At 60.9% G+C, this 57,671-nt stretch carries 48 protein-coding genes and 1 tRNA gene (2 of these 49 cut by a window edge); 18 read left to right on the forward strand and 31 right to left on the reverse strand.

Annotation, left to right across the window (positions count from 1 at the left end):
- A protein-coding gene (locus tag VVD49_RS18675; RefSeq protein WP_327600738.1) for a GNAT family N-acetyltransferase crosses the window boundary here: on the reverse strand, positions 1 to 267 show its 5' end (the start). 864 nt of this gene lie to the left of the window's left edge; the window shows 267 of its 1,131 coding nt (coding positions 1–267); its start codon is at positions 265 to 267; its stop codon lies beyond the left edge, outside the window.
- 154 nt (positions 268 to 421) lie between these two features.
- Between VVD49_RS18675 and VVD49_RS18680 the strand changes: the two genes are divergently transcribed.
- Together VVD49_RS18680 and VVD49_RS18685 are read left to right on the forward strand one after the other, a co-directional pair.
- The gene (locus tag VVD49_RS18680) at positions 422 to 2,026 is read left to right on the forward strand and encodes an NAD+ synthase (RefSeq protein ID WP_327600739.1); all 1,605 of its coding nucleotides are present in this window, start codon (positions 422 to 424) and stop codon (positions 2,024 to 2,026) included.
- 101 nt (positions 2,027 to 2,127) lie between these two features.
- Positions 2,128 to 2,466, forward strand: coding sequence for a P-II family nitrogen regulator (locus tag VVD49_RS18685; protein WP_327600740.1), 339 nt, complete (start codon positions 2,128 to 2,130; stop codon positions 2,464 to 2,466).
- 65 nt (positions 2,467 to 2,531) lie between these two features.
- Here VVD49_RS18685 and VVD49_RS18690 read toward each other — a convergent pair whose 3' ends face one another.
- Both VVD49_RS18690 and trxB read right to left on the reverse strand, forming a co-directional pair.
- Positions 2,532 to 3,362 (reverse strand): Smr/MutS family protein, encoded by an 831-nt coding sequence (locus VVD49_RS18690; protein WP_327600741.1) that lies wholly within the window; start codon positions 3,360 to 3,362, stop codon positions 2,532 to 2,534.
- Between the two features lie 62 nt (positions 3,363 to 3,424).
- Positions 3,425 to 4,384, reverse strand: coding sequence for a thioredoxin-disulfide reductase (trxB, locus tag VVD49_RS18695; protein ID WP_327600742.1), 960 nt, complete (start codon positions 4,382 to 4,384; stop codon positions 3,425 to 3,427).
- 378 nt (positions 4,385 to 4,762) lie between these two features.
- Between trxB and VVD49_RS18700 the strand changes: the two genes are divergently transcribed.
- The 4 genes from VVD49_RS18700 to VVD49_RS18715 all read left to right on the forward strand — a co-directional run bounded on the left by VVD49_RS18700 (position 4,763) and on the right by VVD49_RS18715 (position 9,897).
- Positions 4,763 to 5,434 carry a Crp/Fnr family transcriptional regulator gene (locus VVD49_RS18700; protein WP_327600743.1) on the forward strand — a complete coding sequence of 224 codons (672 nt, stop codon included), beginning with the start codon at positions 4,763 to 4,765 and terminating at the stop codon, positions 5,432 to 5,434.
- A gap of 138 nt (positions 5,435 to 5,572) precedes the next feature.
- Positions 5,573 to 7,879 (forward strand): DNA translocase FtsK, encoded by a 2,307-nt coding sequence (locus tag VVD49_RS18705; protein ID WP_327600744.1) that lies wholly within the window; start codon positions 5,573 to 5,575, stop codon positions 7,877 to 7,879.
- Between the two features lie 47 nt (positions 7,880 to 7,926).
- On the forward strand, positions 7,927 to 8,550 hold the full coding sequence (gene lolA / locus VVD49_RS18710) for an outer membrane lipoprotein periplasmic chaperone LolA (RefSeq protein ID WP_327600745.1): 624 nt from the start codon (positions 7,927 to 7,929) through the stop codon (positions 8,548 to 8,550).
- A 21-nt stretch (positions 8,551 to 8,571) separates the two neighbouring features.
- Positions 8,572 to 9,897, forward strand: coding sequence for a replication-associated recombination protein A (locus VVD49_RS18715; protein WP_327600746.1), 1,326 nt, complete (start codon positions 8,572 to 8,574; stop codon positions 9,895 to 9,897).
- Here the strand turns inward: VVD49_RS18715 and VVD49_RS18720 are convergent.
- A complete protein-coding gene (locus VVD49_RS18720) occupies positions 9,891 to 10,154 on the reverse strand; it encodes a hypothetical protein (protein ID WP_327600747.1) in 264 nt (87 codons plus the stop codon). The two genes, VVD49_RS18715 and VVD49_RS18720, sit on opposite strands and share 7 nt — an antisense overlap.
- A gap of 238 nt (positions 10,155 to 10,392) precedes the next feature.
- Between VVD49_RS18720 and serS the strand changes: the two genes are divergently transcribed.
- Both serS and VVD49_RS18730 read left to right on the forward strand, forming a co-directional pair.
- Entirely contained in the window at positions 10,393 to 11,679 is a 1,287-nt protein-coding gene (gene serS / locus VVD49_RS18725; RefSeq protein ID WP_327600748.1) for a serine--tRNA ligase, read from the forward strand.
- A 62-nt stretch (positions 11,680 to 11,741) separates the two neighbouring features.
- Positions 11,742 to 11,831: transfer RNA gene (locus VVD49_RS18730), tRNA-Ser, on the forward strand.
- A gap of 77 nt (positions 11,832 to 11,908) precedes the next feature.
- Here VVD49_RS18730 and VVD49_RS18735 read toward each other — a convergent pair.
- The 9 genes from VVD49_RS18735 to VVD49_RS18775 all read right to left on the reverse strand — a co-directional run bounded on the left by VVD49_RS18735 (position 11,909) and on the right by VVD49_RS18775 (position 23,471).
- Positions 11,909 to 13,522 (reverse strand): ATP-binding response regulator, encoded by a 1,614-nt coding sequence (locus VVD49_RS18735; protein ID WP_327600749.1) that lies wholly within the window; start codon positions 13,520 to 13,522, stop codon positions 11,909 to 11,911.
- Positions 13,519 to 14,688, reverse strand: a complete 1,170-nt coding sequence (locus VVD49_RS18740) for a response regulator (RefSeq protein ID WP_327600750.1) — start codon at positions 14,686 to 14,688, stop codon at positions 13,519 to 13,521. The genes VVD49_RS18735 and VVD49_RS18740 overlap by 4 nt, the downstream gene beginning before the upstream one ends.
- Before the next feature lie 28 nt (positions 14,689 to 14,716).
- A complete protein-coding gene (locus VVD49_RS18745) occupies positions 14,717 to 18,217 on the reverse strand; it encodes a response regulator (protein ID WP_327600751.1) in 3,501 nt (1,166 codons plus the stop codon).
- Between the two features lie 303 nt (positions 18,218 to 18,520).
- Complete coding sequence (locus VVD49_RS18750; RefSeq protein ID WP_327600752.1) at positions 18,521 to 18,940, reverse strand: response regulator; 420 nt, start codon at positions 18,938 to 18,940, stop codon at positions 18,521 to 18,523.
- A gap of 295 nt (positions 18,941 to 19,235) precedes the next feature.
- Positions 19,236 to 19,574 (reverse strand): hypothetical protein, encoded by a 339-nt coding sequence (locus tag VVD49_RS18755; protein ID WP_327600753.1) that lies wholly within the window; start codon positions 19,572 to 19,574, stop codon positions 19,236 to 19,238.
- A gap of 73 nt (positions 19,575 to 19,647) precedes the next feature.
- Positions 19,648 to 21,423, reverse strand: coding sequence for a glutamine--tRNA ligase/YqeY domain fusion protein (locus VVD49_RS18760; RefSeq protein ID WP_327600754.1), 1,776 nt, complete (start codon positions 21,421 to 21,423; stop codon positions 19,648 to 19,650).
- A 118-nt stretch (positions 21,424 to 21,541) separates the two neighbouring features.
- Entirely contained in the window at positions 21,542 to 22,105 is a 564-nt protein-coding gene (locus VVD49_RS18765) for a chlorite dismutase family protein (RefSeq protein WP_327600755.1), read from the reverse strand.
- Between the two features lie 89 nt (positions 22,106 to 22,194).
- Entirely contained in the window at positions 22,195 to 22,941 is a 747-nt protein-coding gene (locus VVD49_RS18770) for a DUF3379 family protein (protein ID WP_327600756.1), read from the reverse strand.
- On the reverse strand, positions 22,938 to 23,471 hold the full coding sequence (locus tag VVD49_RS18775) for a sigma-70 family RNA polymerase sigma factor (protein ID WP_327600757.1): 534 nt from the start codon (positions 23,469 to 23,471) through the stop codon (positions 22,938 to 22,940). The genes VVD49_RS18770 and VVD49_RS18775 overlap by 4 nt, the downstream gene beginning before the upstream one ends.
- A 250-nt stretch (positions 23,472 to 23,721) precedes the next feature.
- Between VVD49_RS18775 and VVD49_RS18780 the strand changes: the two genes are divergently transcribed.
- Positions 23,722 to 24,498, forward strand: a complete 777-nt coding sequence (locus tag VVD49_RS18780; RefSeq protein WP_327600758.1) for a class I SAM-dependent methyltransferase — start codon at positions 23,722 to 23,724, stop codon at positions 24,496 to 24,498.
- Positions 24,499 to 24,506: 8 nt separating this feature from the next.
- A complete protein-coding gene (locus VVD49_RS18785) occupies positions 24,507 to 24,890 on the forward strand; it encodes a cupin domain-containing protein (protein WP_327600759.1) in 384 nt (127 codons plus the stop codon).
- Between the two features lie 37 nt (positions 24,891 to 24,927).
- Here the strand turns inward: VVD49_RS18785 and VVD49_RS18790 are convergent, their stop codons facing one another.
- Positions 24,928 to 25,356: an OsmC family protein gene (locus tag VVD49_RS18790; RefSeq protein WP_327600760.1), complete on the reverse strand. Its 429-nt coding sequence runs from the start codon at positions 25,354 to 25,356 to the stop codon at positions 24,928 to 24,930.
- 312 nt (positions 25,357 to 25,668) lie between these two features.
- Here VVD49_RS18790 and VVD49_RS18795 point away from each other — a divergent pair, with 312 nt between their 5' ends.
- Complete coding sequence (locus VVD49_RS18795) at positions 25,669 to 26,745, forward strand: rhamnogalacturonan acetylesterase (protein WP_327600761.1); 1,077 nt, start codon at positions 25,669 to 25,671, stop codon at positions 26,743 to 26,745.
- 198 nt (positions 26,746 to 26,943) lie between these two features.
- Here VVD49_RS18795 and mnmC read toward each other — a convergent pair whose 3' ends face one another.
- Positions 26,944 to 28,860 (reverse strand): bifunctional tRNA (5-methylaminomethyl-2-thiouridine)(34)-methyltransferase MnmC2/FAD-dependent 5-carboxymethylaminomethyl-2-thiouridine(34) oxidoreductase MnmC1, encoded by a 1,917-nt coding sequence (mnmC, locus tag VVD49_RS18800; RefSeq protein WP_327600762.1) that lies wholly within the window; start codon positions 28,858 to 28,860, stop codon positions 26,944 to 26,946.
- 150 nt (positions 28,861 to 29,010) lie between these two features.
- Between mnmC and VVD49_RS18805 the strand changes: the two genes are divergently transcribed.
- A complete protein-coding gene (locus tag VVD49_RS18805) occupies positions 29,011 to 30,414 on the forward strand; it encodes an HD-GYP domain-containing protein (RefSeq protein ID WP_327600763.1) in 1,404 nt (467 codons plus the stop codon).
- A gap of 16 nt (positions 30,415 to 30,430) precedes the next feature.
- On the opposite strand, the gene VVD49_RS18810 is transcribed toward VVD49_RS18805, so the two are convergent.
- The 9 genes from VVD49_RS18810 to prfB all read right to left on the reverse strand — a co-directional run bounded on the left by VVD49_RS18810 (position 30,431) and on the right by prfB (position 41,956).
- Complete coding sequence (locus tag VVD49_RS18810) at positions 30,431 to 31,663, reverse strand: type II toxin-antitoxin system HipA family toxin (RefSeq protein ID WP_327600764.1); 1,233 nt, start codon at positions 31,661 to 31,663, stop codon at positions 30,431 to 30,433.
- A complete protein-coding gene (locus VVD49_RS18815) occupies positions 31,653 to 31,991 on the reverse strand; it encodes a helix-turn-helix domain-containing protein (protein ID WP_327600765.1) in 339 nt (112 codons plus the stop codon). Before VVD49_RS18815 ends, VVD49_RS18810 begins: the two co-directional genes overlap by 11 nt.
- Positions 31,992 to 32,188: 197 nt before the next feature.
- Positions 32,189 to 32,785, reverse strand: a complete 597-nt coding sequence (locus VVD49_RS18820; RefSeq protein WP_327600766.1) for a phosphoribosyltransferase family protein — start codon at positions 32,783 to 32,785, stop codon at positions 32,189 to 32,191.
- Between the two features lie 215 nt (positions 32,786 to 33,000).
- Positions 33,001 to 34,530 carry a lysine--tRNA ligase gene (gene lysS, locus VVD49_RS18825; protein WP_327600767.1) on the reverse strand — a complete coding sequence of 510 codons (1,530 nt, stop codon included), beginning with the start codon at positions 34,528 to 34,530 and terminating at the stop codon, positions 33,001 to 33,003.
- Between the two features lie 250 nt (positions 34,531 to 34,780).
- On the reverse strand, positions 34,781 to 35,863 hold the full coding sequence (locus VVD49_RS18830; RefSeq protein ID WP_327600768.1) for a GGDEF domain-containing protein: 1,083 nt from the start codon (positions 35,861 to 35,863) through the stop codon (positions 34,781 to 34,783).
- Between the two features lie 180 nt (positions 35,864 to 36,043).
- On the reverse strand, positions 36,044 to 38,836 hold the full coding sequence (locus tag VVD49_RS18835) for an ATP-binding protein (RefSeq protein ID WP_327600769.1): 2,793 nt from the start codon (positions 38,834 to 38,836) through the stop codon (positions 36,044 to 36,046).
- A 15-nt stretch (positions 38,837 to 38,851) separates the two neighbouring features.
- Positions 38,852 to 39,559: a hypothetical protein gene (locus VVD49_RS18840; RefSeq protein WP_327600770.1), complete on the reverse strand. Its 708-nt coding sequence runs from the start codon at positions 39,557 to 39,559 to the stop codon at positions 38,852 to 38,854.
- A 10-nt stretch (positions 39,560 to 39,569) separates the two neighbouring features.
- Positions 39,570 to 40,844, reverse strand: coding sequence for a hypothetical protein (locus VVD49_RS18845; RefSeq protein ID WP_327600771.1), 1,275 nt, complete (start codon positions 40,842 to 40,844; stop codon positions 39,570 to 39,572).
- A gap of 7 nt (positions 40,845 to 40,851) precedes the next feature.
- Positions 40,852 to 41,956, reverse strand: a protein-coding gene (gene prfB / locus VVD49_RS18850; protein WP_327600772.1) for a peptide chain release factor 2 whose coding sequence is annotated in 2 segments (ribosomal slippage) — positions 40,852 to 41,874 and positions 41,876 to 41,956 — 1,104 coding nt in all. Because the reading frame shifts where the segments join, the coding sequence is not laid out codon by codon here.
- Positions 41,957 to 42,274: 318 nt separating this feature from the next.
- Between prfB and VVD49_RS18855 the strand changes: the two genes are divergently transcribed.
- Positions 42,275 to 43,441, forward strand: coding sequence for a methyl-accepting chemotaxis protein (locus VVD49_RS18855; RefSeq protein ID WP_327600773.1), 1,167 nt, complete (start codon positions 42,275 to 42,277; stop codon positions 43,439 to 43,441).
- 13 nt (positions 43,442 to 43,454) lie between these two features.
- Positions 43,455 to 44,348 carry a nitrate- and nitrite sensing domain-containing protein gene (locus VVD49_RS18860; RefSeq protein ID WP_327600774.1) on the forward strand — a complete coding sequence of 298 codons (894 nt, stop codon included), beginning with the start codon at positions 43,455 to 43,457 and terminating at the stop codon, positions 44,346 to 44,348.
- Positions 44,349 to 44,354: 6 nt separating this feature from the next.
- On the opposite strand, the gene VVD49_RS18865 is transcribed toward VVD49_RS18860, so the two are convergent.
- Both VVD49_RS18865 and VVD49_RS18870 read right to left on the reverse strand, forming a co-directional pair.
- Complete coding sequence (locus VVD49_RS18865; protein ID WP_327600775.1) at positions 44,355 to 45,203, reverse strand: DNA ligase; 849 nt, start codon at positions 45,201 to 45,203, stop codon at positions 44,355 to 44,357.
- 96 nt (positions 45,204 to 45,299) lie between these two features.
- Positions 45,300 to 45,806 carry a hypothetical protein gene (locus tag VVD49_RS18870; protein ID WP_327600776.1) on the reverse strand — a complete coding sequence of 169 codons (507 nt, stop codon included), beginning with the start codon at positions 45,804 to 45,806 and terminating at the stop codon, positions 45,300 to 45,302.
- A 137-nt stretch (positions 45,807 to 45,943) separates the two neighbouring features.
- On the opposite strand from VVD49_RS18870, the gene VVD49_RS18875 reads away from it, so the two are divergent.
- Positions 45,944 to 46,216, forward strand: a complete 273-nt coding sequence (locus tag VVD49_RS18875; RefSeq protein ID WP_327600777.1) for a hypothetical protein — start codon at positions 45,944 to 45,946, stop codon at positions 46,214 to 46,216.
- Positions 46,217 to 46,292: 76 nt separating this feature from the next.
- Here the strand turns inward: VVD49_RS18875 and VVD49_RS18880 are convergent, their stop codons facing one another.
- The 3 genes from VVD49_RS18880 to VVD49_RS18890 all read right to left on the reverse strand — a co-directional run bounded on the left by VVD49_RS18880 (position 46,293) and on the right by VVD49_RS18890 (position 50,463).
- Positions 46,293 to 47,279 (reverse strand): BamA/TamA family outer membrane protein, encoded by a 987-nt coding sequence (locus tag VVD49_RS18880; RefSeq protein ID WP_327600778.1) that lies wholly within the window; start codon positions 47,277 to 47,279, stop codon positions 46,293 to 46,295.
- 418 nt (positions 47,280 to 47,697) lie between these two features.
- Positions 47,698 to 48,588 carry a dienelactone hydrolase family protein gene (locus VVD49_RS18885; RefSeq protein ID WP_327600779.1) on the reverse strand — a complete coding sequence of 297 codons (891 nt, stop codon included), beginning with the start codon at positions 48,586 to 48,588 and terminating at the stop codon, positions 47,698 to 47,700.
- A gap of 294 nt (positions 48,589 to 48,882) precedes the next feature.
- Positions 48,883 to 50,463: a peptide chain release factor 3 gene (locus VVD49_RS18890; protein WP_327600780.1), complete on the reverse strand. Its 1,581-nt coding sequence runs from the start codon at positions 50,461 to 50,463 to the stop codon at positions 48,883 to 48,885.
- Positions 50,464 to 51,002: 539 nt separating this feature from the next.
- On the opposite strand from VVD49_RS18890, the gene VVD49_RS18895 reads away from it, so the two are divergent.
- Both VVD49_RS18895 and VVD49_RS18900 read left to right on the forward strand, forming a co-directional pair.
- A complete protein-coding gene (locus VVD49_RS18895) occupies positions 51,003 to 52,745 on the forward strand; it encodes an ABC transporter ATP-binding protein (protein ID WP_327600781.1) in 1,743 nt (580 codons plus the stop codon).
- Between the two features lie 11 nt (positions 52,746 to 52,756).
- Positions 52,757 to 53,980, forward strand: coding sequence for an HlyD family secretion protein (locus VVD49_RS18900; RefSeq protein WP_327600782.1), 1,224 nt, complete (start codon positions 52,757 to 52,759; stop codon positions 53,978 to 53,980).
- 82 nt (positions 53,981 to 54,062) lie between these two features.
- Here the strand turns inward: VVD49_RS18900 and VVD49_RS18905 are convergent, their stop codons facing one another.
- Positions 54,063 to 55,232 (reverse strand): acyl-CoA dehydrogenase family protein, encoded by a 1,170-nt coding sequence (locus VVD49_RS18905; protein ID WP_327600783.1) that lies wholly within the window; start codon positions 55,230 to 55,232, stop codon positions 54,063 to 54,065.
- Positions 55,233 to 55,338: 106 nt separating this feature from the next.
- On the reverse strand, positions 55,339 to 56,442 hold the full coding sequence (locus VVD49_RS18910; protein WP_327600784.1) for a hypothetical protein: 1,104 nt from the start codon (positions 56,440 to 56,442) through the stop codon (positions 55,339 to 55,341).
- A gap of 392 nt (positions 56,443 to 56,834) precedes the next feature.
- Between VVD49_RS18910 and VVD49_RS18915 the strand changes: the two genes are divergently transcribed.
- Positions 56,835 to 57,671 carry the 5' portion of a condensation domain-containing protein gene (locus VVD49_RS18915; RefSeq protein WP_327600785.1) on the forward strand. Its footprint extends 474 nt past the window's final position, so only the first 837 of its 1,311 coding nucleotides appear in the window; it begins with the start codon at positions 56,835 to 56,837; its stop codon lies off the right edge, out of view.

The raw sequence follows: 57,671 nt of genomic DNA on the forward strand, positions 1-57,671 counted from the left end.
GCCATGCCGCGCATAGGCGTCGGCCCATGCCCAATCGAAAACGTATTCGCCCCACGAGTGCGACTTCAGATAGAGGGGGGCGGCGGCAATCAAGGTCTGGTCGTGCCATAGCGTGGCATGCGCGGGCTCCCAGCCCCTGGCCGGACCAACGCTGCCGGAGCTTTCGAGGGCGGCGAGAAAGGCGTGACGCAAGAAGGGTTGTCCATCATGCAGGGCGTCCCAGGCGCTTGCCGGGATCTGGTTGATGTCGTGAATGATTCGGAACATGCCGGGGCTGGTGAGTGGGTCGGGAAGGGTGGGGGTGGACAAGGTATAGTTTCGGCTGATGACGGGGCGCTGCCCCACGCCAACAGTATTCCTTGCAAGGTAGTAACAGACAGTGACAACAGTAACCTCATTCCCGCAACCAGGCACCCCGGCGTTGAAAGTCGCAGTTGCCCAGATCAATAGCGTAGTGGGCGATATAGCAGGCAATGCGCGTCTGCTGCGCGAAGCGGCCCTCGCTGCACGTGCGGCTGGCGCAGATATCCTGTTGGCGCCCGAGCTCGCCTTGTGTGGCTACCCACCTGAAGATCTGCTGACGCGCCCGGATTTTTACCGTGCCTGCGAGCAGGAGCTGGCCGCGCTGGCCGAAGCGACCCAGGGCATAGATGTACTCGTTGGTCACCCCGAGCTGCTGGGGTCGGTGTGCCACAACGCGGCCTCGCTGCTGCGCGATGGGAAGGTCTTGCACACTTATCGCAAGGTGCGCCTGCCCAACTACGAGGTATTCGACGAGGTTCGCTACTTCAAACCGGGAGAGGGGGCCTGCGTATTCGAGGTGAAAGGCGTCAAGGTTGGCGTCAACATCTGTGCAGACATCTGGGAGCGCGGCCCGGCCGAAGCTGCTGCCCGTGCCGGTGCCAAGCTGCTGCTGGTATTGAATGCATCGCCGTACCACATGAACAAACAGCAGCAGCGCTACGAAGTGCTGCGTGAGCGCATCGCGGATGGTGGCATGGCCGTCGTGTATTGCAATCTGGTTGGCGGTCAGGACGAGCTGGTGTTCGATGGTGCTTCGTTTGCCCTCAATGCCGATGGCGAGCTGGCCTACCAGGCGCCTTCGTTCGAAGAGCGGCTCGATATTATCGAGTACGCAGATGGGGAGATTCGTGCTGGCGTGCTGGTGGAGCCGCAATCCATCGAGGCCGAGGTCTACGCCGCTTTGAAGTTGGGCGTGCGTGACTATCTCGGCAAGAATGGCTTCCCTGCGGCCATCATCGGCTTGTCAGGCGGTATCGATTCGGCCCTGACTTTGTGTATTGCCGTCGACGCGCTCGGGGCGGAACGTGTACGTGCCGTGATGATGCCATCGCCTTATACCGCGCAGATGAGCCTGGACGATTCGCGTGAGCTGGTCGAGGCATTGGGTGTGCGCTATGACGAACTGGTGATCGAACCTGCGATGAAGGTCTTTGGCGAGATGCTCACGCCCTTGTTCGAGGGCAAGGGTGCCGACACGACAGAAGAGAATCTGCAGGCGCGCATCCGCGGCATGAACCTGATGGCGCTGTCCAACAAGTTCGGCGGCATCGTGCTGACCACCGGCAACAAGAGTGAGATGGCGGTGGGCTACGCCACTTTGTACGGCGACATGGCCGGTGGCTTTGCCGTCATCAAGGACATCCTCAAGACCTTTGTCTATCGGCTCTGCCGCTACCGCAATACGCTTTCGCCGGTGATTCCCGAAAACATCATCGTGCGACCGCCGTCGGCTGAACTCAAACCGGACCAGAAAGATCAGGATTCGCTGCCGCCCTACGAAGTGCTCGATGCGATTATCGAGGCCTATATGGAGAGCAACGCCAGCCCGCGCGAGATCATCGACATGGGCTACGCCGAGACGGATGTACGCCGCGTGGTTGGCATGCTCAAGCGCAATGAATACAAGCGGCGCCAGTCGCCAGTTGGCATACGCGTATCCCGCCGTGGTTTCGGTAAGGACTGGCGCTATCCCATCACCAACCGCTACGCAGACGAGTACTAGGACGGGCGCGAACCGTTTTTCATCAAACAACTGGCACGCTGGAATGGGCGGGTGTCCGCTATACTTGCGAAAACTGTAAGACACAACCCGGAGGCAATACCGTGAAGAAGATTGAAGCCGTCATCAAGCCTTTCAAGCTGGACGAAGTGCGCGAAGCCTTGTCTGAAGTCGGCATCACTGGCCTGACCGTGACGGAAGTAAAGGGCTTTGGCCGCCAGAAGGGCCACACCGAGTTGTACCGCGGCGCCGAATACGTGGTCGATTTCCTCCCCAAGATCAAGGTCGAGGTGATCGTGCCCGACAGCATCGTCGAGCAAGCGATCGAAGCCATCATCAAGTCGGCCCGTACCGGCAAGATCGGTGACGGCAAGATCTTCGTGTCGAGCGTCGAACAGGTGATCCGTATCCGTACTGGCGAGACAGGCGAAGAAGCTGTCTGAGCTTGCATGGTGTCAGACGTAAAAAAGCCGCCGGACTGGCGGCTTTTTTACGTCTGTTGATTTGCTCAGCGCTTGTTGGCGCGCATCAAGACCAGCAGCGCACCGGCACCACCGTCGTGGACGCGCGCCTGGCAGTAGCCGAGTACATCGTCATAGTTCATCAGCCAGCCTGCGACGAGCTTCTTCAGGACTGGCTCCTTTCCCGGTGAGCCGAGTCCCTTGCCGTGAATGATGCGCACACAGCGGATGTCGCGTTTGCGCCAGTCAGCAAAAGCCGCAGCAAGCCGGTCGCGTGCTTCGTCGCGATTCAATCCGTGCAGATCGATCTGGGCCTGTACTACCCAGCGACCACGACGCAAGTCGCGCAAGGTGGTGCGCGGAATGCCTTCCTTGAGGTAGTACAGCTCGTCGCCGCCTTCGAGTACGAGTTCGAGCGGCGTCGGCGCGTAGATCGACTCTGACAGCGCCGCCTGTTCGTCGAGTTGATGCTGGATTGGCACCGGGCGTGGCTTCGGAGCTTCAAGGAAGACCTTGTCGCTGCGCATTGGTACGACGCCCTGCAAGGCGTTGGCAAGTAGCTGGTCTTCGCTCGATGCCGTAACGGAGTTGCTGCTGTGGCTCTCGAGCCAATGAGCCGGGACCCAGGCATCCTGCTGCATTGGGGCGGACGCCTCGGTTTGCGATTCCGTCGTGTCTTTGCGGCGGGGGACTGACGGAGGTGGGGCTTGCTTGATCTCCGCGCGATCCGATGCTGGCAGCGCGCGCGCGTCCTTTACGGAAGACCGGAACAGGGAGACGTCGTCGAGCGGTGCGTCACCTGGGCGCGGAGCAGGGGCGGGGCGCGACTTGAGTTGCTTACGGAGTTCCGCCAGGGGCGGAAGCTTGTTGCGGCTCATGTTCTCTGCCGAGTTGCGACCGATGCACTGACGGTGTGGCGATCAGTGCATCGGAGTAGGGCCTACTTCAGGCTATCAAGATAGCGCTCAGCATCCAGCGCAGCCATGCAGCCCGTACCAGCGCTAGTGACGGCCTGACGATAGACGTGGTCCTGCACATCGCCTGCCGCGAACACGCCGGTGATGCTCGTCTGCGTGGCATTGCCGTTACGGCCGCATTCCGTGATCAGGTAGCCAGTGGTGTCCATGTCCAGCTGGCCTTTGAAGATCTCCGTGTTTGGTGCGTGGCCGATGGCAATGAAGACGCCTTTCAGGGCGATGTCCTTCGCTGCACCCGTCTTGACGTTGCGAATGCGCATGCCGGTCGCGCCGCTGTTGTCGCCGAGAATCTCCTCTAGCGTCGAATCCAGTTCGAGCACGATACGGCCTTCCTTGACGCGATCCATCAGCTTGTCGACCATGATGGCCTCAGCCTTGAACTTGTCGCGGCGATGCACCAGCGTGACCTTGGTGGCGATGTTGGCGAGGTACAGCGCCTCCTCGACGGCCGTGTTGCCGCCGCCGACGACTGCGACTTCCTGGCCTTTGTAGAAAAAGCCATCGCAAGTTGCGCAAGCCGACACGCCGCGTCCTGCGAACTTCTCCTCGGAAGGCAGTCCCAGGTATTTGGCGGTTGCGCCGGTAGCGATGATCAGCGCGTCACAGGTGTAGGTGCCGGTGTCGCCGATCAGGGTGAATGGGCGCTCGGTCAGCTTGGTCGTGTGGATGTGATCGAAGATCATTTCCGTGTTGAAGCGCGTGGCGTGCTTTTCAAAGCGCGCCATCAGATCGGGACCCTGGACTCCGTCTGCGTCAGCAGGCCAGTTATCGACTTCAGTCGTGGTCATGAGCTGACCACCTTGCGCCAGACCGGTGATCAGGACCGGCTTGAGATTGGCGCGTGCAGCATAGACGGCTGCGGAATAACCGGCAGGGCCGGAACCGAGAATGATCAGGGGATGGTGACGTGTTGTTGTGCTCATCTATGTGACTTTCCGGTTGGGGGCTGAATCTGCGCCGATTATAGCCGAGCCCTGTTTGGCGACTGCTTATCGGCGCGATAGCTGCCGGCAATGCTGTCGCCTGTCTGCGACTAGAGCTCGACAGGCTGGTGCTCGGGCGCGCGGCCGGCATGGCTGATCGACCGCAGGTCCCCGTCAAGCCTTCAAGGCTAAAGATTCCGCAGTGTGTGACCGATCATCTATACTCGTGCCGAAAAATAAAAAACAGTTCCGGGCCGTCAAGGAACAACATCACAGATCACAGGCAAAGAACTACGTTCAGCGAACTTGCCCTGATGTTGGCACGGGGCAATGTCGCGCAGCACGCGCTACGCCATCTATAGAGTCTTGGAGACCTGCATGTTGAACGCGAATCACGTATCTGTCACAGCCCTCAGAACCCTGCCCATGTTCCAGGGAATCGCACCTGAGCGCCTCGAGATGGTTGCGCGCTGCGCCATGTTGCGTCGTGTGTCGCGTGGCACAGCTGTCGTGCTGGCGGGTGACACTACCGACAACGTCTATTTCGTCCTCAACGGCAATCTGAAAGTGGTCGTCAGCGACGAAGACGGACGTGAAGTCATCCTGACCATGATCGGGCAAGGCGACATTTTCGGTGAGATGGGCGTGGTGGATGAGGAGCCCCGTTCGGCCACCGTGACGGCAGTTTCGGCGGTCGATCTGGTCGTGATTGCGCAAGCCGATTTCCGTCGCATCCTGCAGGACAATTTCGAACTCTGCCTGCGCATTATGGGCAGCCTGGCGCGCCGCCTGCGCGAAGCTGATCGCAAGATCGAGAGCTTGGCGCTGATGGACGTGTATGGTCGTGTCGCGCGCCTGCTTCTCGACATGGCTGAAACTTCCGATGGCCAGACCATCGTGCGCAAGAAAATATCCAAGCAGGATATTGCCAAGATGATCGGTGCTTCCCGCGAGATGGTGTCGCGCGTCATGAAAGACCTGCAAACGAGAGGTCTCATCGATGAAACCGACTCTGGCGTCATTCTGTACGAGCAGATCCACACGGTCTGAGCCCGGGTCAGACCCGAGCTGATCCCGACAAGCCGCCCGGCGCGCCTGCGCCCGGCGGCTTGTCCTTTTATGGCGTGGCCTGTCGGCCTGACACGCTATAATCCGGCATTCCCTTAGCCCGGTATCTACCGCGCCCTCATGCTTTTCCGTTTTGTGTCACGCCAGGCCTCCCAGCCATTACCCGAGAAAATCGGCCTGCTCGTTCGCGAAGCTCGCTGGTTGATCATGGGCGCCATCGGGGCGTACGTTGCCATGGTCCTGATCGGCTACGACAAGGGCGACCCGGGTTGGTCTCATGCCGTGCCGCCGGGGCGTGTCGTGAATCCGGGCGGGCGTTTCGGCGCCTGGTTTGCGGACATGCTTCTGTCATTTCTGGGCAGCTCTGCCTGGTGGCTGGTGGTGTTCCTGTTCTGGGGTCTCTTCTTCAGTGGCCGTCGCTTGCGCGACGAACTGGCCGGCGACCGCCGTTCCTTCTTCATTGTCATCGCCGGTTTCGTGATCGTGCTGTTGTCCAGCAGCGGCATCGAGGCGGTACGCTTCTATAGCAGCACGGCTACATTGCCCGGCGCTCCTGGTGGGCTGGTTGGGCTGGAGATCGGTGAGCTGTGCGTGCGTTACCTCGGTTTTACTGGCGGCACCTTGTTCCTGCTGACCTTGTGGGCCGTCGGCTTGTCCATTTTTGGCGGCTTCTCGTGGGTCGTGGCCGTCGAGAAACTTGGGCACGCGCTCGAGGCCTCGGCACTGTGGTGCCATGCGCAATACCAGACTTGGCAGGATCGGCGCGTGGGGCAGGAGCTGGTCGTCAAGCGCGAAGAGAAGGCCAAGAAGGAGCGCAAGAAGCGCGAGGAAAAACCACCGGTCACCATTCACATCGAGCCCGTGAAGACGGAGATCGTGAAGTCGGAGCGCGTGGTCAAGGAGTCGCAGCAATCGCTGTTTGGTGATACCGGCACGGGTGGTTTGCCGCCGCTGTCGCTGCTCGACGCCGCATCCAATGATGTCGAGCCGCCATCGGTGGATTCGCTTGAGTACACCTCGCGCCTGATCGAACGCAAGCTCGCCGACTTTGGTGTCGAGGTGAAGGTGCTGGCTGCGTATCCGGGGCCAGTCATCACGCGCTTCGAGATCGAACCCGCAACAGGCGTGAAGGGCAGCCAGATCATGAATCTGGTGAAGGATCTGGCGCGTGCGCTGTCCGTCATCAGCATCCGTGTCGTCGAGACGATTCCGGGCAAGACCTGCATGGGCCTCGAGATTCCGAATCCGAAGCGCCAGACCGTGCGCATCTCGGAGATCATGGGGTCCAAGGTCTACCACGACATGAACTCGCCGCTGACCATCGTTCTCGGCAAGGACATTGGTGGCAATCCGATGGTGGCCGATCTGGCCAAGATGCCGCACCTGCTTGTGGCGGGTACGACCGGTTCCGGCAAGTCGGTCGGTATCAACGCGATGATCCTGTCGCTGCTCTATAAGGCAGAGGCCGACAAGGTTCGCCTGATCCTCATTGACCCGAAGATGCTGGAATTGTCGGTGTACGAAGGCATTCCGCACCTGCTGGCGCCGGTCGTAACCGACATGCGTCACGCTGCGCATGCCTTGAACTGGTGTGTCGGCGAAATGGAGCGTCGCTACAAGCTGATGTCTGCGATGGGTGTGCGGAATCTGGCTGGCTTCAACAAGCAGATCACCGACGCACAGAAGGCTGGCAAGCCGCTAACCAATCCCTTTACGTTGACGCCGGAAAATCCCGAGCCGCTGTCGACGCTGCCGATGATCGTCATCGTCATCGACGAGCTGGCCGACCTGATGATGGTGGTTGGCAAGAAGATCGAAGAACTGATCGCGCGCCTGGCCCAGAAGGCACGTGCGGCAGGCATTCACCTTGTGCTGGCGACGCAGCGTCCATCGGTTGATGTGATCACCGGCCTGATCAAGGCCAATATTCCGACGCGTATGTCCTTCCAGGTGTCGAGCAAGATCGACTCGCGTACCGTGCTTGACCAGATGGGCGCCGAAGCGCTGCTGGGCATGGGAGACATGCTTTACCTTGCGCCGGGGAGCGGTTATCCGACGCGTGTGCATGGTGCTTTTGTCGACGACAAGGAAGTGCACAAGGTCGTCGAGTTCCTCAAGACCACGGGCGAGCCGGACTACGTCGAAGGCATCTTGAGTGGCGGCGCGGACGAGGGTGGCGGGGAGTTGGTTTCGCTTGAGGGTGCGGGGGGGGAGCCGAATGGTGAATCCGATTCGCTCTACGATCAGGCCGTGGAAATCGTCGTCAAGACACGCCGGCCATCGATCTCGCTGGTCCAGCGCCACCTGCGGATCGGCTATAACCGCGCTGCGCGGTTGATCGAACAAATGGAAAAGTCCGGTGTCGTATCTGCCATGAGCGCCAACGGCAATCGGGAAGTCATCGCGCCGCCGCCGCGCGAGGAATGATTTCTGCGCGTCCTGTTTTTTCCTTGCAGTAGTTGATCGGATATCTCATGCGTTTCATCGTCACCTCACTGAGCTTGCTATTGTCCTCGGCCGCGTACGCAGCCAACGGAGTCGAGCAGCTGCATCAGTTTCTCGAGGGGAGCAAGACAGCCAAGGCGAGCTTCACGCAGTCTGTGATCAGCAAGAGCGGCAAGGAAGGTCAGAAGGCCAGTGGCTCGATGATCTTCCAGCGTCCGGGAAAGTTTCGCTGGACCTATGAGAAGCCGTACAACCAGCTCATCGTTGGTGATGGCAGCAAGCTCTGGTCGTACGACAAGGAGCTGAATCAGGTCGTCATCAAGCCGATGAGCCAGGCGCTTGGGTCGAGCCCTGCGGCACTGCTTGCCGGTGACAATGCACTCGAGAAGAATTTCGACCTGAAAGACGGCGGCGAAAATGGCGGCCTGGCCTGGCTGGATGCCACGCCCAAGAACAACGAAGCCGGCTTCGAGCGCGTGCGCATTGGTTTCAAGGGTGGCCTGCCTCAGGCAATGGAAGTGAAAGACAATTTCGGCCAGACCACGGTGCTGCAATTCGTCGGCTTCGAGCGCAATGTTTCGGTGACGGCGGAAACCTTCCGCTTCGTGCCGCCCAAGGGCGCTGACGTGATCGGCGAAGGCGCCAATCCGTGACCTGTACGGATGACTGATCCTGTGTCTGATCTTTTCTCCGATCAGGCTCCGGCCGGCAATGTTCCGCTTGCCGAGCAGCTACGTCCCAAAACGCTCGATGAAGTCGTCGGGCAATCCCACCTGCTCGGAGCGGGCAAGCCACTGCGCTTGGCAATCGAGTCGGGCAAGCCGCATTCGATGATCCTGTGGGGGCCACCTGGCGTGGGCAAGACCACGCTGGCGCGACTCATGGCGACGCATTTCGATGCCGAGTTCATGGCGCTTTCCGCAGTCTTTTCCGGCGTGAAAGACATCCGTGAGGCGATGACGCAGGCCGAGGCCAGCCGTGCGCGCAGCGGTCGTCACACCATCCTGTTCGTCGATGAAGTGCATCGCTTCAACAAGTCGCAACAGGATGCATTTCTGCCTTACGTCGAGTCCGGGCTGGTCACTTTCATCGGTGCCACGACTGAGAATCCATCGTTCGAAGTGAATTCGGCTTTGTTGTCGCGCGCCTCGGTGTACGTGCTCGACAGCCTCAAGCCGGAGGAGATGACGCAGCTCTTCGAGCGCGCCCAGCGCGAGGCCATGCCGGATCTGAGTTTCTCGGACGAAGCGAAAGAGCGTCTGATCGGTTGGGCAGACGGCGACGCACGCCGCTTCCTCAACGTGCTCGAAACCCTGCGTACGGCTGCGGGCGCCGCCAAAATCACGAAGATCGATGGTGATTTCGCGGCGAGCACGCTGTCGCAGAACCTGCGTCGCTTCGATAAGGGCGGCGAAGCGTTTTACGACCAGATATCGGCGCTGCACAAGTCGGTGCGCGGCTCGAATCCCGATGCGGCGCTTTACTGGTTTGTCCGCATGCTGGACGGTGGCGCAGATCCGCTCTATCTCGGTCGCCGCATCGTACGCATGGCCAGCGAAGACATCGGCCTTGCGGACCCGCGTGCGCTGCGCATTGCACTGGATGCTTGTGAGACCTTCGAGCGCCTTGGCTCACCCGAGGGCGAGCTGACCCTGGCGCAGGCCGTGATCTATCTCGCTTGTGCAGCCAAATCCAACGCGGCGTACATGGCCTACAACGAAGCAGTCCGATTCGTGAAGGGCGATGGCAGCCGGCCCGTGCCGATCCATCTGCGCAATGCGCCGACGAAGCTCATGAAGGAACTGGGCTATGGCAAGGAATACCGCTACGCGCACGACGAACCGGGCGCCTATGCAGCGGGTGAGGATTACATGCCGGAAGGGGTGCCCGCGATCAGATGGTATGAGCCGACTGACCGCGGGTTAGAGGCGAAGATCGCCGAAAAACTCGCATACCTGAAAGGGCTTGATCGCCGCGCGAGAGGCGGCAAAGATCAATGAGCGAGCGGGTGCGCAGCACGGAACTGCGCATACACGTGAAACACGTGTTCGGATTTGGCGGACTCTCCGACGCGTAACGCGTCTTCAAGCATCTCCGCCAGGCACTGATCCATCAGGATCACGCCGTTGTCTGACTGCACCAAGCTACATGCAACCGTTGCCGCAACTTCACACGGGATGTGCTCGTGTTGCGCAAACAACTCCACTTCTTCCTCAGTGAGATCGCAATAGTCCAGACAATCACGCATTGAAAGCATCTGCATTCCTTCCCTGAATGGTTGTATCCGTGCCCTGAGTTCAGCCTATACCTGCAGGCCGCAAACGCCAGTAGCGCTTTTCAATCAATGCGAAGGTGGTCGATAGGGGCGGATAGGTGCGCTGTGACCGTCACGCAATGCGGTCCGCCGTCCGTGCGCGATTTTTGAGACAATTCACGACTTGCGGCGCCGCGTGCGTGCCGCGCAACAACGATAACAACTCCGAACCGGCAATCCCATGCTCGATATCCAATTGCTCCGCACCCAGCTCGACACCGTCGCGCAAACGCTTGCTAACCGCAAATTCGTGCTCGACACCGTCGCTTTCCAGACACTTGAAGATGAACGCAAGGTTCTGCAAACCAGCACGCAAGACCTGCAGGCCAAGCGCAACAGCCTGTCCAAGCAGATCGGCATGCTCAAGGGCAAGGGCGAAGATGCGTCGGCCGTGATGGCGGAAGTGTCCGGGCTTGGCGATGAACTCAAGGCTGCGGAAGAGCGCTTGTCGGCCCTGCAGGAAAAGATGACAGACTTCCTGCAGCGCTTGCCGAACCTGCCGCATGCATCGGTGCCGGTGGGTACAGACGAGTCGGGCAATGTCGAAGTGCGCAAGGTGGGTACGCCGCGCAGCTTCGATTTCGAAGTGAAGGACCACGTCGATGTGGGCGGTCCGCTGGGCCTCGACTTCGACACTGGCGCCAAGCTCTCGGGTGCGCGTTTCACCCTCCTGCGTGGCGGCATTGCACGTCTGCATCGCGCCCTCGCGCAGTTCATGCTCGATACGCAAACGGGCGAGCATGGCTACGTCGAACATTACACGCCCTACATCGTGAATCCCGAAGTGCTGTACGGCACGGGGCAGCTGCCCAAGTTTGCAGAAGACATGTTCCGGGTTGAACGCGGTGGCGAAGGTTCGCAGACCCAGTACCTGATCTCCACGGCCGAAATTTCGTTGACCAATACCGTGCGCGAATCCGTGCTCAAGGCAGAGGAGCTGCCGCTCAAGCTGACCGCACATACGCCATGCTTCCGCTCGGAAGCCGGGAGCTACGGTCGTGACACGCGTGGCATGATCCGTCAGCATCAATTCGACAAAGTGGAAATGGTCCAGATCGTTCATCCGGACACCTCCTACGAAGCGCTCGAAGGTATGGTCGGGCACGCCGAAGCGATCCTTAAGAAGCTCGGCCTGCCATACCGCGTCGTTGCGCTGTGCACGGGCGACATGGGTTTCGGCGCAACCAAGACCTATGACCTCGAAGTCTGGCTGCCGGCACAGAACGCCTATCGTGAGATTTCTTCCGTCTCGAACTGCGAAGCCTTCCAGGCGCGTCGTATGCAGGCCCGCTTCAAGAACGAACAGGGCAAGAACGAGTTCGTGCACACCCTCAACGGCTCTGGTCTTGCCGTCGGCCGCACGCTGGTTGCCGTGCTGGAAAACTACCAGCAGGCCGATGGCTCGGTGATCATTCCCGATGCGCTGCGCCCTTACATGGGCGGGCTGGAGCGGCTTGCGGCGCAATAAGGCGCCGGATTGTCAAATCGACTAGCCAGAGCGATAAGAGCTGGCTATAATGCGCGGCTCGCGGAGAGGTGGCAGAGTGGTCGAATGTACCTGACTCGAAATCAGGCGTAGGTGCAAGCCTACCGTGGGTTCGAATCCCACCCTCTCCGCCACAAAATTGGAAAAGCCCGATTTCCTGATTCAGGAAGTCGGGCTTTTGCTTTATTGTGCCTGCCTTGGTCTGCGTGGCTCAGGTGGCGGTGTTCAAGGGCAGGGTCACGGTCACGCGGGTCGAGTTTGTCGCATCGTCCGTTTCCATGGCGATTTGCCCGCCTTGGGCTTCCGTGAGCATCCTTGCGGAGTAGGTGCCGAGGCCGGTTCCTCCCGGTTTTCCTGAGCTTGCGAATTTCTCGAAGAAGCGTCCGCGCATGGCTGTGGGGACTGTGCCCTGGTTCTCGATAACGATGGACAAGGCGGTGTCGGCACGGAGCGTGATACTGATCGGGGTGCGCTCGGGTGCGGCCTCGCAGGCATTCTTCAGCAGATTCTCCAGCACTGAATAGCAGAACATGGGTTCGCCGCTGATGGTGAGTTGTTCCTCCGGAACGTTGTCGGCATTCACGACGTGAATCCCCAGTGTCTTGGTGGCAAAGGTCTTCTGGTTGATCTCTGCGAGTCGTCGTGCGATCTCTATCACGGCTACGGATTGGGGCCTGAGCTGGAAGCGTCCCGTCTCGATCTTGTACAGCTCGGAGGAGCGGTTGATCATGTTGAGTGCCTGCAGGACGGCTTCTTCGATCATGCGTAACTGGTCGTTCTGGTCTTCGCGCAGGTTGCTGTGTGCGACGAGGTCTTGAGTCAGGCCTATCACCCCGGCAAGCGGTGCCCGGAGGTCGTGACGGATGACTTGCTCCACGTCCCCTTTCAGACGCGCAACTTCGAGCATCGTGTCGTAGTCGGATTGCAGTTGCCGGTGCAGCGCGATGTAGCGCATGAAATTCCCTACACGTAGCTGCAGGGTTTCAGGGTTGATGGGCTTGGAGACGAAGTCTACTGCGCCGAGCGTCATACCCTTCAGGCGCGAGGTCTCGTCATTCAGTGCCGTCACGAAAATGATCGGTATGTGTTCTGAGGCAGGATGGGCGCGCAATTTCTCGGCGACTTCAAAGCCGTCCATGTCAGGCATCATGACGTCGAGCAATACGAGATCGGGCGGCGTATCCGAATGGCAGATGGCGAGCGCTTTTTCGCCGTTATGAGCGATCTTGACCCGATACTCTTCCTTGAAGATGTGCGCCAGCAGGCGCAGATTGTCGGGCGTGTCGTCCACCACGAGGATGGTGGGCGGTGTCGCGACGCCCAGCTCGGCTTGCTCGTCCGCTAGCTGTTCGGGTGCGGTGGCGGGTAGCCTGGCTGTCGGCAGGGCCGGGTAGCTACGCGTCATTGCGCGCTTCAGACGTTCAGCAAAATTCCCTGCCGTATACGGTTTGATCAGCACTTCGGACACGCCGGAATGGATGACTTCCTGCACGCGCTCGCGCTCGGTCTCCACCGTAATCATCATGAAGGGCAGGGCGTGCAGTGCAGGGTCGGCGCGGAGTGCGCGCAGCAGATCGAGACCTGACATTACGGGCATGTTCCAGTCGGACAGCACGACGCTTACTTGCCCGTTCCGGATGAGCTTCAGCGCCTCTGCACCATTGGCCGCTTCGAGGATGCGCTCGGCGCCGAGCTGTCGCAGCTGCCCGGCGGTAATCTTGCGCATGGGCTCGAAGTCGTCCACCACCAGAAAGGTGGCTTGTGTGACTTGCTGTCTGAATGTCTGCGGTTTGCCGGTCGCGTTATGGGTCGTCTGTGTGCTCATTGGCCTTCTCCGAGAAGCCTGCTGACCTGTTCCTGTTTCGTCGCCATGTCCTGATCCGTATCGTGGAAACGCGTGGCGATCGCCTGGAATTCACTCTTCAGTTCGATGAAGGCATCCACCAGGTCGGGGTCGAAGTGTTTGTCCTTGCCTTCGATGATGATCTGGACTGCCTTGTCGTGCGGCATGCCTTCCTTGTAAACGCGCCGGCTGATCAGCGCATCGTAGACGTCGGCAATGGCCATCAGGCGTGCCGACAACGGAATGTCGTCGCCGCTTATTCCTTGCGGGTAGCCTGAGCCGTCCCATTTCTCCTGGTGGGCATAGGCGATTTCCTTGGCCATGGCGAGGAAGGGCACGGGCGTCCCCAGCGCGTTCTCTGCATGCTCGATGGCATCGCGCCCCAGGGTGGTGTGGGTTTTCATGATTTCGAATTCATGCGGCTCGAAACGACCGGGTTTGAGCAGGATGCGGTCCGGGATGCCAACTTTGCCGATGTCATGCAGTGGCGCGGATTTGAACAGTACGCTGATGTAGTCGTCTGTCAGCGTGGCGCTGAAGCGCGGGTGTGCCTGTAGTTTCTGCGCCAGTGCCTTGACGTAGTACTGGGTGCGTCGGATGTGATTCCCGGTTTCGTTGTCGCGGGTTTCTGCCAGCGAGGCCATGGCCAGGATGGTGACGTCCTGGATCGCCATGACCTCGCGCGTGCGTTGTTCGACCTGCTGTTCAAGGAAGGCGCTCTTGTCGCGCAGGAAGTCGGCACTGGCCTTCAGCAGCAAGTGGTTGCGCACGCGCGCCAGCGCGATGGGCGGGCTGATGGGCTTGGTCAGGTAGTCCACTGCGCCGAGTTCCAGCCCCATGCGCTCATCGTCCGGGTTGCTTTTGGCGGTCAGGAAAATGACTGGAATGTCGCGCGTGCGGGCATCGCTCTTGAGCGCGCTGCATACCTGGTAACCATCCATCTCCGGCATCATGATGTCGAGCAGGATCAGGTCAGGCGGCATGCCTGACTGCGCAATACGCAGCGCCTTTTCTCCGCTGTTCGCGACCTTGACCTTGTAGATGTCCTTGAGCAGGTCGCTCATCAAGGTGAGATTGTCGGCCGTGTCGTCGACCAGCAGGACGGTGTGCCGGGGCGCCAGGTTGAGGCCTTCTTCGAGTGTGCTCATTTGCTTCCCTCCCTTCGCGGCCTGGATGTCAGGTGCTGCGCAGCTGTTCAGCAGCCTCAAGCGTGGCCGCTGCAATTTCGAAATCGTAGTTCGACAATGCCGTACCGATCTGTCGCCAGTGCTGTGGATATGCTGCCTTGAAAAGATCGGCCTGTGCATCCCACAGATCGGATGCTTCTGCATCGCTATCCGCGAGGAGCTGCCTCAGACGCTGTGTCTGCGCATGTAGCTGATCGGCATCTACCTGTGTGGCTGGCGCGGTCGTGGCCGTGTCTGCTTCGGATTCAAGTGCTTTCAACGCAGCCATCACAGGATGCAGTTCGCGCAGGACCTTGTCCTGCAGGTCGTCAATCGTTGTTGCGGGGGCATTCGCGAGGCATGCGGCTTCCAGCTCGGCCGCGGCGTTCTGAATGCCTCTCGCACCGATGTTGCCGGCAGTCCCCTTGAGGGTGTGGGCCAGGCGTGTCGGCGCGCTCGCATCCTGCCCTTGGCGTGCAGCTGCGAACATCTGCGCAAAGTCGTGCTGGCCTTCGTGGAACTTGCTCAACAGGCGCCTGTACAAGCTTGCGCTGTTCATGCTCGTCGCCAGGCCCGCCTGCGTGTCGATACCGGCAATGGCAGGAATGGTCTCCGCTGCGGTGGATGTCGTCCGCCCGGGGATTGGCGCGGTATTCCCGCCGGGATGAATCCAGCGCGCCAGCGTGGCAAACATCTCACCGATGTTCAGGGGTTTGGCGACATGGTCCTGCATGCCGGAGTCGAGTACTTTCTGTTTGTCGCTGGCCATGACATTGGCTGTCATGGCGATCACCGGCATCTGGTCGAAAGCCGGGTTGCGTCGCAGGAGGCGCGTGGCTTCGTAGCCGTCCATCACGGGCATCTGGCAATCCATCAGTACGCCGTCGAAGCGCGTGTCCTGCGCAAGGATGTCCAGCGCGATCTGTCCATTGTCGGCCACCACGACTTCGACGTTGGCCTTGCCCAGCAGGTCGATGACCAGCTCCTGGTTCATGTCATTGTCCTCGACCAGCAGCACGCGGGCACCTCGCAGGCTGGCCATGGCGTCGCTGTAGTGCTGGTTGCGTTCGCTGGCGCGCGTTTCCAGCAGAGTGCCCTTGCCAAGTGCGAGACCAATGGCTTCGAGCAGGGTAGAGGGCGTAACCGGCTTGGGCAGGACGGAGTCCAGGTTGACGCCATGCTCTGCGGCGCTGCTCAGGGCTTCTTCGCGGCCATACGCGGTCACCATGATGATGGCGGGTGCTTGCGTCAGCTTCGTCTCGCGCAGTTGCCGGACTGTCTCGACGCCATCCATGCCTGGCATCTTCCAGTCCATCAGGATCATGTCGTAAGGCTGCGAGCGTTGCTCTGCCTCCATGGCCATGTCCACAGCCTGTCGGCCATTCGTGGCGATGTCCGCCTTGAGGCCGAACGTGTTGGCCATTGCCGTGAGGATCTCGCGTGCCGCGGCATTGTCGTCCACCACCAGCACCCGCGTATCCAGCAGCTCATCTGCATGGAACATGCGACGTGGCTTCGGAGTCTTTTGCAGGCCGAAGCGGGCGTGGCAATGGAAGGTCGATCCCTTGCCGACCTCGCTTTCAACCCAGATGCGGCCATCCATCATCTCCAGCAGATTCCGCGAGATGGCGAGCCCGAGTCCGCTGCCACCATATTTACGCGTGGTCGACGCATCGGCCTGGCTGAAGGACTGGAACAGTCGTGCGCATTGTTCCGCGGTCATGCCGATGCCCGAATCGCGGACGCTGAAGTGCAGCTCTACCGATTCGTCATCGCCCGAGACGCGCTCGATGGCGATGATGATCTCGCCACGCTCGGTGAACTTCACCGCGTTGTTGCCAAGGTTGATCAGCACCTGGCCTACCCTCAATGGGTCGCCAATCAGGTCGGTAGGCACGTCCGGGGCAATGTGGAACAGCAGTTCCAGACCCTTGTCTTCGACCTTCAGGCCGATCAGGCTGGCGAGGTGATCCATGACATCGTCTAGGCTGAAGTCGATGTGCTCGACCGTCAGCTTGCCGGCCTCGATCTTCGAGAAATCGAGAATGTCGTTGATGATGCCGAGCAGGTTTTCGCCGGCACGCTGCACTTTCTCGATGTAGTTGCGCTGACGCTTGTCCAGATCTGTCTGCAGTGCCAGATGTGACATGCCGATGATGGCGTTCATCGGCGTGCGGATTTCGTGGCTCATGTTGGCGAGGAACTCGCTCTTTGCGCGCGTGGCTGTCAGGGCTTGTTCGCGGGCCAGACGGAGCTCGTCTTCGGCTGCCTTCTGGGCGGTGATATCCAGATAGGCGCCGTACATGAAAAGGATCTTGCCGGTCTGCTCATCACGCACGGCTCTGCCGTATGCATGTAGCCAGATGATCTGGCCGTTTGCAGGACGCCTGTAGGCATAGACGGATTCGTACTTGTCGTTCTCACCATCTATCGTTGCCTGGTAGCGTTTTCCTGTCTGCTCCGCACATGCCTGTTCCGGTGCCAGCATCTTGTCCGCCTCCAGCAGGCGTTCGTACCACTCGTGTTGCAAGTGATATAGCCCGCCACCCGGTTTGATCTCTTCTCCCAGAAGTCTTGCTGTGCGTTCCGGCATGAAGACATAGTCAGGGTTGCCGTAGTCGACTACCCATATGCCGCCCTTGGTCTGGTCCATGGCCATGTCGGAGAGGAAGTTCATGCGCTTGACTTCTTCTTCCAGCTGCCTGCCTTTGCGCAGCTCTGTCTGGAGCACCTCGATCGAGCGTGCAAGCGAGCCGACTTCATTCGGGTATCCGGTATGCGGGATGCTTTTGTCCAGATGCCCCTCGGCCATGTCCTCCACTGCCTGGCGCAGGCGCTGGCTGGGAAGGCGTACCGAGCGTCCCACCAGCACTGCGAACAATATGCCCAAGCCCAGACCTAGCCCCAGGCAGAGGGCGGTAAACCGACGCTGCCGCACATAGTGCTGATCGCTCTCCAGGATCTTCTTGTGCGCGGCTTCTTCCTTTACCTTGGTCAGCCGATCGAGTGCTGCATTTGCCTGCAGACCGAAGTTCTGGAACTCGGGGTCAGCAGCGACCGCCCGGGCTTCGTCCACCTTTCCCTGTCTGAGCTTGTCGACGGCCACCTCTACGAGGGTCCGGTAGGCGCCATAGGCCACTTCGAATTCGGCAAAGTTCTTGCGGTTTTCCTCTCGCACGATGCGCGGCTGAAGCTCCTGCAGTGCTTTGTCCAGTGAGGTCTGGGCGTCGTCGACCAGTACCAGCGCCTGCTCGCGGCTTGCCTCATCGGAGGCGAGGATGGCCTGGCGCAAGGATCGCCCGCGCTGCGAGAAATGGATCAGTGCGTCCTTGGCGTTTGTAATGCCAAGCAGGTCGTCATGGTAGATGTCCTGCAGCGAATCATTCTGCTCGGCCTGCATCTTGATGCCGTTCAAGCCGATCGCCAGCGTGATCAGCAGCATTGCGCCAAAACCCAGCATCAGCTTGGTCTTGAGATTCTGCCTCTCCAGCGCTATCGCAATGGAATTCATGTCGCCCCCAACTGTGTGAGTCTGCGCTGGTTGCGATCTGGCTCATCCACCTGCTGATGATGCCATCCGCTTGCCCGGTCGCCTGCTCGAAGTGTGGGTGTAGTTTGCCTCAGTTTCGAGAGCGCCACGCACAAGATGAAAGCTCTCGACCGGGCAGGATGCGACGGGCGGCCGGGCGAGGGCTACCTTGGCCTGCTCAGGGCCGCATGATCAGCGCATGGGCTCGTCAAGCAGCAGGAAGCATCCGGCGCCTGGCTCGCCGGATTGCCCTGTACGTGTCAGGCGGTGAGGGCGCCGTCCGGATTACTCCTGGATCTCCAGCGCATCACCCGTTGCCGTTGCGTTGATGGCACGGCGTGGCACGCGATTGACGTCCAGCAGGCGTTCGATGCGCGCAAAGACTTCCTGGCGTGAGAAGGGCTTCTTCATGAAATCGTCGGCGTCGGAATGCTTGCCGAAATAGTACTCGGCGGCTTTTTCGCTGCCGCTCATGGCGATGACGGGGATGTTCTGCAGATCGGGGTCGCGGCGGATCTTGCGCAGGCAGGAGTAGCCATTCATGCCGGGCAACATGACATCCAGGAATATCAGGTGTGGACGTTCGTTGCGTGCGATCTCCAGGCCACTCTCCGCATTGCCAGCCTCGAGCGTCAGGCAGCCGACTGATTTGAGGTATTTATTGAGGGTGCCGAGGATAGTCGTCGAGTCGTCGATGATGAGCACTTGCGTGCCTGGCCGAGGGTCGATGCGCTTTTGCCTGCGTCGATTTACCGGCATTACCGTCACGGTATTCGGGACGATGTACAGATCTTCTTCCGGTTCAGTTTTTACAGGCTTCCGGCGAAGCCAGCCAAAGAGTTTCATTGCAGTTCCCCGTGTTGTGACGGCCCCTTTGATGTCCGGGCAATCTGCACGGGACTGTACGACCTAAGTCGTCGGGCAGCGCGTGAAGTGGGTCACTAGCAATGTCGCGAAAGCCGGGCGTTTGCGCGAAGTGTGCGGTGCAGCAGAATGCGGCTCACTTGGCCGGCTTGCCATCTAGCCCCAGGCGCTGGCATTTGCTGGGATCCAGAGGTTTTTCGACAGCGAGACAGAACTTCGTGCGCGGCAGGATGTTGGCGACTTCATGCGCTTCGCCCGGCGCGAGCGTGAAGGTCTCCCGTACGCTGCCGCTTTCGTTGAAGATCGCGTAGCTGCACTGGCCCGGTGAGGCCGGGTGACACTGGAACTTGTGACTGCTGTTCGGCGAGATCGCATTGCCGGGCGTGCTTGAGCCCGGCAGGCTGCCGCAACCGGGCAGCAGGAGCGCTAGAGCAAGGAGCAAAAAGCTGAGTCGTGTTGCGGGCCGCATCTTCATGTCAGTCCTCATCTCCGTTCTTCTCCTGGTGGCAACGGGGCTTGCTCGCCCCAGCTGTTATTTGCGCCAGCTATTACTTGCTCCACGTATCGCGCAGCGTCGTGGTGCGATTGAACACCAGCGTCTTCGAGGTGTGGTCCTTGCGGTCCGCGACAAAGTAGCCGTGGCGCTCGAACTGGTAACTCTCGCCAGCATGCGATGAGACCAGGCCCGGTTCGACATAGGCTGTGACAATGCGCTTGGAGCCCGGATTGAGCGCTTCGAGGAAGTCGCGGCCACCTGCATCGGGATGGGCTTCGCTGAACAGGCGGTCGTACAGACGCACTTCTGCCTTGAGCGCTTCACGTGCGCACACCCAGGTGATGACGCCCTTGACCTTGACGCTGTCAGCGCCCGGCGTGCCGCTTTTCGTGTCGGGCACGACTTCGGCCAGTACGGCGGTGATGTTGCCATCGGCATCTTTCTCGCAACCCGTGCACTTGATGACGCAACCATACTTGAGACGCGTCATGTTGCCCGGGTAGAGGCGCTGGTATCCCTTGGTCGGCATTTCGAGAAAGTCTTCGCGCTCGATCCACAGTTCGGACGTCAGGTCGAAGCGGCGCTGACCCATCTCAGGGTGATGCGGGTGCACCGGCGCGTGGCAGGGCTCGGTGCGGCTGGTGAAGCAGTGCTCCCAGTTGGTCAGCTTGAGCTTGAGCGGATCGAGCACGGCCATGGCGCGTGGCGCCTTCTCGTCGAGGTCTTCGCGCAGTGCGCCTTCCAGCGTGCTGTAGTCGATCCAGCTGTCATGCTTGCTCGCGCCGATACGCTCGCAGAACAGGCGGATGGCTTCCGGCGTGTAGCCACGACGGCGCAGACCGACGATGGTGGGCATGCGCGGGTCGTCCCAGCCGTCGACATGCTTGTCATCCACGAGCTGCTTGAGCTTGCGCTTGCTGGTGATGACGTAGGTTAGGTTGAGGCGTGCGAATTCGTACTGGTGCGGCAGCGGCGCGGCGAGCAGGCCGCCTTCTGCAAGACGAGCGAGCAGCCAGTCGTAAAACGGGCGTTGATCTTCGAACTCCAGCGTGCAGATGGAGTGGGTGATCTGTTCGAGCGCGTCTTCGATAGGGTGCGCAAAGGTGTACATCGGATACACGCACCAGTGGTTGCCCGCGCGGTGATGCTCGGCGTGGCGGATGCGGTAGATGGCGGGGTCGCGCAAATTGATATTGGGCGATGCCATGTCGATTTTCGCGCGCAGGATCATGCTGCCGTCCGGATACATGCCGTCGCGCATTTCGCGGAACAGGGCGATGCTCTCGTCGGCCAGGCGGTCGCGCCAGGGCGAGGGTTTGCCGGGTTCGGTCAGCGTGCCGCGGTTGGCGCGCATCTCATCGGGCGTCTGCTGGTCGACGTAAGCGTGGCCCTGGCTGATCAGGTGCTCGGCCGCGTGATACATGAAGTCGAAATAGTCGCTGGCGTGGAACAGATGCTCCTGCCCGTTGGCCGTCCAGTCGAAGCCGAGCCACTTCACCGCGTCGAGGATGCCGTCGACGTATTCCTGCTCTTCCTTCTCGGGATTGGTGTCGTCGAAGCGCATGTGGCACACGCCACCATAGTCACGCGCCAGGCCAAAGTTCAGGCAGATACTTTTTGCGTGGCCGATGTGCAGGTAACCATTCGGCTCGGGCGGAAAACGTGTGCGGATCTTCGCTGGATCGGCCTCGCCGGCGGCGTGCGTTGCAGCGTCTCCCGGCTGGCCACCCCAGCGGCGGACAGCGAATTTGTTGGCCGCGAGATCGGCTTCGATGATGTTTTTGAGAAAGTTGGTGCTGGCTGCGGGCTTGTCTTTGGGGTCGGTCACTGGCCGGTTTCCTGATGTGGCTGTCCGCGCATGCGCAGACGGGTAACCGGCATTTTAGCTGTTGTAGGCTTTGTGCGCTGCGGTGAGACGTATCTGTCTGTTGCAGCGCAGCCTTTCTTCAAGCCATGTCGCGCGTCAGGCGGATATCGACTTCGCGATCGACGTATTGCCACTCGGGCGATGCGCGCAGGCGTTCAAGCAGCAGGTCAAAGGCATTCCCGTGTTCCGGCGCGAATTCGAACCAGGTCAGGAAGTCGAACGGTTCGGGCTGCGTCAGGTCGCGGCAGTGGTGCAGGCGGCGTGCAATGGCGGGCAGATACTCGAGCCCGATGCGGATATGGTGGGACTGCTCTTCGAGAATGTGCCTGCGCTCGTCTTGCGTCAGTGCCCACCACGCGGCGCTCTTGCGAATCGGGATCAGCGCGGCGCAACTGGCTTCAGGCCGTGCCAGGCCTTCCTGTCTGGCGACGAGCTGCTCTTTTTCCGCGCGCTCGACGTAGCGCTCGTTGCTGGTGATGCCCTGCAGTGACCACTGCGATGCACCGGCCGGGGGCGACTCATCGGCACCCCTGACGTGCAGCCGACCGACCTCCTGAAGCCCTTCACCTGCAAGGGTGCGCGCACTGATCACACGCCACGGCCCGCTGGTGCCACCTGTGAAGACGAACAATCTATTGCTCATTCCGACTCCCCGGTCTTGTTCACGCGCGGTGTTGCGCGTTGCACCGGGATTCAAGCAAATGTCATTCCGTCGAAGCCTTGGCCCGACACTCAGCTCGACCAGCGCACCTTGGTCTTGAGGTCGCGGTCGGCCGCTTCGAGGCTGGGCATGCTATTGGTGATGATCGCGTAATAGCCTTGGCCAGCGCGCTGCACCCGCACCTGCATGCCTTCAAGCTGTACGGTCTGGGTATCAGGGCCGCCGTGCTTGCCCGGAATGAGCAGCAGCGTGACCTTGCCCTGCGGTGTGTCGTAGGCAATGTGCCAGCCCATGCCGAAGCCTTCGATCGGGCAGAAGTGGATGTAGCGCACCTGCCCGAGCGGCTGTTGCATGGCGCCGCCGAAGTTCGACAGGACAAGCCCGAACTGGCTGGCGTCGAGCGACTTGTGGGAGTGGATCTCGGCCGTTTCATCGCCCGCATGTGCAGCAGCGGCCATCGCCAGTTGGGCACTGTCTCCGCCAGATTCGTTGCCGATGTGCAGGCTGACCGCAACGGTGAGCACTACCGAGGCAGCAAGCGCGAGGGCTCGCCAGGCGGATTTCCGACCCTTGTGTACGCGCAGGAGGATGCGGTCGTTGAGGCCTTCGGGCAGCGGTACAGAGAGCGTTTCGGCGACTGCGGCTTCCGTCTTGTCGATGCGCCGCGCGAAGGCTTGGCACATGCTGCAACTGGCGAGGTGTTCCTGCGCTGCGCTGGAAATACGCTTGGGATCGGCGAGCTTCTCGCGACGGAAATCGAGGCAGACATAGGCTGCGCCGTCGGAGTATCCGGTGTTGTGGGTGGCTTGCTGGGTCATGACGACTTCCTTGACCAGTTATTGGCATTGGCTGGACTGGCTTCCAGCGTGCTGCGCAGGGTTTGCCGAGCGCGGGTCAAACGGACCATGATGGCGCCCTCTGTCGTTTCGAGCTGTTCGGCAATTTCACTGCAGGAGAATCCGCCAAGCGTCTGCAACAGGAAGGGTTCGCGTAGTGACAGCGGCAGGCTGCCGATGAGGTTTTCCAGATCGTAGAGCTCGATGGCGTCGTGGTCCGCCGCAATGTCCAGGTCCTCTGGCGCTTCGTCCACGTAGTCGAATTGTTTGCGTTCATACAGTCGCGCATGCTCGTTACGCAGGATGGTCATCAGCCAGGGCTTGGGGTTCTCGGGGTCTCGCAGCTTGTCCCAGTTGGTCCAGGCGCGTGAGAAGGTCTCCTGCACGAGATCTTCGGCGACAAAGCGGTCGCGACACATCCAGTAGGCGAAGCGGAACAGCTCCGGGCTGTAGGCGCGGACCACCTGATCGAAGTGCTTCTGCCGTAGTCGCGAAAAAATCGGTACAAGCATGGCGTTGATTGTTTCCTGATTGCCGTTGTGGCGTCCTTGTAGCGAAAGACCGGCGCAGCGCGCCAGAGCTTACAGGGCGTCGCAAATATTTACTGCGCATCCAGTCGTGACAAGGGGCACGGCTGCCGTGCGACGAGCCATGTGAATATCCCCCCGGTTCCTATCGTGAAGTCATGGGCGTCGCATGGAGCGACCGAGGCATGGCAGTGTTTTCAGGCGTCCTGATGACGCCGGGGTGAAAGGTGGCGGTGTGTCTGAACATTCGGCTCCAACTGCAGCACGGCTCTTCTCCAGGGTGGCCGAGGGCCATGCAAAGTTTCGCCCCTGTTATCCGGACAGTCTGCTCGACTACCTGGCGGGCCTGGCGCCGCGCCGCCAGCTTGCCTGGGACTGCGCTTGTGGCAGTGGCCGTGCGACCCAAGGGCTGGCCGAACGATTCGTGTCGGTGATCGGCACCGACCTGAGCGCGGCACAGATCGCCCTCGCCACGCCCCGTCGCGATGTGCGCTACCAGGTGGCGCCGGCGCACGAAAGCGGCATCGAGAGCGGCACGGTCGATCTCGTCACGGTGGCGCAGGCGCTGCATTGGTTTGATCTGGAGGCTTTCTACGCGGAGGTGAGGCGCGTGCTGGTGCCGCGCGGTGTACTTGCCGTATGGAGTTATGGCGCGCCCGATATCGAGGACGAAGAAATATCAGCCCTGCTGGAGGAGTTCCGCACGCGGATCGTGGGCGCTTACTGGCCGAAAGAGCGTCGTCACGTCGACAACGGCTACGCTGACCTGCCATTTCCGTTCGAGGAAAGCAGCGAGGCTGCGCCTGCATTCAAGCTGGAAATCTGCTGGAGCCTGCCGCAACTGCTGGGCTATCTGCGCAGCTGGACGGCCAGCGAGGCTTATCGGCAGGCGACAGGCGTTGATCCCGTGCTGTTACTCGCCGCGCGTCTTGTACATGTGTGGGGTGAGGCCTATCACCAGCATCGCATCAGCTGGCCACTGCGGCTGCGGACGGGGCGGCTGGCGGCATAATGCCGTGCATGAAGCCACGCATCCTGTTCAACGCCTGCACGCCTGAATATTTCTTTGGCGAAGGCTGCTACATCACCGAATGGTCCAACTCGCCGGACGACGCTGCCGCATCGATTGCCCGTGCCCGCGTCCTGCCCGGCGTGACGACGCGCTGGCACGGCCTCGACGGCATCGCAGAGCGCTACGTGATCCTGGCAGGGAAGGGCAGCGTCGAAGTCGGCAAGCTGCCCGCAATGCCCGTGGAGCCTGGTGATGTGGTGGTGATACCGCCGGGCGAGCGTCAGCGCATCCGCAATACCGGCGACGCCGACCTTGTGTTCCTGGCGATCTGTACGCCCCGTTTTGTGGTCGAGGCGTACGTCGATCTCGAAGGCCCTGCACAGCCAGCATAAGAGCGCCGCGGGAGATCGCGGCCCGTGGCCGTGAAGCTCAGGCCGTTGCAGCCAGATCCACGATGCTGAAGTCGTGCGTGATCTCGGCAGTCTTCGCCAGCATGAACGAGGCAGAGCAGTACTTTTCCTCTGACAGCTTGATGGCACGCTCCACGGCCTCGCGCTTCAGGTTCCGGCCTGTGACGGTGTAGTGGTAGTGGATCTTGGTGAACACCTTGGGGTCGACTTCCGCTCGCTCCGCCGTCAGTTTGACCTCGCAGCCTTCAATGGCGTGACGGCCGCGCTTCAGGATGAGTACCACGTCATAGGCCGTGCAGCCGCCAGCACCCAGCAGGATCATTTCCATCGGACGCGGCGCCTGGTTCTTGCCACCAAGATCGCCCGCACCTTCCATGATCACCGCGTGACCACTCCCTGTTTCAGCGATGAACTTGGCGTCGCTCGCCCACTTGACCGTGCATTCCATTACGTCGTCACTCTCTGATAAATGATGCGGATTGGTGAGGCGCGATTTTAGCGCAGGCGTGTACGCCAAAGGACTGTGGCGACGCTTCTCCATGCTGCAATGGTTGGGGTGTGGGTGATATTTTCAACAGATCGCGGCGGCCGGGCGCGATTTTGGCAATCCGGATCAAGCGCCGCCTCGCGAACAACGACATCCTGCATCCCGGCCCATCCTGCACGGATGGCGCTACAGACCATTACAAAGAAACGCGGGACATGTATTTCAAGACCGGCAGCGCATGCCGGCAAATGCCCCGTGATACAGGAGACAGAAATGAAACTCAGGCTTGTTCTGGGCGCGCTCGCGCTCGTTCTTTCGAGCGGCGCATTTGCCGCGGCTGATGCACCGTCCGGCTGGACCAAGTGCGCACAACCTGGCGCCACCTGCACGATGACCGGCACCCATGAGACCACCATGGGCAAGTCCGGCGTGTTCTCGCCCAATGTCGTGCGTACCGGCAGCTTCGTCTGCTCGCTGGCAAATTTCCCGGGCGCGCCAAGCAACGCCTCGTGGTGCTCTTACAACCCTGCAACGGCTACGGCCAGCAGCTCGAGTAGCTCCGTAGCGGCATCGTCGAGCTCCAGCTCGAAGTCTTCCGTTTCTTCCTCATCCGTGGCCTCGTCCGTGTCGTCGTCCAAGTCGAGCTCCAGCAGCTCGGTCAGCACCGCGGCCATCCAGGTGTTCATCGCGGGTGACTCGACGGCCAGCCTGTACGGCAGCGACAGGTATCCGCGCATGGGTTGGGGTCAACCGTTCCAGCAGTATTTCAAGAGCACGGCCACCATTGTTGATGACGCGAAGTCGGGTGCCAGCACGACGAGCTTCCTGACGACCTCGAACTACGCTGACATCAAGGCGAAGATGAAGTCGGGCGACTACATCCTGATCCAGTTCGGTCACAACGACGAAGACGGCAACCCGGCTGCCACGACCTTCTACAACACGCTGAAGACCTATGTGGATTACGCGAAGAGCGTTGGCGCGCATCCGATCCTGATCACGCCGGTGACGCGTCGCACCTTCGCTACCGATGGCTCGGGCAACATGAAGAACAGCCACATCACGACCAAGGGTGGTGACTACCCGCAAGCCGTGCGCAATCTTGGTTCGGCAACGGGCACGCCCGTCATCGACCTGACCGCGCGCAGCATGACCTTCTTCAAGGGCGTGGGCGATGCGGGCTCCAAGGCCTACTTCCTGTATGTGCTCGCGTCGGAAGGTTTCCCCGGCTATACCTCTGACACGACAGACAACACGCACTTCCGCGAGAAGGGCGCGATTGCTGTCGGCCAGCTGGTGGTCGATGGTCTGCGCGACCTGAACTCGCCGCTGGTCCAGTACCTGAAGTAAAACCGGCGCTGTATTGCCACTGAAAAAAGGCCGGGAGATGTTTCCCCGGCCTTTTTTCTTGGCTGCAGGAGCGGGCCATGCCCGCGATGACGCAGGTGACGAAGCAGTACTGGCCATTGTCGTGTCCGTCGTATTGCGGGCATGGCCAGCCCCTGCTTCAGGAATCGCGCCGGACCGAACTTGCCGCCAACGCCCCGGTTACTTGCGTGGCAGGTAACGCGCAGCGTCCATCGCATCGACCAGTTCGCGTTCGAGCGGCAATGGCTCGTCATTGATCTGCGAAGCCAACAACTCGGCGCACAGCATTCCCCATACCAGCCCGCGCGCGCCGAAGCCTGAGAGCAACCATAGCTGCGGCTCGCGCGGCAGCTCTGCTAGTGGCGTAGTCGTGCGCAGCGTTTGCACCGGCAAGGCACCGACATGCGGCAGGCGATCGGGCGTCACGGGGCGCAGGCTTGCGCGGCCGCCCAGCGAGGCCGCGTCGATGTCCTTGCCCGTGCCGGGCAGCATGAGATCGAGCTTGGAAAGATTCTCCGAATGCTCTTCGGCACGCAGACCGGTGTCCGGATCGTTCACCAGGAAGGTTGCGCCGAGTGCGTGCCAGCCATCGATGGCGGGCGTGAGATAGCCACTGCCGCAGATGACGGTATCGAGCGGAGTGAATTGCTCCGCAGGAATATGGCTGACCTGGCCCCGTGCGCTGTAGAGCGGCAACCATTCCTTGCCGAGCAGGCGATGTGCGTCGTGCGCATTGGCGAGGATGAGATGGGCTGCACTGGCAATCTGCTCGTCGTCTTTGTCGTACGCATGCCATTGCTGGTCGCGGTACTCGACACGCGCGACGTAACTGTTGAAGCGCGTTTCGATGTGTGCAGCCGGGTAGCGTGCAGCCAGTGCAAGATGTGCTGCACACAGGCTGGGCGGGCTGATCCAGCCGCCTCGAGGAAACCACCAGCCGCCAAAAGCGCAGGGTCGGCCGGAAATCCGTGACGCGCTTTCAGCGTCCAGCCACTGCATGAAATCTGCCGGGGGCTGCTGTGATTCGACGGTCTGCATCTGCTTGCCGGCCTGTACCGCATCGCGTGCCAGATGCAGGACTCCGCATTGCGACCAGCGCGCGGGATTGTCGTGCCCGGCCAGCGTCGCCAGATCGTTCAACTGGTACGCAAAGCCGGCACGGGTAACGCGCGCCATGAGGTTGTCATCCCGGCTCGGTTGCGGGCGGAAGGCCCCCGCGAAGTTACCGGAAGCGCCCTGGGCGGGCGCTGCCTGGGCATCGACCAGCGTGACCTGCCAGCTGCGCGCCGCCAGGCGCTCGGTGATGGCCGTGCCGGCGAGGCCGGCGCCGATCACCAGCGCGGTCTTTGGTATTGCGGCTGCCGCTGTCTCTGCGTTTGTCTGGCCGCGAAATTCGCCCGTCAGCATGTGATGCTTGCCGGTGAAGCCTTGCGTCTTGCGTACCTCGAAACCCGCCTCTGCAAGCCCGGCGAGTACGGGCGGCGAGACCGACCAGGTCGCCACGCTGGTGCCGCCGTGCGAGAGCTTTGCCAGGGCGGCGAAGACGGCGGGGGACCACATGTCGGGATTCTTTTGTGGTGCGAATCCATCCAGGTAGATCGCGTCGGCCCTGGCTACACACTGCGGCAGCAATTGCGCGGCTTCGCCAAACAGCAAGGTCAGCACCACTCGGCCGCCGTCGAGTTCGATGCGATGAAAACCGGGCAGCAGCATGGGCCAATGAGCGCGCAGCTGTTGCGACAGTGACGACGGGGCGCCTGACATGGCATGCGCGCGCCCCAGGTCTTCCGCCGAGAACGGGTGCTGCTCTACCGAGATGAAGTGCAGGCGCGCACAAGCCTGTGGATCGTCACGCCAGGCCTGCCACGTGGCGAGAAAGTTGTGGCCAAGACCGAAGCCCGTTTCGAGTACGACAAAAACCGATCTGTCGCGCCAGCGCTCCGGCAGGCCGTTGCCCCGGAGAAAGACGTGCTCTGCCTGCAGAAGCGCCCCTTTGTTGCTGTGATAGATGTCGTCGTACTGCGCCGACCAGGGCGTGCCATCCCCGTTCAAGGTCAGGGAGGCTGGCTGCAGGGTTGCTGGGGTCGGTAAAGGCACGTTCGAGTCTGAAGGACAGAGGGGAGGATCGAGGCTGGGAGGGCTGACGGAAGAAAGCCTGCACGGCAAGGGCGTGCGATCTGACACGAATCTTACCAAACGGCGATATACGCTCTGGCGGATCTGGCCGTTAATACCTTGATGGAACGCATGATCAGTACACCACTGGATACGAGGAGGCGCTTCGGCGTCCAGGCAGAACGCCCGGCGTTGCGCTTGTCCGAACTCATGCGCGCCCTCAGCTATGCGCTCGATATGACTGAGGGTCAGCCCGCCGGGCACTGTGTCCGCTGCTGCTGGATAGGCATGCATATCGGTCAGCAGATCGGCCTGCCGGATGAAGAGCTGGCCCAGCTTTACTACGTGCTGCTGCTTAAGGATCTGGGTTGCAGCAGCAATGCTGCACGCATCTGCGAGCTGTACCTCACGGACGACCTGAGCTTCAAGCGTGATTTCAAATGGGTCGGTGACAGCCTGCCCAAGGCACTCAATTTCGTGCTGTCGCACACCGGGCTGAAGGCGGGCCTTGCCGAGCGCTTCCGCGCAATCGTGACGGCGTGTACGCAGGCAGAAGAAATCTCGCGCGAGCTGATCGAAACGCGTTGCAATCGTGGCGCGGCGATCGCGCGCATGTTGCGCTTCTCCGAAGGTGTCGCGTCAGGCATTCAGAACCTCGACGAGCACTGGAACGGCAGCGGCAAGCCTGAAGGCAAGCAGGGCAACGAGATCCCGGTCTACTCGCGCATTGCATTGCTGGCGCAGGTTGTTGATGTGTTCTTCAAGAGTGATGGCCGGGAAGCTGCTTGCGCTGAAATCATGCGTCGCGAAGGACGCTGGTTCGATCCCGGGCTGGTGCGGGCTTTCCAGGTGGTGGCAAAGGAAGATGCGTTCTGGGGCATGCTGGCTTCGCCACAGATCGATCAGGCCATCTACACCCTGGCGCCAGGTCAGGCAGAGGTGGCGCTGGATGACGACTACCTGGACGACATCGCTGCGGCATTTGGCCAGGTGGTCGACGCCAAGAGCCCCTACACGAGCGGGCACAGTGCGCGCGTGGCGCTGTTTACCGATCTGATCGCCGAGGCGATGGGTTTCCCGATGGAGCGTCGCCGCTGGCTCAAGCGCGGCGCGCTATTGCATGACGTCGGCAAGCTGGGTGTCAGCAATACCGTGCTCGACAAGGCTGGTCAGCTGGATATCAGTGAATGGGAAGCGGTGCGCAAGCACGCGGCTTACACCGAAGAGATCCTGCTGCGTATCGACGCTTTTTCAGAGCTGGCGCGCGTAGCAGGTGCGCACCATGAAAAGCTCGACGGCACCGGTTATCCGCGTGGTCTGGCGGGCGACGCCATCAGTATCGAGACACGCATCATTACCACCGCGGATATTTTCGATGCCATCACGGCAGATCGCCCCTATCGTGCCGCCGTGCCAATCGACAAGACCCTGCAGATGATGGCGAAAACGGTAGGAACGGCGATCGATCCTCTGTGCTTCGAGGCGCTGAAGGCGGCGATTGCGCGGATGGATCGCGCGGCGATCGAGTCGATATGACCCTTGCTATCTCTCGTCAGCGGCTGATGTCGAGCAGCTGACGTTCCATATGGGGTTTGAGTACGCGAATCATCTCTTCGCGCGCACCGTACTCCTCCATTCGCCCCTGCCAGGTATCGCGCACGATCTGCACGATGCTGTGGGTGATCTTCTGCGCAGCCTCCATCCCCAGACCGAAATGCGGCGCGGCCTCGCGCACGAGGTCGAGATGCGAGTCGAAGCGCCCCGGCAGGATTGCCAACTGCTGGTTTCCGAGGTGCAGGCGTTGGGGGACGAGATCGAAAGCCGGCGCCAGACGATAGCCATGATCGATGCGAAGCACGCCGTGGTTCTTGATGTGGTCGTCGCAGTTGTCGACGACGATGTTGAATACCATGCGCCGGAACAACTCCTCGAGGTCGGCAGCCGGTTCGCTCGATATGCGGCGCAAAGCCTGGGCGAGCTCCACATAGCTGCCGGCGGAGGACTCATAGGGCACATCGAGCAGGGCCGAGGCCGAGAGGTAGTGCAGGCGTTGTTCGCGTTCGATAGGGCCGATGCGGTCGAAGCGTGCCAGCACGAGCGCGCTGCCGTTCGGGATCTGCTGCACGAAGAAGGCAGGCACACGGATGCCGCAGTCCTGCGCCATGGCCAGCGTGCCCGCCTCGAGAACAGGCACATCGAGCTCGTCGTCGCGGGCAGGAAATTTGGCGAGATGGCGCCGCCCCTCATGCACGAAAGTTGCCTTGGGACGCGCACCGCCGAGGCTGCCACCCTGGCGCAACAAGCGCTGCAGGGCCTTGGGCACTTCCATGTGGTACTCGAGACGGCGTGCGGCTTCTGCCAGCTGCGCGAGTTCATAGATCCCTGCGTCTGGCGTTCCGGCTGGCATGGGTAGCTGTTCCGAGAAAACCAGCGCGCCGACCCGATCCGCATTGGTCTGCAGCAAGACGTCGATGTCATCCATCGGGCCGTGCTGGGCTTCGAGAACCGCGCGTCCCCAGGTGTCAGGCAATGCGTCGCGCAGGCTCAAGGGCAGGGCCCCGCCGTCGCGCAGGCGCTTCTCCGGCAGGTCGAATACCTCTTTGCGTAAAGGGAGGTGGTCGGGGTTGAGTGCGAGCGCGCCCGCAGCGTCGAGGTAACGCAAACCATAGGCAAACGAGCCAGACTCGATGGTTTCGCGGCGCGCGAGCTTGAGCAAGCCGGCCGGCGTTGGCGCGGGCTGACCGGGCAGAACAACGCCGACATAGACCGCGCGCTCAGAAATCACGCTCGGCCTCGCTTATTTCTCCGGGTGCCAGCTTGCCTGCCTTGCGCCGTACTTTGCGCCCCGTTGCGAGCCCTGCAGGCGCTGGCGCTACGGCATCGAGCGTATCAGCCTGGCCAAGCAACCAGAGCGCACTCGCCAGCGTGCCGAGGCTTACCGTTGGCTTGCCCGCCTCAAGTGCGCGATACGTCCCGGGCGAGCAGAACAGGCGCTCGGCCATTTCCGCGACGGTCCATTGATTCAGCACGCGATGCGCGCGCAGGCGCTCGCCCAGACGTTCAAGTTTGAGCACGCCTTCGGGTGGCAAGGATCTGGAAATATTGGATTGCATGATCAATATAATGACTCTTATGTTCCTTAAGAGTCAATATATTGATTTTTGTGGAGCGGCCGACGGAAGGGTTTCAAGGCTGCGCAGGCGCCAGCATGCATTCCGACAGTCCGCCAGCGCGGTGCTCAGCGTGTTTGTATTGGCGTGACCGGGCGACGAAGCTCCGAACGCAGCCGGCGCCAATCGCCGTGGCAGATTCAGCTTTCGCGGATGATTGCCTTGCCGTCGCGCAAGGCTTCGACGTCGGCAAGCGTCACCACGGGCACCCCCGCAGCTGCGATCTCGCGATAGCCCTGCTTGAATGTCTTGGCAACGAGGAACGAGGCCGCCACCACATCCAGCCTCGCCTCGCGCGCCATCTCGATGAGCGCAGTAGCCGTGCGGCCATTGCTGAGAAAGTCGTCGACGATGGCAACTTTCGCGCCCTCAGGCAGGTATTTCTGGCTCAGAACCATGCGGTAGCTGCCGCCCTTGGTAGGTGAGGGCAGCACGCGCGAAAGCATGGGGACTTCGACTTCGGGGTGGTACTTCTTCGCGTACACCAGCGGCAGGTCGAGCTCGAGCGCGACCATGAGGCCCGGGGCGATGCCGCTGGCCTCTGCGGTGAGGATCAACTCGGGCTTGTAGTCCCGCAAGCGAAGTGCGATTTCCTTCGCCATGCGCTGCATGAACGAGGGCTCGATGCGGTGGTTGAGGAAGTGGTCGATCTTGAGGATGTCGTTCCCCTGAACAATGCCTTCGTCCTTGATGCGGCGGATGAGTTCGGGGAAAGGTGTGTTCAGGTTTGCGGACATGGGGATTACCTTCGGGCAGAAACGAAAAAGGGGAAGCGATTTCTCGCTTCCCCTGCGTTTTTATCACGTTTCGCCGAGTGTGCTCTTGATCTTGCGAAAGTTGAATGTCGGAGAAATCGTAGCGAGCGGGTAGAGGTTGAAACGCGCAGCGGAGCTGTACTTTGGTACAGCGAGCAGCACAGTTTCAAGATCAGCCCGCGCAGTAGATTTATCCGTCATTCAGCCCGCATTTGAGGGAACAGGATGACATCCCGGATGGCGGAGCTGTCCGTCAGCAGCATGATCAGGCGATCGATGCCGATGCCGCAGCCACCCGTAGGGGGCAGCGCAAACTCCAGCGCCTTGATGTACTCGGCGTCGTAATACATCGCTTCTTCGTCACCCGCATCCTTGGCCTTGGCCTGCGAGAGGAAGCGCTCGGCCTGGTCTTCCGGATCGTTCAACTCCGAGAAGCCATTGGCGATTTCGCGACCGACGATGAACAGCTCGAAGCGTTCGGTAATACCTGGATTTGCATCCGAGGCGCGCGCCAGCGGGCTGGTCTCGACGGGGTAGTCGATGATGAAAGTCGGGTTCCACAGCTGGGCTTCAGCGGTTTCCTCGAAGAACAGCAGCTGCAGGCCGCCTAGGCCGGTGTCCGCGCCGACCTTGACCTTCATGCCGGCCAGTTGCTCGCGCAGCCACGCTTCGTTACCGAGTTGTTCGGTGGTGTATTGCGGGCAGTACTTGAGCACGGCTTGCACCATGGTCAGGCGATCGAACGGTTGCGACAGATCCAGATCGCGACCGCCGTAGGTGAAGGTCTCGGTGCCGAGCGCTTCACGTGCGGTGTGGCGCAGCAGGTCTTCGACGAAGTTCATCAGCGAGTTGTAGTCGGCATAAGCCTCGTAGAACTCCATCATCGTGAATTCGGGGTTGTGACGCGTGCTCACGCCTTCGTTGCGGAAGTTACGGTTGATCTCGTAGACCTTCTCGAGACCGCCGACAACGAGGCGCTTGAGATACAGCTCTGGCGCGATGCGCAGGAACATCTGCATGTCGAGCGCATTGTGGTGCGTCACGAAAGGCTTGGCCGATGCGCCGCCGGGGATGGGGTGCATCATCGGCGTTTCGACTTCGAGGAAGCCGTTGCCGTCCATGTACTTGCGGATCGCGGACACGAGCTTGCTGCGCGCGATGAAGGTGTTCTTCGATTCGTCGCTGGTGATGAGGTCGAGGTAGCGCTGGCGATAGCGTTGCTCGACGTCGGCCATGCCGTGGAACTTGTCGGGCAGGGGGCGCAGGCACTTGGACAACAGACGCACCGTTTCCGACTTCACCGACAGCTCGCCGGACTTGGTCTTGAACAACGGGCCGGTCGTGCCGACGATGTCACCGATGTCCCAGGTCTTGAAATCGGCATAGAGGTCTTCGCCCACGCCATCGCGCGTGACGTAGAGCTGGATGCGGCCGGACATGTCCTGGATGGTCACGAACGAAGCCTTGCCCATCACGCGCTTGAGCATGATGCGGCCAGCGATCGACACCACGGTCGGATTCGCGTCGAGCTCTTCCGTCGATTTCTCGCTGAAGCCCGCATGCAGATTGCTCGCCAGTTCCTTGCGGCGGAAATCGTTCGGGTAGGCTTTGCCCGTCTCGCGCCACTTGGCGAGCTTGGCGCGGCGTTCGGCGATGATGTGGTTTTCGTCTTGTGCGGGCGCCTGATCGGCACCCGGAGTGGTGTTCTGGTTGTCTTGTCCGGACATGTGGTCTGATCTCGATACGCAATGCGGGCCGCGCCAGAATGGCGCGCGAAGCCCGATATTGTGACGGATCAGCGACTAAGTGTCACATCCAGAAGGGTTTTGAATTCAAGGCAAGTCTTGAAATGGTGTGGCAGGCGTAGCGAGCGGCCTGCGATTGAAACCGATTTTGCCAACTGAGGCGGAGCTGCACTTCGATCCAGCGAGCCGCACCGTTTCAAGCCCGGGCTACGCAGTAGCCTGACCCAGCATTTCAATCGAAGAGGGCGTCGATATCGGCCTGAAGATCCTCATTCGCAACCGGAACGACAGGGCCCTGGATCAAGCCGGTTTGCACCAGGGTTTCGTAGCGGTTGATCTGGTTGCGGCCGTTTTCCTTGCAGAAGTACAAGGCCTCGTCGGCACGGCCGAGGATTTCCGCTGGCGCCAGCGACGGGTCGATCTGGATATAGCCCATCGAACAGGTGACCTGGCCGACTTGCGGGAACTCGTGATGCTCGACGGCCTGGCGGAAGCGGTCGAAGACGAGGTGGGCGTTTTCAGCCGTGACAAAACGCAGCAGTACGATGAACTCTTCACCGCCGAAGCGGAACAGCTTGTCGCTGGCGCGAAAGCTCTTTTTCATCACTTCTGCCACGCGGAGCAGCACTTCATCGCCGAAAAGATGGCCGAAGTTGTCGTTGATGCGCTTGAACTTGTCGATATCTATCACGCCCAGCCAGCAGTGCTTGGCTGCCAGACCTTCGGCCGTGATCGGCTCGTCCGTGCTCCGCCGCCGCGCCTGCTCGGCAATGGCAATGAAACGGTCGAAGTTCTCGTCGAAGGTCTTGCGGTTGTGCAAGCGGGTGAGGGTATCCAGTTCGGCGTAGTCCAGCAGGACGAGGTGCTCGGCATAGATGCTCAGTAACTCACGCACGCATTCAAAAATGGCGTCGCTCGGCGGTTCGTCGCAGAGGCTTTCAAAAATGGCGACGGTTGTGTTGCTCTGGCTGATGGAAAACGCCAGGCGCAGATGATCATCTTCCTTGGCAGACGCAATGCCGCCGGGGGATGCCGCGCAATCTTCCAGAAGGGGGTCCGCCGCGATCAGGTTGTCATCAATGTCGGCGTTGTCGAGATCTGTCGTCGACGAGATGCCGCCGCGGATCGCCCATGCGACGGGGATGCTGACCAGGCCGTGTGGAGTGGGTTTCACGCCGTGCAGGATCGCCGAGCGGGCGTTCAGGATCTCCAGAGCCGCGACCACGACCGATTCTGCAATGGCCTGTCTGTCGCGCGATGCTTCGAGCGACTGCAGCTTTTTCAGCAGGTGCAGTAGGGCGGTTTCTGATCTCATCGAGGGCGGAAGATCGTCGTGCACTGGCGGCGGTCAGGTTGTCATAAAGACAGGTAACGGCCGCCGGAGTCGCCAGCTTGAACCCTGACGTGCTGCAAGGTGGGCGAAACTTGCCCACTTGTGCACTTTTCTTGCCAAAACAGGCTCCGGGCGCCCGCCCGGAGCCTGTCTGGCGCCCGATCAGTCCATCTGGCGGCGCAAGACGCCGATGGGCGGCGCCCAGTCGTCTACCGGTTTCTTCTTGCGCGTCACCAGCGTCAATTGGGCAGGCTGAAACACGTTGGCGTTGTGCGTCACCGGCGTGGTGATGAGGTATTGCGCCCGCGTCGCGCGCAGGAAGGCGCCGACGCGGTCGATATTGGCCACGTCGAGGTGGGCGAACGGCTCGTCGATGAAGACGAAGCCGCCCGGGCGGGCATCGTCCATCAGCAACGCGACCAGCAGGATCAAGGACTTCATGACCTGCTGGCCACCGGAGGCCTCACCGTCGTTGAGGCTCTGCGCACCCTTCTGGTCGAAGTCGAACTGCACTTCGAGACCAGCTGCCGACAGGGTTGCATCATCGTTGTCGAGCGTCGGGATCGGGCATTCGATATGCAGGCCCGCCAGGTCGCCGAGCGCGCGCAGGTTCTTGCCGTATTGCTTCACCGTCGAGCGCAGCTTGGCGATGTAGGCGGCGCGGGCGTCCTCGACCATGCTCTTGGCGCGCTCGGAATAGGACATGCGCTGGCCATAGTCATTCTGGCGTTGCGTCAATTCCTGCGTGAGCTTCTCGCGCACGATGAGCACGTTCTCGTCGGTCGGCCATTCACCTTCGTTGAGACGGCGCTTGAGGCGCGACAACTCGTTGCGTGCGCCAGCGAGGCCACCGTAGTGCTCGGCGAATTCATTGAGCGCATCGGTTTCCAGCAAGTGACGCGGCACGCCACGGCGCTTGCTGCGCAGGCGCAACAGGCGGGCGGTCTGTTCGAGACGTTGCGGGCGTGCGTCAGCCGTGAGGCGATTGAGCGTATCGCGCGCCTGGGCCAGGTCGCGATTGCGACGGTCGGCCTCAATGGCGATGCCGGACAGACGCTCCTTGCACTGATCCAGCTCGGCCTTGGCCGCATTGAGCGTCTGTTCGGTGCGGCCGACCGCTTCCTGCGCGGCAGGCCTGTCTTGCGCTGCGGCCTCGAATTCGGCGGCGCGCGCCAGCATCAGTTCGGCGGCCTGCATGCCGAGCAGCTTCTCGCGCGCCGATTGCATGGTCTTCTCGGCCGCTTCCTGCTTCTTGTGCGCCCAGGCGAGTTGCTTGTCGAGCTCGCTAACCTCTTGTTGCAGGGCTTCGAGACGCGCAGTGCGCGCCAGTTCGCCGAACCAGAAATCCAGTGGCACGGAGAGGTGACGTGCGCCGCGACGCTCGCGGTGATAACCGTCCTTGGTGATCCAGTCCTGCTCGCGCGGCAGCTTGGCAGCGGCTTGTGCGTTGTCGACGCGGCGGATGCGGTTGAGCAGTTCAGCCAGCCACTTCGGCGGATCACCGGCGAAGTTCACGATCTCCAGCAGGCTGCCGGGGGTGGCTGCGGGAGCAGGGCTGCGGTCGGAGACGATGAAGTGACGGAAGCGTTCGCGTTCGCCGAGTGCCCAGGCGTTGTGGCGGTCGCCTTCATCTTCCAGCAGCACCAGCGAGCGGTAGGGGCGCAGGATGGCTTCCAGCGCGCCTTGCCAGGCCGGGTCGGTGACTTCGACGATGTCGGAGAGCAACTGGTGTTCGATGCCTGCGTCATTCAAGGCGCCACGGAAGCGCTGCGCATCGGCGTCCATCGGCGGGCCGCTGCGTGCTTGCGATTCGCGCAGGCGCTCGCTGATTTCCTCGAAGCGCGCGGTCAGTTCCTTGACCTTGGCGCGCGCCGCTTGCCAGTCGGCATAGGCGTTGGCGGCCGCGTCTTCAGAGCTCAGTGCATCGGAGCCGTGCTCCTTGGCAACACGCTCACGCAGGGCGTCGCGCTCGCCGAGCTTCTTGTCGATGTCGCGCAAGGCGTCGCGTGCGGTAAGCCATTGCGCATCGCATTCCTTGACGCGTTGGGCGGCTTCCTTGAGTTGCGTTTCGGCATTGCTCTTTTCGGCGGCGAGACCACCGACGCGCGCTTCGGACTCGCTGCGCACGCGTTCCGACGAGGCCAGATCGTCGCGCACGCTGCGCAGTTTCTCGCGCCAGCTGTCGACCTCGATCTGCAGATCCCCGACTTCCAGGCGCGGGATAGCATCGTTCTCCAGCGCATCGGCTTCCCCGCGCAGGCTTCGCCATTCCAGGAAGCGATCTGCTTCGACGCGCTTGCCTTCCGACTGTGTCTTGAGGCGGTCGAGGTCGAGCGCCAGGGACTCCAGCTCGCGCTGTGCGCTCTTCTGCTCTTCGCGTGCGGCCTGGTAGTTGTCCAGCACTTCCTTGTCGCCGAACACGTCGAAGACGAGATCGAGCAGGGAGCGCGGTGAGTATTCGCACAGCTTGTCGGTGTCGCCCTGTTCCAGCGACAAAACCTTGGCGATGGCGGGCGTGAGGCCCGCATAGGCGAGGCGCGACTGGTAATCGCGCAGGCCGATGAACTGCGCGCTTTCTTCCAGTTGCTCGACGGTCACGATGCCGTCTTCGATGCAGTACTCGCGCGTCCATTCGCCCGCCGCACGTTTGACGCGGCATGCCAGCGTCACATCGTCCTTGAGGCAGGGGAAGAATGGGCGCTTGCCGGTTGAGCCCGGCTTGTTCGAGACGTTGGCGCGAATCCACGCGAAGCCCGCATTGGCGCGGCGCACGTAGCGGCGGAAGTCGCGCTTGCCCGAGCACTTGAGCGCGAACAGCGTGCGCATGGCGTCGAGCAGGGTCGTCTTGCCGGAGCCGTTCGGCCCGACGATGGTGATGATCTGTGCATCCAGCGGCAGCGTGAAGCGGCGCCAGAAGTCCCAGTGGACCAGTTCGATATCGCGTATGTGGAACATGTGGTCTCTTGATCTTTATTCGTGTGACTCGGCATCGCCGCCGAATTCTTCTTCGAGCAGCTCGTCATCCAGATCGCTCTGCGTGGGCAACTGCCGACCTACTGCAGCCAGCACATCGGCCAGCGTGCCGTTGATGATGCGATCGGCGAGCACGCGGTAATCCAGCAACACATCGAGCAGCGGGCCTTCGAGGATGTAGCCGCCGCGACGTTCGATGAAGCCGAGGCGGGCGAGCTTGCCGAGCGCGAAGTTGCGGATCTTGGTCTTGCCGCCGAGCTGTGTGCCGAAATCGGCGAGCAGTGAAGCTTCCGACACGGCACCGGATACTTCCTCGCCATGCACGATGGGCTTTTCCTGGCCGAACATATCGTTCTGGCCGTCGTCCTCGCGCGTGCGACGACCGAGCTGGCGCTCGCGCTTTGGCAGGATGATCAGCGCCCAGATGACGATCAGCAGCGCGATCTCGTCGCGCGTCAGGCCCATGGTGCTGGCCTGGTAGTCACGACCGCCGAACACCGAGTCGAGCACGTCGTCCTTCAGGCCGACGGCAACATGCTCGGCAAACGGGTTGTCGAGCAATTGCAGGCCGACATTGGCGAGACGCTGTTCGAGCTCATGGCGGAAAGCTTCGTCGACGAGTGCGCGGCGCACCTGCACGTCATTGCGCGGCAACCAGCGATGCGCCAGCAGACGTGCGGTGAGGGATGTGATGTCTTGTTCCATGGGTTTCCTTTCAGGCGCCGCGGCGTACGACGTTGCCAGCCGAAATGTGCGACACCTCGTCCTCCATGACCTCGACGAGATAGCTCTCGAGCAACAGGTCGTATGGCATCTGGGTAAGGTCGGCGACAGGGCCTTCGGCTTGTGCTTCTTCGTTGCCAAGCAAGGAGAGCAGGGACAGGCGATAGCTGGCGGGGCCGAAGCCGCCGCCGAGAATGAGTTGTTGCGCAGGCGCGGCGGTCGGGATGCCCGAGAGCTTTTCCGAGAGGCGCGTGAGCAGGCTCAGGTCTTCGGATTCGTTGGCCTGGTCGGTCGGCGCTTCTTCGGATGGCGGCAGAGAAGAGTCTGCTTCCATCTGACGTACTTCTTCCGACAGGGCGCTTTCGGCGCGGTCCAGTAGTTCGTGACCGCCAGCAACGAACTGGGTACGCGGGCCGGCGCCCATTGCACCATCGGCAAGCGCAGCAATGCGGCGGATATCGAGACTGCGCAGCCAGGCGGCTGCATCGGAAGAGGACACCCCGGACGCGCCCAGGGTCACGCGCTGCGATTCGATCTTGTTCAGTGCACGCTGGAAGGCGGCGTCGACGCGAGCCAGCCGGCTCTGCGCGAGGCCGATGGCATGCGCGGTGCGTGCGATGTCGGGCGTGACGTCGCCGTCCTCATCCTTGTCGTCAGTGAGCAGCGAACGCAGAATCTGCGTGCCCTTGTCGAGCCAGCGGATATTGCTGGAGAGGCGCGAGCGCGCGTCGAGAATGCGGAATTCCGAACCGGATGCAATCGCGTCTTCGAACGAGGCGGTCAGCGCGTTCAGCTTGGCAAGCAAGTGCTGCAGCATTTCCGGCGTGAGCGTACCGGTAGCCTGCATGCCGGCGAGTTGCGTCGTGAGGAAGCCGAGTTCGGCATCTTCGTTCTCGCCGAAACGCAACAGCGCCGAGACGGCGGCGACTGCATTCCGGCCCGCATCGGAAAGCTGATAGGTGCCGTCTTCGCCGAACGCCATCAGGCCATTCTCACGCAGCCGCTTGAGCACCGTTTCCAGCTTGATGGTTTCGATGTAGCTGAAATGGCGGCGCAGCTCTTCCGGCAACCAGCGTGGCAGATCGGCGCGTGCGCCGATTTCGCGCAGCACATGCAGGCGGATGAAAACCTCTTCTTCGCCGCCGCGGAACAAGGTGATGAAGGTGTCGACCATTGGCCGCGCACGAACGAGTGCCCACAGGGTGGGCACGTCGTCCGGCTCGACACCCGGCGTCAGGAAGTCCTGAAGATTGAAATCCAGCGCCATCTGTCGCTTACACGCCTTGCTTCAGGCTGGCCTGGATGAAATCGTCCAGGTCGCCGTCCAGCACGGCCTGCGTGTTGCCGCTTTCGAAGTTGGTGCGCAGGTCCTTGATGCGGCCCTGGTCAAGCACGTACGAGCGGATCTGGTGGCCCCAGCCGATGTCGCTCTTCGAGTCCTCGAGCTTCTGCTGTTCCGACTGGCGCTTGCGCAGCTCGGCTTCGTAGAGGCGGGCGCGCAGCATCTTCCAGGCTTCATCGCGGTTGCGGTGCTGCGAACGGTCGTTCTGGCACTGCACGACGATGCCGGTCGGCACGTGCGTTAGACGCACGGCAGAGTCGGTCTTGTTGATGTGCTGACCACCGGCGCCGGATGCGCGATAGGTGTCGGTGCGTACGTCAGCCGGGTTGATGTCGATCTCGATCGAGTCATCGACTTCAGGGAATACGAAGACCGACACGAAGCTTGTGTGGCGACGCGCGTTGGAGTCGAACGGTGACTTGCGCACGAGGCGGTGGATGCCGGTCTCGGTGCGCAGGTAACCGTAGGCGTAATCGCCGCTGATCTTGATCGTCGCGCTCTTGATGCCGGCCACGTCGCCTTCGGACTCTTCCATCAGCTCGACGGTGAAGCCCTTCTTTTCGCAGTAGCGCAGATACATGCGTTCGAGCATCTGCGCCCAGTCCTGTGCCTCGGTACCGCCGGCTCCCGACTGGATTTCGATGAAAGCCGTGCACGGGTCCATCGGGTTGTTGAACATGCGGCGGAATTCGAGCAGTTCGACGGATTTAGCGATCGTGCCGACATCGGCTTCGACGGCCTCGAAGGTGTCGTCATCGCTCTCGGCGCTGGCGAGTTCGAACAGCTCGGCGCCGTCCTTGAGGCCACCGCTGATCTCGTCCAGCACATGGACGACGTTCTCAAGGGCCTTCTTTTCCTTGCTCAGTTCCTGAGCGTGCTCGGCGTTGTCCCAGATTTTCGGGTCTTCGAGCTGTTTACTGACTTCGACGAGCTTTTCAGCCTTGTTGTCGTAGTCAAAGATACCTCCGCAGTGACTCCGCGCGGCCGCGCAGATCGGAGAGGGCATTACTGATGGCGTTGATGCGTTCGGCTTCCATGGTTGTCCGGGCTGGCTGAAATCAATCTGCAATTATACCGGTTCGTGGGATGGCTTCGCCCGCTTGTGTGAGTTCGCAGGCTTCGTGCGGGACTTTGGTGCGTCTGGCTTCGATCTGGCGTCATTGCTGTGCATGGGCACGCCGCGCCAGCTCTTGCGGGCGGGGCATCCGGCATCACTTTAGCGCGCGCGTCGGCCACCACGGTGCGCTGGGCGCCCGGGGGCGATATGGCAGTCTTCTTGCTCTGTCAGAGGTAACTCATCTCCGGTCTGACCTTTCCCGCACATGACTTTCAATGTCGCGTCGATGCCAGCAGGAGTGCCTGCTGCTGAAACCTCCTCACGCTCATCTGCACTGCTGCAGTGGGCACTCTCAAGTCTGAGCGGCCTGTTCATGGGCTGGGCCGTATTCCAGGCTGCGTCCTGGATCGCCGTCGTGTGTGCCCTGGCTACTGTCATGGCGACGGCCGCCTACAGCTGGCGCCAGATGCGGCGGGATCGGCGCTGGCAGCGTGGCTTGGGTGCGTTTGCAGCCGCGCTTGAAGAAGGCGATCTGCGGGCACGCATCGACCCGACGACTTGCCCCGGTTTTGAGGACTCTGCGGAGCGCCTGAATGCCATGGGGCGACGCTTGGCGCGGATCTTTGTCGACCTGTCGCGCTCCGTGCATGAACTTTCCAGTGTCGCGCACGAAAGTACGGCAAATGCGGTGGGCAGCGACGAAGGCGTACGCGTACAGCGTGACGTTACGGTGTCTTCCGCTGCGACGCTCGAGGAGTTGACGACCAGCCTGGCCGTTGCCAGCGACATGGCACGTGGTGGCGCGCAGGTGTCGCGCGAGATGCGCGACACCCTGGGCAATGGCGCGCGCAGTGTAGATGCGCTGGCGACGACGCTGGCGGACTTCGCGACCACCGTTGAGCAGACAGCCTTGAGCGCGGCCGCGCTCGGCGAGGGCTCGCGGCAGATCGGTTCCATCGTGCAGGTGATTGCCAGCATTGGCGATCAGACCAAGTTGCTGGCACTGAACGCGGCCATCGAAGCGCAGCACGCAGGCACGCACGGGCGTGGCTTCGCGGTGGTGGCTGATGAGGTGCGCAAGCTGGCCGAGCGGACGGTTGCGGCCACGCGTGAGGTGGATGAGCGTATCGGCAACATCCGCACAAAGATCGATGCGTTGGTAGATCGCATGGACACTGTGCGCGAGCGTGCGCAGGGCAGCCAGCAGGAAGCCGCTGGTGCCTTGCAGAGGATCCGCGAGGTCGAGCGCAAGACGGAAGAGAGCATGCAGTTGGCCAACGAGATCGCCGCTGCCAGCGCCGAGCAGAGTTCGGCCAGTCAGCTGATCGCGCGCGATGTGGAGCAGGTGGCACAACTGGCGGATCGCAGTGAGCGACTGACGCGCGACAACACCGAGCTCTCGCGCTATCTCGATCAGCTTGCGCAACAGCTGACCGTGACCATCCAGCAGTATCGCTACGAATGAGGCGGAGTGGACGATGAGCGCAATCAACGCTTTTGCCATTGTTGCCATGCTGCTGTGTGGGGTGGCCTGCGCGTATTTCTATCGCATCCAAAGGCGCGGCAGGGACGTGGGGAGTGTGCGCAAGGCGATCGATGGCGCCGAGAACCTGCTCAAGCTGATCAAGCTGATTCAGCAGCACCGTGGTGCCAGTGCGGCTTTTCTGTCGGGCGATGCCTCGTTCCGCTTGAAGATGGATGCGCTGCAGGCGGCGGTGCAGAGCTTGACGCCGAAGCTGCAGGAGCTTGCGCGGGCCGAGTCCACATTCCTGCGCCCTGTTTTCTCGGTGCACGACATGGGCGTGCTGCTGCATCGCTGGAAGGAGTTGCTTGAACGGCTCGACAGCAGCTCGGTTGATCAGAGCATCACGGCACATTCGCAACTGATTTCGAAAGTACTGGAGTGGCTCGCCGGGCTGGGTGAAGCGCGGGTGGAGATTCCCATGGGCGAGCGCTTGCCGGTCGACCTGGCGCGCAATTTTGCACATCGCTTGCCGGCCTTGGCCGAATGCCTCGGGCAGTCGCGCGCATTGGGCAGTGCGGTGACGGCGCGTGGCGAGTGCAATTCGGTTTCGCGCGTGCGCCTGATGTTTCTCGTCGCCCGCGCGAAGACCTTGCTCGATCAGGCGGCTTCGCAGTCAAAAGACCCTTCGGCGGCAGTAACGGTCATGGCGGTCGAACAGTTTCTGGCGACGATTCGCACGGGCATTCTTGAGAAGAACACTGTGGGCATGGACGCAGGCAGTTACTTTGCGCAAGCCACTTCGGCCATCGACGCTGTTTTCGCCTGGATCGATGCCTGCAAGCAGCGCATGACGGCAACCTTGGAGACAGAAGAGTCTCTGGTGGTGAAGACAGATCGCAGCCCGTAAGCAGCGCTAGGGATTTTCGCGAATCCGAAGATAGCTGGCGAACTTCGGCAAGCCGGTAGAGGTGAGATCGCGATAGCGATACGTCACAAGCGTGCCCAGCGGTGGGGGATTGATGCGCTCAGCATCCGAGAAGCCGGTGCCGATGCGGAAGCGCCGCCCTTCGGGTGTCTCCACCAGCAAGGCGCCCAGCTTGCCTGCGTTCTGGCCCTTGCCGGGAATGTGGCCAACGACGGTCGCCTCCGTGTCGAGCATTGGCTTGAGCTTGAGCAGCACGTCGCTGCGGCCGGTCACGTAGGGTGCGTCGGCGCGATGCAGTACCAGGCCTTCCGCGCCAAGGGCGACGACTTCCTTGAGTTTTGCCTTGAGTGCCTTGCGATCGGCAATGCGGAATTGTTCGACAGGACGTAGCCAGGGCAGGTTTGCCTTGCGGATCGTGGCGGACATCAGCGCGATGCGATCGCTAAAGCTGCCGAGTGCATCCGGCATTTCGAAGATCATGTACTGCACCTGGCGCCACTCGTCATTGATGGGCTCCTCCTTGCGCACGATGGCGGAGAGCTTGTCGAAGCGCTGTCGCGCAATCCACAACTCGCCATCGAGAGGGATGCCTGGCAGCGCATCGATGAACCACTTGGGGGCATGCACAGGTCTGCCGCTGCGATAACGCAAGCTGCTGCCATCCCACACGGCGCGCACACCATCGAGCTTTTCGCTGACCCAGTAGTCGGCGGGGTCTATGTCGTCGCGATAGACGTTGGCAAGCAGGATATTGCTGTCGGCAGCGCGGGCTGCCTTGCCACACGTCAGCGAGAGGGCTCCGGCAAGGAGTGCTGCAAGGAAGTGGCGTCTATGCACAATGGGTCTCCCTGAAAGAAGCCCCGCAGCTTAGCGAGCGAGGCATCCTTCAAGAAGCGGACCTTCGGGTGGGCGCTCATGCACCCATGCGCAAGCTCAGTCGCCGGGCCTGCGGAAGTCGTCCTCGACCCAGGCATGCGCGCTGCCAGGGTTGAATCTGAATTCTGGCCCGACGCGAACCTGCGCAACTTGCTCACCATTCGCGTCATGCGCGCTCAGCAGGGCATAAGGCGCATCTTCGTCAGGCACGATCTGCAGCGTGACGTCGAGCCGTCCCGAGGGTGTGTCCACAGTCAGGCGCTTGTTGAGCATTGCGTGTTGATGCTGCTCATGGCGGCGGATGACTTCCGAAGCTGTCTTGATCAGGGTGCTGAAGGCGAAGGCGTCCAGTGGCTTCGGGTTCTTCTTGTCACGGCCCATGGTCCAGGGGCCGACGAGCGCCGGTTCAGACTCGCCGTCCAGGTACATGGCGACCGCCCAGCCATCATCGTCTTCGTTCTTGATCACGCGGGCGGTCCAGCCCTTGTCGCGCCACAGTCGGTCTTCGTAAATCGCAGTGGGCGATGCGTCTGCTGCGGTGTCTTCAAATGCGTTCAATGTCATGGGCGGCATTGTACCGTCCGCAGCATTCCCGATTGTCTCTATGTACAGGTTACGGGGTGGCGTGTATGGTGACCCGGACCAGTCGCGCGCTTCGCGGGACACGTGTATTCAACGTTGGCTGACAGAGGAGTATGCACATGGCAATTTTCCGGTTTGAACTCAAGCCCATGGTGGTTTCAGGTGTTTTGCTGGCTGTTGGCATGGCGCTTTGTGCGGCCCCTGCCAGCGCTACGACGCAATCCAAACAACGTCAGGCGGCTCGCGATGTGCGTCAGGAAACGCGCCCCGACGCCCGTGAAGAGAAGCGGGATTGTCGTGCTGCCGACGACAAGAGCAATGCAGGTTGTCGTCAGGACAAGCGCGGCGCCAAGCAGGATGGGCGCCAGACAGCGCGTGATATCAAGTACTGAGCAAGGTTTGCTGCGTACAAAAAAGAAACCCGCTCAGGCGGGTTTCTTTATTTTCCGGGAGGCGCACGACGCCCCCTTAGCGCCAGGCGCTGCCCACCTGGATATAGAAGGCTGTGTCGTCCGGGCCGCGTGCGATATCGAGACCGACGAGTAGCCCCAGCTTGCGTGCAATCAGGTAGCGGAAACCGCCACCGATGGTCGTGACATCCTCGGCATCGGAAAAGCTGGTGCGCTTTCCATAAGCCTTGCCCACGCCCCCAAAGCCGATGACGGACCAGCGTTCGTCCAGTGCCACGCGCAACTCCATCTCGCCCGCTGCCGCCTGCCTGTCCTGATAGCGAGCGGCTGGAATGCCACGCAGCTTGACATAGGGCTGTGCCCAGAACGGCACGTCGCCGCGCGCGCCCTGCCAATCAGCTCGTAGCGCCAGTACCAGTCGGTTACTCAGTGGTTGCCAGTGATAGCCGCGGGCGCCAAGCAAGTCGAAGCTGTTCGTGCTGCCGAACTCGGGGCGCATGAAGTTGCCCTCCACTTCGGCAAAGGAGCCGGCATTGGGCGAGAGGAAGTTATCGCGGGTGTCATAGTCGATCAGTGTTCCGACGGCGCCGAGATTCTGCTTGAAGGTCTGGTCGATCAGTTCAAGTGGTCGCTCGCGATCGAAGTGCATCTCTGAACTGAAATAGGCATAGCGCAAGCCCAGCAGTACGGGTGAGTCAGCCACGCGCGCCAGCACTTGCTGTACGAGGCCGATGCCGTTCACCGTGTAGCGCTGTGGCTCATCCCGTCGGCCGTAGTAGTCGAGATTGATGCCGAGCTTGGCAATACCGCCGAGGTAGCGGATGTTGTCGCCGTTCCAGGTATGCATGTGGCCCAGAAAGCCGCCATATGTACCGTTCCCTGTTTTGAAACCGCCGAAAGCAGTCATGTTGGGCGGCGCGCGACGTCCCGTTTTCTCCATGCTGTGCTGCGAAGCATCGGCAATGGATTCGTCGAAATAGATTGCGGCCAGACCGGCGCCATAGCCGATGGCCGGCTCGGTGACGATGATGGGCACAGGGAGCATGCCCTGGTATTTCAGGAGGTGCTCACTGGCATCGAAGCGTCCGTCTTCGGGGTCTGTGAAGCGCCCACCTTCGGCCGCATGGGCAAATGGAATTGTCAGACTCAGGCAGACCAGAGCCGGGGCTAGAACTTGAAATCCGGTAACTCGAGCGGCTCGCAATACGCGTCGCTTCATCGCACTTTTTCTCCCTGATTGCATGCTGTGTGGCGTACGACATCTCGATAGTGATGCCGCAGTCGGGAGTGGTCAAGCGTGCGATGCGCTGCTATCGACTTGAGTCAGGCGGGGAGCGCTACGAAGAATGACTCGTGGTGTTTCTCGCGGTATCGCGCGAGGGGAGCAAGCGCTGCAGTGGGGTGTGAGGGCGCATGGAGAGGGGAAGGATCAGGACGCAGTGCGTCCTGATCCGGAGGCCGTACTAGCCGCGCAGGTTTGCGTTCAGGAACGCGATGGTGCGTTGCCAGGACAGCTTGGCTGCAGCCTCGTTATAGCGGGGCGTGGTGTCGTTGTTGAAGCCGTGCTCCGTGCCGGGATAGACGAAGCCCTCATTCTTGACGCCATTGGCCTTGAGTACTGCTTCGTATTTTGGCCAGCCGGAGGTGATCTTCTCGTCATTGCTTGCGTAGTGCGCTTGCAAGGGAGACTTGATCTTCGCCGCATCGGCTTCGGCGGGTTGCGGGCCGTAGTAAGGCACGGCAGCGGAGAGCCCGGGCAGGCGTGTGGCGAGGAAGTTCACCATGCCACCGCCGTAGCAGAAACCGACTGCACCGATCTTGCCGCTACCTTCTGGCAGCTTGGCAAGCCAGTCCGCTGCGGCCACGAAGTCTTCACGCGTCTTGGTCTGATCAAGCTTGGTGAATGCTTCGCGAGCCTTGTCTTCGTCACCGGGGTAGCCGCCGAGGGAAAACAGCGCGTCCGGTGCAAAGGCGATGAAATTGTCGAGCGCCACACGGCGGGCAATATCTTCGATATGCGGATTCAGGCCACGGTTTTCGTGGATGACCAGCACTACGGGCAGCTTGCCCTTTGCGTCAGCAGGCTGCACCAGATAGCCCCTAACTTTGCCATTGCCGTTAGGGGATGGAATCTCGACCCAGCTCGTCTTGAGGCGCTTGTCGTCAGGCTTCACTTGCTGTGCTTCTGCGAAGCGGGGCGTCAGGGCTGCCAGGAAGCCGGCTCCGGTCATACCGCCAACCGCGAACTTCCCTGAGGACTCGATGAAATCACGGCGTGAAATATCGCCATGAACGAACTTGTCAAACAACTTCATTACTTCCGGTGGGAAATCCTGTGCGGTAAGACGACTCATGATGTTCTTCCTCGTGTGGTCGAAATGGGCTGGCAAAAGCCTTGGGTTCTGCCTTGTTTTGGTTCCGTGCAATTCAACGGCAGAGACAGCGTAACCGGTCGCATAGACATGGGAAAGTGCCGTGCGTTCAATCGAGTCACGAAACAGGCCGCATGCGCTTGGGAAGCGCGCGTTTGAGGCATCGCAGCTGGCGACGAAGACGGGTGCCGCGCTACATGAGCAGGCGCTCAAGTGGGGGAAAAGACGCAGGGCGCAGCAGTCACTGCGCCCTGATGAGTGTGGTGCGGACGAGGATCAGTAGATCTCGCGCGTCTCGAGGAACTTCACGTTCGGATGCCGTTCCTGCGCCATCTGCAGGTTGACGCGGTTCGGCGCGAGGTAGACGTACTCACCACCGCCATCCAGTGCCATGTTGCCAGGCGCTTTGTCGAGCAGAGCCTTGATGTCTTCGTCCTTGCCACGCAGCCAGCGAGCGGTGGCCCATGAGCAGCCTTCGAAGACGCATTCCACGGAGTACTCGAATTCGAGACGGTGTGCGACGACGTCAAATTGCAGGACGCCGACTGCGCCGAGGATCAGATCGTTCGACGCGAGCGGTTTGAAGAGCTGCGTCGCGCCTTCTTCCGCGAGCTGCTGCAAGCCCTTCTGCAGCTGCTTCATCTTCAGAGGGTTCTTGATCTGCGCGCGGCGGAAGAGGTCAGGTGCGAAAGATGGGATGCCGGTGAACTTGAGATCTTCGCCTTCGGTGAAGGTGTCGCCGAGACGAATGGTGCCGTGATTCGGAATGCCGATGATGTCGCCAGGGAAGGCTTCGTCAGTGGTATTGCGATCTTGCGCCATGAAAGTGATGGCGTTGTTGACTGCGAGTTGCTTGCCTTGCGAAACCTGCTTGATCTTCATGCCGCGTTCGAAGCGACCAGAACAGACGCGCATGAAAGCGATGCGGTCGCGGTGCTTGGGGTCCATGTTGGCCTGGATCTTGAAGACGAAGCCGGAGAACTTCGGCTCATCCGGTTTGACTTCGCGGTTCTCCGAAGCGCGCGCCAGCGGCTGTGGCGACAGATCGACGATGGCGTCGAGCACGGATTGCACACCAAAGTTGTTTACGCCGGAGCCGAAGAAAACGGGTGTCTGTTTGCCCGTGAGGTACTTCTCTTTGTCGAAGGTGTGTGAGGCACCACGCACCAGTTCAACTTCCATGCGGAGCTCTTCCGCCTGCTCACCCAGTAGCTCATCGAGACGCGGATTGTCGAGGCCTTTGATGATCTCGGACGTTCCCTTCTCTGCGTGCGGGTCGAAGAAAGAGATGGTGTCGTCATACAGGTTGTAGACGCCACGGAAACGCTTGCCCATGCCGATCGGCCAGGTCATGGGCGCGCATTCCATCTCCAGTGTGGATTCGATCTCGTCGAGCAGGTTGATCGGCTCCTTGCCTTCGCGGTCGAGCTTGTTGATGAAGGTCAGGATGGGGGTGTCACGCATGCGGCAGACGTGCAGCAGCTGGATGGTGCGCGATTCGACGCCATTGACCGAGTCGATCACCATGACGGCGGAGTCGACGGCAGTCAGCGTGCGGTAGGTGTCTTCCGAGAAATCTTCGTGACCCGGTGTGTCGAGCAGGTTCACGATCGCATCGCGATAGGGGAACTGCATGACCGAGGAGGTAACCGAGATGCCGCGCTGCTTTTCCAGCTCCATCCAGTCGGAAGTGGCGTGGCGGCTGGCCTTGCGCGCGCGCACTTCGCCCGCAACCTGAATGGCGCCGCCGAACCACAGCAGCTTTTCCGTCAGCGTGGTCTTGCCCGCGTCAGGGTGGGAGATGATGGCAAACGTGCGTCTGCGCCTGATTTCTTCGGCGAGTCGTTGGTCCTGCATGGGCGAGTTCCAGAATGGGTTGCGCGTTAAGAGCTGCTACCGGGATTGCGGGGTCGCAGGGTCTTGGGCAAAGCGGGCAAGTATACCGCGCGTATCGGGTAAGGCCGAGCGGGATCGCGTTTCTGGCCCGGCATGGCATCCATTTTTTCAATTCCTTCGCTGATCGACGCTTATTAATCGTCGTCGTCCGAGATCGTTGTGCGAGGCGACTCACTTGGGGAAAATGAGCGCTGCACGATTGATTGCAGCTATTGCCTGGTGCCGGAATAGGCGCTGTGTAGTAACAATGCGCTTGCAAGCTGACCATACGATGTTCGCGGCAGATTGCTCGTGACTGCCGCGCGTGCATGAGTGCTGTTGGAGCCCCTTGGGTTCAGGGCGTCAAAGTGATTCGAAATCCCGAAGCGATTCGAGCTGCGGAACGCGTGCCTCTGGTACAGTGCGCGCGTGTCGGTAGAGACCCGACTTGATTTCATAAAAATATGACAACAATCAGACACGACGCGAAGATTCCAGTCTGGGGTGATGCTACCCCTAGCATGTGGGGCTTTCTGGGTCCGGTATTGCGCCCGAATATTGGCGGTTTGACCGTGATATTCCTGGCGCAGAGCTTTGCCGCACTCACCCAGGTGATGATGCCGTATGCCTTGAGCAATGTGGTCCGGGAGATCGTGGCCAGCGTCAAGGTTGCCTACCTGAGCTGGCCGATGCTGTTCATGCATCTGCTGTTCTTCCTCTTCTTTGCCGTGGCTGACGTGCTCTGCACGCGCTACATCTCCAGCAAGCAAGCTGTTGTGGGCCCGAAGATCCGCGGTTTTGCACTGCTGTGTCTCTTCAATCACCTGCAGTTCCATTCACACAAGTTCATTTCCCGCTCGCAAGCCGGTGTGCTGACGGGGCGCATGCTGGAGTCGTCGACTGCGGTGACGGACGGCATGTGGCTGCTGATGACGGAGATGTGGCCCGCCTGCGTGGTGGTCGTGGCGTCTTCGATCATGCTGATGTTCATCGAGCCCTGGCTCGGCATGTTCGTGCTGGTGTGGGCGTTCCTGTTCGCGGTGATCGCCATGTACCTGGCAAAGCAGCGCCACCCCATGTCGAAGAAGACGGGTGCTGCGCGCGCGCGCATTGCGGGGGCGCTCGGTGACGTGGTCACGAATCTGCTGAACATCAAGTTGTTTGCGCAGGAGAGAGCCGAGGCAGCGCGTTTCAAGCGGGTGCTGGAGGCTGAGCAGCGCGAAGCGGTGATGTACAGCATGGAGGCCGAAAAATCGCGGCTCATCCTGTATTTCTTCGGGATGGTCTTCAAGGTGACGTCCTTGTTCATCGCCGTGTGGCTGGTGGCGGCCGAGGGCTTGTCAGCCTCGGATCTCGTGCTCTCCGTATTCCTTGCCAACGTGGTCATCACGTATGCGCACGCCAGCAGCAAACGCATGCTGGAACTGTTTGATTTCGTGGAGCGTTTGAATGGTGGCATCGCGGCGATTCTGATGCCGCACGAAATCAAGGAGAAGCCGGGCGCTCTGACCGATATCGCCATCAAGGGCGAGATCGAGTTCAAGGATGTGCGCTTCGCCTATGACAGCAATCGTGAGATTCTCAAGGGCTTGTCAGTATCCATTCCTGCGGGACAGAAAGTTGGTCTGGTAGGGCTGTCGGGCGTGGGCAAGAGCTCGTTCGTGAATCTGCTGCTGCGCCTGTACGAGTCGACAGGCGGTGAGGTGCTGATCGACGGCGTGGATATCAAGAATCTCTCCTTCACCGCGTTGTACGAGCAGATTGCGCTCATCCCGCAGGACCCGATCCTGTTCCACCGCTCGATTCGCGACAACATTGGCTACGGATCGCCCGATGCCACGGAGGAGGAAGTGTTCGAGGCAGCGCGTAAAGGGATGTCGCACGACTTCATCATGTCGCTGCCCGAAAAATACGAGACTTTCGTTGGCGAGCGCGGCATTCGCCTGTCTGGCGGACAACGTCAGCGTATTGCCATCTCGCGAGCCTTGCTGAAAGACGCTCCGATCGTGATTCTCGATGAAGCGACGTCCAGCCTGGATTCGATCACCGAGTCGGAAATCCAGGATGCACTTGCCGAAACGATGATCGGCAAGACCGTCATCGTGGTTGCGCACCGGTTGTCGACGATCCGCGAGCTGGACCGCATCCTGGTGTTCTCGGACGGGAACATCATCGAGGATGGCAACCATAGGGAGCTGTTGAAACTCAACGGCCACTACCATGATCTGTGGAATCGCCAGGTTGGCGGTCTGATGCCTGACTAGGGAGCCTGACCATGTCAGAACATAAAGACAAGAATGTCGTTCAGGAAACCGGCGAGCCGAAAACGCCTTTGAGCCTGCAGATCATCAGTGTGTTTTGCGCGATGCTGCTCGTCGTCATCGGCGTGGTGATCATTTTCGTTCCCTACACACGTTCGGAGCGCGTGCAAGGCCGCGTCGACGCGGAAGAGGGCGTGGTCAAGATCTACGCACAACTGAACAGCGTGGTGGTGCGGCAGCACGTCATGGAGGGCGATGTCGTACGCAAGGGCCAGCCGCTGCTGACCTTGTCTACCGAGCGCCAGCTGGGGTCAGGTGGCGGTGCGGAGCTTGCTCAGGTCAAGGCGTCGAACTTCAAAGGTACGACGCTGCGCGAGGAGATGGCGAACATTCATTCGCTCTATGAGTCCGAACAAGCCTTGCTCGTCAATCAGATCACGCGCAAGCGCGGTGAGTTGTCTCAGATCCAGACCAACGTAGGTATTCAGGAGCGCGTGCTGAATCTCGCGAAAGAGAGTTACAAGCGGCGCTCTGCGTTGGTGGAGCAAGGTTTTCTTTCGAAGGAAGGTCTTGCTGACGAAGAGCGAAGGTTGCTGCAGGCCGAAGCTGATCATGAGAATGCCAAGAAGGAGCTGATCTTCACGCAGTCGGCGGTGGACGAACTCGAAGCCAACAAGGCGATGCTGGTCCGTCGCAGGGAGAAGGAGCTGTTGCCGCTCACGCGCGCCTTGTCATCCACCAACCAGGAGGCGATCGATTATCAGGCGCGCCAGGAGTTCGTGATCCAGGCAAAGACTGATGGCATCGTTGCAGCCATCCTGCCGAAGCTTGGCGACACTGTGCTGGAGAAGGATCTCCTGATGTCTGTGTCGCCCTCCAATTCGAAGTTCTATGTGAACCTCTACGTGCCAAGTAGCGCGATAGGTTTTCTCCAGAAGAAGAACGCGGTCAAGCTGCGATACGAGTCCTATCCCTATCAGAAGTTTGGTGAATACAACGCCACGGTGCGGGCCATTTCTCCGGTGGCACTCGATCGCAGTGAGTTGAGGCTGGCTTCACTTGCGACGGACAATTACTACCGCGTGCAGGTCGAGCCTGAAAGCCAGACCGTGCATGCCTACGGCCGCGACTTTGCGCTGCATGACGGCATCAAGGTCGAGGCGGACATACAGGTCGAAACCCGCAAGGTTTTCGAGTGGATACTGGAGCCGGTTTACGCCAAGTTCTATGGCAAGTAAGTCAGGCTGACATGCGCGCGGAGAATTGCGCGCACAAAGAAAAACGGCGCCGTGAATCCGGCGCCGTTTTTCTTTTCAGGGCTCAGAGGAACAGGACGGGCTTGTCCAGCGTGCCGAGCATGAACTCCGCCGCTGCGATCTGTGCCTTGCGTTGACCAAAGGTGTGTTGGCATGCCGTTGTCAGGTCGCGCAGATGGCGCTCAAGCGGCATTTTCTTGCCGTACACGGCCGGACCACCCACCGCGTCGAACAGGGTTTGCACGGCCTGGCGCGAGGACTGGAAGGCATTTGCACGGGCGAGATACACGGCAGCACGTTCCTGTTCATCCGGAAGTTCGCCTGCTTCCAGTTTCTTCCAGACCGCTTCCAGCGATTGATATACATAGGCGCGTGACGCGGCATACAGCGTGTGTGCCTCGGCGATTGCAAGCGCTGCGAACTCGGACTTCACCTTCTTGCTACGCATGGTTTCAGTAACGGCTTCAATCGCGCTGCGTGCGATGCCGAGCACCACACCCGGCATCTTCGCGCAGAGGATGGAGGACCACAGGTACAGCGGCCCTGGGTGGGATGGGCGATCAAAATCGAATACGCGGTCTTCCGGAATGAAGAGATTCTTCGCTTCGATGTCATTGCTGCCGGTGCCGCGCAAGCCTGTGGTGTACCAAGTGTCGTGAATGATGAAGTCTTCACGACGCGCAACGATCATCTTGTGGATGGGCTGGCCATTGTCATCGAGTACAAGGCGGACGCCGTCGAAAACATGGCAGCCGCCGGCAAACAGGTCGGCGTGCAGACAGCCGCTCGCAAAGGGCCAGCGACCGTTGACCATGTAGCCGCCGTCGACCTTCTGGGCGCGACCCGCGGCGCGGATGACATTCGAAGTCGTGACGTCCGGATGCGGAAACATTTGGCGTGCGATCGCACTGTCGAGCAGCCCGCTGTATTGACCGCTATCTGTCTGGATCATCACGCACCATGCGACAGCGCCATTACCCATCGCGAGCTCTTCGAGCGCCTCGTTGAGCTGCATGATGTTCATCTCCGCGCCGCCCCAGCTGCGCGGCATCATCATGCGGAAGGCGCCGGTCTTGCGGACCGCATCGAGCACATCGTCCGGCACGCGGCGCAACTCTTCTATTTCATTGCCGCGCGATTGAAGGAAAGGGCGCAGGGCGCGGATGTTTGCAAGAATCTGCGATGCATCTGTTGCAGGCTCGGCCGTGACGACGGCATCGTCTATCTGGTCCATTAACATCGGTGTCTCCAGGTCGATTTGAATCGATTGTTATGTGGCCGTAGTCGACCTTGAATGCATCATCGGGGTCCTGCGAATCCGGACATTTGAGCGCGGGCGATTATACCTGCGCAGATTTTTCGCCGTGCAAGGTCGGGGCGTGTTGCGCGACGACGTGCGCCAGCTCCGCGAGCACTTCTGCCTCGATACGCCTTGTTGTCTCCATCTGCTCCGGAATCGGGATCAGGTGCTCTCTGCCACGGGGCAGCAGGCCCCGTCGACACATGACGACAAGATTACGGGCAGATTCTGCCGAGGTCTGAACCTGGCTGAATCGATCGAGCATGCTTTGCGAAACGGCATAGCCCTGGGCGGCCAGCCAGCGCGCGCGCTGGTTCATGCATTTCTTGTGCTCCCAGAAGATATGGAAGCCGCGGAAATCGAGCCCCATCGGTACGTCCCTGTTGCGCGCGTCGATCCACCTTGTCAGGTATTGCTGCAGGAACTCATACGTTTTCAGGCCGTACCACAAGTCGGTATTCGGCTTCAGGTCGCCGCGCAGGTCCGGATTCAACAAGGTATTGGTCGACGACAGGTACTCGGCAAGCACCGGCAGGAAGCGTTCCGGATCAAAACGCGCGGGTGGTCGGCTGTCTGCGCTTGGTTTGAAGAAGCGCGTGCGCCCTGCAATGTGCGGCACGCTATGTACGAAACCGGCATCGAGTTCGGCGTAGCTGCATTCGAGCTGTCGGTACTGCGAGTTCTTGTCGAAACCGATGATGTTGAAGGTGCGACGTTCATCGTCGTAGCCGTAGACGAGCAAGCGGTGACCGAAATGCGTGGTGCCGCCGTTGAAGAGGGCGGAAATGTAGAACTCGTCGACGAAGGTCTCGACGTAGAAGTCCTGCTGCAACTTGGTGACGACATATTCGGCGATGGAGTCGCCCAGGGACTCCATGGTGGCTTCATCGAGTTTGTCGCTGTCAGCGAGCCAGGGATTGAAAGGCGCCGTTCCTTCTGTAAAGTGGATTTCGCCTTTGGGTGTCTTGCTGAAGTCGATGCACTCCGAAAGCGCGAGTTGTGCGGCGTTGCATTGCAGCTGCACATAGTTGCTGTGGATCCATGGCCACGCGTCGACGTTCGTCAGGGTGACAGCCAGATGGTAGCTATACATCATGTAGCCGCGAATCGGTGATTCGACCAGAGGCAGTATCTTGGCGGTCATGCTTCTCCTCCTTATTTCCTTGGGCGGAGCAGCCTCGGTGAGCCGGGCATGTCAGTCCGCGTCAGCCTTTTCCTGTATTCCACACGTGGTGGCGAGTCTTCGCTCGCGTAACGTCAGGCAGTATCTGGCCGGGCATGATGTCACAAAAATCAACGCGTTTACATGCCGATTCGAATTCGTTCGAAACCTGATCGCCAAATGTCTTGCATGTGCATTCAAGGGCGCGTGTGGTGAAGCGCAACGTCATGGGATCACCATGCTGGATTGCATCTGCTGAACGGATTTCACACAGAGTGCGTATGCGGTAATACTTGCGCCTCCTGGCGCGCGGCAAAGCGTCGTTTTCCACGCATGAATATTGGGCCGGTCATGCTTAACCGGGCGAATCCGACATGTTCAGAATTGATCCATCATTAACGCACGCGCGTGAGATTTCATATGCAGAACGACGCGATCTGTCGAGTCGGCGTACGGCGAAGGGGGTCAATCTTTGCCGTTTTCGTACGGTAGATGGCGTGCTCGATGTCGCTGCGCTGCGGCGAGCCCTGCGGCAACTCGCGTTGCGGCATGAAGCCCTGCGTACGCATTTTGAAAAGGATGCAACGGGCGCGCCGATCCGTAGAGTCGAGGCGGAGGCCGAGATCCCCTGCGTACAACTCGATCTGCGAGAGTTTTCCGTTTGCCATGAACAGGTGAGAATTCAGGCGCTCGCTGTGGCAGAGGAGGCGTTTCCTGCAGACGCCAGCCCACTCGCCCGCATTGGTGTTCTCGAGGTGGCAAACGCGCAGACGGTAATCGTGATCTCGATCGCTGCGTTGATCGCTGATGGGCAGGCGGTTGCAATCATCATCAGGGAGCTCAGCGAGCTATATCTGGCGGAGGTGGCGAAGAGGGCGCCTGATCTGCCGGAGCTCGAGTATGGGCTATCTGCATTCGTGGCCAGCCAGGTCGCGTGGATGCAGAGCCCCGCCTACCGTGAGCGTGTAGCGCAGTTGCAGGAGCGATTGCATGGACAGATCGAGAAGACGGGAGGCGTGGCGCAATTACATTTCTCCCCCGAGACAAAGGACTCGTTTCTGCTGGATCGCGAGTTCCCCGCCGGATTCAGTGAAATGCTTGTCAGTGCCGCGCGCATTGCGAAGGTGACAGTGCCGACGGCCCTGATGGCGCTCACTGGTTTGAGCGTTGCGCGCGCGCGTGACGTGCGTGGCCTCTTCTTTACGTCGACC

The organism is Uliginosibacterium silvisoli, from assembly GCF_036017035.1.
Lineage (GTDB): Bacteria > Pseudomonadota > Gammaproteobacteria > Burkholderiales > Rhodocyclaceae > Viridibacterium > Viridibacterium silvisoli.

Excerpts from the sequence above, each read along its gene's own strand:
- VVD49_RS18690 (WP_327600741.1), bottom strand. The coding sequence starts at position 3,362 with ATGAGCCGCAACAAGCTTCCGCCCCTGGCGGAACTCCGTAAGCAACTC.
- trxB (WP_327600742.1), bottom strand. The coding sequence starts at position 4,384 with ATGAGCACAACAACACGTCACCATCCCCTGATCATTCTCGGTTCCGGC.
- VVD49_RS18700 (WP_327600743.1), top strand. The coding sequence starts at position 4,763 with ATGTTGAACGCGAATCACGTATCTGTCACAGCCCTCAGAACCCTGCCC.
- VVD49_RS18705 (WP_327600744.1), top strand. The coding sequence starts at position 5,573 with ATGCTTTTCCGTTTTGTGTCACGCCAGGCCTCCCAGCCATTACCCGAG.
- lolA (WP_327600745.1), top strand. The coding sequence starts at position 7,927 with ATGCGTTTCATCGTCACCTCACTGAGCTTGCTATTGTCCTCGGCCGCG.
- VVD49_RS18720 (WP_327600747.1), bottom strand. The coding sequence starts at position 10,154 with ATGCTTTCAATGCGTGATTGTCTGGACTATTGCGATCTCACTGAGGAA.
- serS (WP_327600748.1), top strand. The coding sequence starts at position 10,393 with ATGCTCGATATCCAATTGCTCCGCACCCAGCTCGACACCGTCGCGCAA.
- VVD49_RS18735 (WP_327600749.1), bottom strand. The coding sequence starts at position 13,522 with ATGAGCACACAGACGACCCATAACGCGACCGGCAAACCGCAGACATTC.
- VVD49_RS18740 (WP_327600750.1), bottom strand. The coding sequence starts at position 14,688 with ATGAGCACACTCGAAGAAGGCCTCAACCTGGCGCCCCGGCACACCGTC.
- VVD49_RS18745 (WP_327600751.1), bottom strand. The coding sequence starts at position 18,217 with ATGAATTCCATTGCGATAGCGCTGGAGAGGCAGAATCTCAAGACCAAG.
- VVD49_RS18755 (WP_327600753.1), bottom strand. The coding sequence starts at position 19,574 with ATGAAGATGCGGCCCGCAACACGACTCAGCTTTTTGCTCCTTGCTCTA.
- VVD49_RS18765 (WP_327600755.1), bottom strand. The coding sequence starts at position 22,105 with ATGAGCAATAGATTGTTCGTCTTCACAGGTGGCACCAGCGGGCCGTGG.
- VVD49_RS18770 (WP_327600756.1), bottom strand. The coding sequence starts at position 22,941 with ATGACCCAGCAAGCCACCCACAACACCGGATACTCCGACGGCGCAGCC.
- VVD49_RS18775 (WP_327600757.1), bottom strand. The coding sequence starts at position 23,471 with ATGCTTGTACCGATTTTTTCGCGACTACGGCAGAAGCACTTCGATCAG.
- VVD49_RS18785 (WP_327600759.1), top strand. The coding sequence starts at position 24,507 with ATGAAGCCACGCATCCTGTTCAACGCCTGCACGCCTGAATATTTCTTT.
- VVD49_RS18790 (WP_327600760.1), bottom strand. The coding sequence starts at position 25,356 with ATGGAATGCACGGTCAAGTGGGCGAGCGACGCCAAGTTCATCGCTGAA.
- VVD49_RS18795 (WP_327600761.1), top strand. The coding sequence starts at position 25,669 with ATGAAACTCAGGCTTGTTCTGGGCGCGCTCGCGCTCGTTCTTTCGAGC.
- VVD49_RS18805 (WP_327600763.1), top strand. The coding sequence starts at position 29,011 with ATGATCAGTACACCACTGGATACGAGGAGGCGCTTCGGCGTCCAGGCA.
- VVD49_RS18815 (WP_327600765.1), bottom strand. The coding sequence starts at position 31,991 with ATGCAATCCAATATTTCCAGATCCTTGCCACCCGAAGGCGTGCTCAAA.
- VVD49_RS18820 (WP_327600766.1), bottom strand. The coding sequence starts at position 32,785 with ATGTCCGCAAACCTGAACACACCTTTCCCCGAACTCATCCGCCGCATC.
- lysS (WP_327600767.1), bottom strand. The coding sequence starts at position 34,530 with ATGTCCGGACAAGACAACCAGAACACCACTCCGGGTGCCGATCAGGCG.
- VVD49_RS18830 (WP_327600768.1), bottom strand. The coding sequence starts at position 35,863 with ATGAGATCAGAAACCGCCCTACTGCACCTGCTGAAAAAGCTGCAGTCG.
- VVD49_RS18835 (WP_327600769.1), bottom strand. The coding sequence starts at position 38,836 with ATGTTCCACATACGCGATATCGAACTGGTCCACTGGGACTTCTGGCGC.
- VVD49_RS18840 (WP_327600770.1), bottom strand. The coding sequence starts at position 39,559 with ATGGAACAAGACATCACATCCCTCACCGCACGTCTGCTGGCGCATCGC.
- VVD49_RS18845 (WP_327600771.1), bottom strand. The coding sequence starts at position 40,844 with ATGGCGCTGGATTTCAATCTTCAGGACTTCCTGACGCCGGGTGTCGAG.
- VVD49_RS18860 (WP_327600774.1), top strand. The coding sequence starts at position 43,455 with ATGAGCGCAATCAACGCTTTTGCCATTGTTGCCATGCTGCTGTGTGGG.
- VVD49_RS18870 (WP_327600776.1), bottom strand. The coding sequence starts at position 45,806 with ATGACATTGAACGCATTTGAAGACACCGCAGCAGACGCATCGCCCACT.
- VVD49_RS18875 (WP_327600777.1), top strand. The coding sequence starts at position 45,944 with ATGGCAATTTTCCGGTTTGAACTCAAGCCCATGGTGGTTTCAGGTGTT.
- VVD49_RS18880 (WP_327600778.1), bottom strand. The coding sequence starts at position 47,279 with ATGCTCCCTGTGCCCATCATCGTCACCGAGCCGGCCATCGGCTATGGC.
- VVD49_RS18885 (WP_327600779.1), bottom strand. The coding sequence starts at position 48,588 with ATGAGTCGTCTTACCGCACAGGATTTCCCACCGGAAGTAATGAAGTTG.
- VVD49_RS18890 (WP_327600780.1), bottom strand. The coding sequence starts at position 50,463 with ATGCAGGACCAACGACTCGCCGAAGAAATCAGGCGCAGACGCACGTTT.
- VVD49_RS18895 (WP_327600781.1), top strand. The coding sequence starts at position 51,003 with ATGTGGGGCTTTCTGGGTCCGGTATTGCGCCCGAATATTGGCGGTTTG.
- VVD49_RS18900 (WP_327600782.1), top strand. The coding sequence starts at position 52,757 with ATGTCAGAACATAAAGACAAGAATGTCGTTCAGGAAACCGGCGAGCCG.
- VVD49_RS18905 (WP_327600783.1), bottom strand. The coding sequence starts at position 55,232 with ATGGACCAGATAGACGATGCCGTCGTCACGGCCGAGCCTGCAACAGAT.
- VVD49_RS18910 (WP_327600784.1), bottom strand. The coding sequence starts at position 56,442 with ATGACCGCCAAGATACTGCCTCTGGTCGAATCACCGATTCGCGGCTAC.